This window comes from Streptomyces sp. NPDC054866 (assembly GCF_053610745.1).
This window is the reverse complement of sequence record NZ_JBSGZA010000002.1, coordinates 1406001-1463671: the sequence shown is the minus strand read 5'-3', so window position 1 is coordinate 1463671 and position 57671 is coordinate 1406001. Positions and strand designations below refer to the sequence as shown.

General features: G+C 71.0%; 38 protein-coding genes and 1 other RNA gene (2 of these 39 cut by a window edge). 24 read left to right on the top strand and 15 right to left on the bottom strand.

Translation table 11 applies throughout. From position 1 onward, the window contains the following. The 3 genes from ACWGI2_RS15225 to ACWGI2_RS15215 all read left to right on the top strand — a co-directional run. Nucleotides 1–2010 carry the 3' portion of an NAD-glutamate dehydrogenase gene (locus ACWGI2_RS15225; RefSeq protein ID WP_453695674.1) on the top strand. The gene continues 2937 nt to the left of window position 1, outside the view, so only the last 2010 of its 4947 coding nucleotides appear in the window; the start codon falls outside the window, past its left edge; it ends in the stop codon at nucleotides 2008–2010. A gap of 173 nt (nucleotides 2011–2183) precedes the next feature. Further along, entirely contained in the window at nucleotides 2184–5072 is a 2889-nt protein-coding gene (locus ACWGI2_RS15220; RefSeq protein WP_453695673.1) for a bifunctional glycosyltransferase/CDP-glycerol:glycerophosphate glycerophosphotransferase, read from the top strand. Further along, nucleotides 5069–6244, top strand: a complete 1176-nt coding sequence (locus ACWGI2_RS15215; RefSeq protein ID WP_453695672.1) for a glycosyltransferase — start codon at nucleotides 5069–5071, stop codon at nucleotides 6242–6244. Before ACWGI2_RS15220 ends, ACWGI2_RS15215 begins: the two co-directional genes overlap by 4 nt. Before the next feature lie 5 nt (nucleotides 6245–6249). Here the strand turns inward: ACWGI2_RS15215 and ACWGI2_RS15210 are convergent, their stop codons facing one another. Next, nucleotides 6250–7050 (bottom strand): ABC transporter ATP-binding protein, encoded by an 801-nt coding sequence (locus ACWGI2_RS15210; protein WP_453695671.1) that lies wholly within the window; start codon nucleotides 7048–7050, stop codon nucleotides 6250–6252. Further along, on the bottom strand, nucleotides 7043–7954 hold the full coding sequence (locus ACWGI2_RS15205) for an ABC transporter permease (protein WP_453695670.1): 912 nt from the start codon (nucleotides 7952–7954) through the stop codon (nucleotides 7043–7045). Before ACWGI2_RS15205 ends, ACWGI2_RS15210 begins: the two co-directional genes overlap by 8 nt. A 115-nt stretch (nucleotides 7955–8069) precedes the next feature. Between ACWGI2_RS15205 and ACWGI2_RS15200 the strand changes: the two genes are divergently transcribed. After that, complete coding sequence (locus ACWGI2_RS15200; protein WP_453395846.1) at nucleotides 8070–8702, top strand: TetR/AcrR family transcriptional regulator; 633 nt, start codon at nucleotides 8070–8072, stop codon at nucleotides 8700–8702. Nucleotides 8703–8750: 48 nt separating this feature from the next. Here the strand turns inward: ACWGI2_RS15200 and galE are convergent, their stop codons facing one another. The 4 genes from galE to ACWGI2_RS15180 all read right to left on the bottom strand — a co-directional run bounded on the left by galE (nucleotide 8751) and on the right by ACWGI2_RS15180 (nucleotide 16595). Beyond that, a complete protein-coding gene (gene galE, locus ACWGI2_RS15195; protein WP_453695668.1) occupies nucleotides 8751–9734 on the bottom strand; it encodes a UDP-glucose 4-epimerase GalE in 984 nt (327 codons plus the stop codon). A 98-nt stretch (nucleotides 9735–9832) separates the two neighbouring features. Then, entirely contained in the window at nucleotides 9833–11470 is a 1638-nt protein-coding gene (locus ACWGI2_RS15190; RefSeq protein WP_453695666.1) for a glycosyltransferase family 2 protein, read from the bottom strand. A 35-nt stretch (nucleotides 11471–11505) separates the two neighbouring features. Continuing rightward, on the bottom strand, nucleotides 11506–13116 hold the full coding sequence (locus ACWGI2_RS15185) for a hypothetical protein (protein ID WP_453695664.1): 1611 nt from the start codon (nucleotides 13114–13116) through the stop codon (nucleotides 11506–11508). Further along, entirely contained in the window at nucleotides 13113–16595 is a 3483-nt protein-coding gene (locus tag ACWGI2_RS15180) for a CDP-glycerol glycerophosphotransferase family protein (RefSeq protein WP_453695663.1), read from the bottom strand. Before ACWGI2_RS15180 ends, ACWGI2_RS15185 begins: the two co-directional genes overlap by 4 nt. A 159-nt stretch (nucleotides 16596–16754) precedes the next feature. Here ACWGI2_RS15180 and ACWGI2_RS15175 point away from each other — a divergent pair, with 159 nt between their 5' ends. After that, nucleotides 16755–18851: a bifunctional glycosyltransferase/CDP-glycerol:glycerophosphate glycerophosphotransferase gene (locus ACWGI2_RS15175; protein ID WP_453695661.1), complete on the top strand. Its 2097-nt coding sequence runs from the start codon at nucleotides 16755–16757 to the stop codon at nucleotides 18849–18851. Here the strand turns inward: ACWGI2_RS15175 and ACWGI2_RS15170 are convergent. Both ACWGI2_RS15170 and ACWGI2_RS15165 read right to left on the bottom strand, forming a co-directional pair. Continuing rightward, nucleotides 18836–21661 (bottom strand): stealth conserved region 3 domain-containing protein, encoded by a 2826-nt coding sequence (locus tag ACWGI2_RS15170; protein ID WP_453695659.1) that lies wholly within the window; start codon nucleotides 21659–21661, stop codon nucleotides 18836–18838. The genes ACWGI2_RS15175 and ACWGI2_RS15170 overlap by 16 nt on opposite strands. After that, on the bottom strand, nucleotides 21658–22593 hold the full coding sequence (locus ACWGI2_RS15165) for a hypothetical protein (protein WP_453695657.1): 936 nt from the start codon (nucleotides 22591–22593) through the stop codon (nucleotides 21658–21660). The genes ACWGI2_RS15170 and ACWGI2_RS15165 overlap by 4 nt, the downstream gene beginning before the upstream one ends. Nucleotides 22594–22726: 133 nt before the next feature. On the opposite strand from ACWGI2_RS15165, the gene ACWGI2_RS15160 reads away from it, so the two are divergent. The 7 genes from ACWGI2_RS15160 (at nucleotide 22727) to ACWGI2_RS15130 (ending at nucleotide 35012) form a co-directional block, all read left to right on the top strand. After that, nucleotides 22727–24475 carry a hypothetical protein gene (locus tag ACWGI2_RS15160; RefSeq protein WP_453695656.1) on the top strand — a complete coding sequence of 583 codons (1749 nt, stop codon included), beginning with the start codon at nucleotides 22727–22729 and terminating at the stop codon, nucleotides 24473–24475. After that, nucleotides 24472–25635: an acyltransferase family protein gene (locus ACWGI2_RS15155; protein WP_453695654.1), complete on the top strand. Its 1164-nt coding sequence runs from the start codon at nucleotides 24472–24474 to the stop codon at nucleotides 25633–25635. The genes ACWGI2_RS15160 and ACWGI2_RS15155 overlap by 4 nt, the downstream gene beginning before the upstream one ends. A gap of 73 nt (nucleotides 25636–25708) precedes the next feature. Then, on the top strand, nucleotides 25709–26449 hold the full coding sequence (locus tag ACWGI2_RS15150) for a class I SAM-dependent methyltransferase (RefSeq protein WP_453695652.1): 741 nt from the start codon (nucleotides 25709–25711) through the stop codon (nucleotides 26447–26449). A gap of 55 nt (nucleotides 26450–26504) precedes the next feature. After that, the gene (locus ACWGI2_RS15145; RefSeq protein WP_453395835.1) at nucleotides 26505–27329 is read left to right on the top strand and encodes a TylF/MycF/NovP-related O-methyltransferase; all 825 of its coding nucleotides are present in this window, start codon (nucleotides 26505–26507) and stop codon (nucleotides 27327–27329) included. Nucleotides 27330–27517: 188 nt separating this feature from the next. After that, on the top strand, nucleotides 27518–31012 hold the full coding sequence (locus ACWGI2_RS15140; protein WP_453695650.1) for a bifunctional glycosyltransferase/CDP-glycerol:glycerophosphate glycerophosphotransferase: 3495 nt from the start codon (nucleotides 27518–27520) through the stop codon (nucleotides 31010–31012). Next, nucleotides 31009–33834: a CDP-glycerol glycerophosphotransferase family protein gene (locus tag ACWGI2_RS15135; RefSeq protein WP_453695649.1), complete on the top strand. Its 2826-nt coding sequence runs from the start codon at nucleotides 31009–31011 to the stop codon at nucleotides 33832–33834. Before ACWGI2_RS15140 ends, ACWGI2_RS15135 begins: the two co-directional genes overlap by 4 nt. Then, nucleotides 33831–35012, top strand: coding sequence for a glycosyltransferase (locus ACWGI2_RS15130; RefSeq protein ID WP_453395832.1), 1182 nt, complete (start codon nucleotides 33831–33833; stop codon nucleotides 35010–35012). Before ACWGI2_RS15135 ends, ACWGI2_RS15130 begins: the two co-directional genes overlap by 4 nt. Before the next feature lie 36 nt (nucleotides 35013–35048). On the opposite strand, the gene ACWGI2_RS15125 is transcribed toward ACWGI2_RS15130, so the two are convergent. The 6 genes from ACWGI2_RS15125 to ACWGI2_RS15100 form a co-directional block, all read right to left on the bottom strand. Further along, complete coding sequence (locus tag ACWGI2_RS15125; RefSeq protein WP_453695647.1) at nucleotides 35049–35963, bottom strand: class I SAM-dependent methyltransferase; 915 nt, start codon at nucleotides 35961–35963, stop codon at nucleotides 35049–35051. A gap of 39 nt (nucleotides 35964–36002) precedes the next feature. Continuing rightward, on the bottom strand, nucleotides 36003–38258 hold the full coding sequence (locus ACWGI2_RS15120; RefSeq protein WP_453695646.1) for a bifunctional glycosyltransferase/CDP-glycerol:glycerophosphate glycerophosphotransferase: 2256 nt from the start codon (nucleotides 38256–38258) through the stop codon (nucleotides 36003–36005). A gap of 161 nt (nucleotides 38259–38419) precedes the next feature. After that, a complete protein-coding gene (locus tag ACWGI2_RS15115; RefSeq protein ID WP_453395829.1) occupies nucleotides 38420–39301 on the bottom strand; it encodes a carbohydrate ABC transporter permease in 882 nt (293 codons plus the stop codon). Next, entirely contained in the window at nucleotides 39298–40578 is a 1281-nt protein-coding gene (locus tag ACWGI2_RS15110; RefSeq protein WP_453695773.1) for a carbohydrate ABC transporter permease, read from the bottom strand. The genes ACWGI2_RS15115 and ACWGI2_RS15110 overlap by 4 nt, the downstream gene beginning before the upstream one ends. Nucleotides 40579–40651: 73 nt before the next feature. Beyond that, the gene (locus ACWGI2_RS15105) at nucleotides 40652–42046 is read right to left on the bottom strand and encodes an ABC transporter substrate-binding protein (RefSeq protein ID WP_453695645.1); all 1395 of its coding nucleotides are present in this window, start codon (nucleotides 42044–42046) and stop codon (nucleotides 40652–40654) included. 166 nt (nucleotides 42047–42212) lie between these two features. Beyond that, nucleotides 42213–45338, bottom strand: coding sequence for an FHA domain-containing protein (locus ACWGI2_RS15100; RefSeq protein WP_453695643.1), 3126 nt, complete (start codon nucleotides 45336–45338; stop codon nucleotides 42213–42215). A 419-nt stretch (nucleotides 45339–45757) separates the two neighbouring features. Between ACWGI2_RS15100 and ACWGI2_RS15095 the strand changes: the two genes are divergently transcribed. From ACWGI2_RS15095 to ACWGI2_RS15080, 4 genes are all read left to right on the top strand, one after another. Then, nucleotides 45758–47395 (top strand): serine/threonine-protein kinase, encoded by a 1638-nt coding sequence (locus tag ACWGI2_RS15095; protein ID WP_453695642.1) that lies wholly within the window; start codon nucleotides 45758–45760, stop codon nucleotides 47393–47395. 142 nt (nucleotides 47396–47537) lie between these two features. Next, nucleotides 47538–48773, top strand: coding sequence for a serine/threonine-protein kinase (locus ACWGI2_RS15090; RefSeq protein WP_453695640.1), 1236 nt, complete (start codon nucleotides 47538–47540; stop codon nucleotides 48771–48773). A gap of 425 nt (nucleotides 48774–49198) precedes the next feature. Continuing rightward, nucleotides 49199–50305, top strand: coding sequence for a peptide chain release factor 2 (gene prfB / locus ACWGI2_RS15085; protein WP_453395824.1), 1107 nt, complete (start codon nucleotides 49199–49201; stop codon nucleotides 50303–50305). Nucleotides 50306–50587: 282 nt separating this feature from the next. Then, complete coding sequence (locus ACWGI2_RS15080) at nucleotides 50588–51253, top strand: LPXTG cell wall anchor domain-containing protein (protein ID WP_453395823.1); 666 nt, start codon at nucleotides 50588–50590, stop codon at nucleotides 51251–51253. Nucleotides 51254–51378: 125 nt separating this feature from the next. On the opposite strand, the gene ACWGI2_RS15075 is transcribed toward ACWGI2_RS15080, so the two are convergent. Continuing rightward, entirely contained in the window at nucleotides 51379–51570 is a 192-nt protein-coding gene (locus ACWGI2_RS15075; RefSeq protein ID WP_160505338.1) for a hypothetical protein, read from the bottom strand. A gap of 240 nt (nucleotides 51571–51810) precedes the next feature. Between ACWGI2_RS15075 and ftsE the strand changes: the two genes are divergently transcribed. From ftsE to ACWGI2_RS15035, 8 genes are all read left to right on the top strand, one after another. Further along, nucleotides 51811–52500: a cell division ATP-binding protein FtsE gene (ftsE, locus tag ACWGI2_RS15070; protein ID WP_030788113.1), complete on the top strand. Its 690-nt coding sequence runs from the start codon at nucleotides 51811–51813 to the stop codon at nucleotides 52498–52500. Between the two features lie 43 nt (nucleotides 52501–52543). After that, entirely contained in the window at nucleotides 52544–53455 is a 912-nt protein-coding gene (gene ftsX, locus ACWGI2_RS15065) for a permease-like cell division protein FtsX (RefSeq protein ID WP_453395822.1), read from the top strand. Between the two features lie 109 nt (nucleotides 53456–53564). Then, complete coding sequence (locus ACWGI2_RS15060; RefSeq protein WP_453695639.1) at nucleotides 53565–54224, top strand: hypothetical protein; 660 nt, start codon at nucleotides 53565–53567, stop codon at nucleotides 54222–54224. 128 nt (nucleotides 54225–54352) lie between these two features. Continuing rightward, nucleotides 54353–55534, top strand: coding sequence for a S41 family peptidase (locus ACWGI2_RS15055; RefSeq protein ID WP_453695637.1), 1182 nt, complete (start codon nucleotides 54353–54355; stop codon nucleotides 55532–55534). Between the two features lie 18 nt (nucleotides 55535–55552). Next, entirely contained in the window at nucleotides 55553–56074 is a 522-nt protein-coding gene (gene smpB / locus ACWGI2_RS15050) for an SsrA-binding protein SmpB (RefSeq protein ID WP_453395819.1), read from the top strand. Nucleotides 56075–56204: 130 nt separating this feature from the next. Beyond that, nucleotides 56205–56593, top strand: a transfer-messenger RNA (tmRNA) gene (gene ssrA / locus ACWGI2_RS15045). Nucleotides 56594–56774: 181 nt separating this feature from the next. After that, nucleotides 56775–57047, top strand: coding sequence for a hypothetical protein (locus ACWGI2_RS15040; protein WP_453395818.1), 273 nt, complete (start codon nucleotides 56775–56777; stop codon nucleotides 57045–57047). Next, nucleotides 57044–57671 carry the 5' portion of a collagen-like protein gene (locus ACWGI2_RS15035; RefSeq protein ID WP_453695635.1) on the top strand. Its footprint extends 164 nt past the window's final position, so only the first 628 of its 792 coding nucleotides appear in the window; it begins with the start codon at nucleotides 57044–57046; its stop codon lies off the right edge, out of view. The genes ACWGI2_RS15040 and ACWGI2_RS15035 overlap by 4 nt, the downstream gene beginning before the upstream one ends.

The following is a 57671-nucleotide window of genomic DNA, read 5'->3' as shown; positions in this document are numbered from 1 at the left end:
GGTTACGACCACAAGGGCATGGGCATCACCGCCCGCGGCGCCTGGGAGTCCGTCAAGCGGCACTTCCGGGAGCTGGGCACCGACACCCAGACCGAGGACTTCACGGTCGTCGGCGTCGGTGACATGTCCGGTGACGTGTTCGGCAACGGCATGCTGCTCTCCGAGCACATCCGCCTGGTGGCCGCCTTCGACCACCGGCACATCTTCATCGACCCGAGGCCGGACGCCGAGACCTCGTACGCGGAGCGCCGCCGTCTGTTCGAGCTGCCGCGCAGCTCCTGGGCGGACTACAACAAGGAGCTGCTCTCCGCGGGCGGCGGGATCTTCCCGCGCAGCGCCAAGGCGATCCAGCTGAACGCCCACATCCGCGAGGCCCTCGGCATCGAGAAGGGCGTCGGCAAGATGACGCCGGCCGACCTGATGCAGACCATCCTCCAGGCGCCGGTCGACCTGCTGTGGAACGGCGGCATCGGTACGTACGTGAAGTCGTCGGCCGAGTCGAACAGCGACGTCGGCGACAAGGCGAACGACGCGATCCGCGTCAACGGCGCCGACCTGCGCGTCAAGGTCGTCGGCGAGGGCGGCAACCTCGGTCTGACCCAGCTCGGCCGCATCGAGTTCGCGCGCGCCGGCGGGCACATCAACACCGACGCCATCGACAACAGCGCGGGCGTGGACACCTCCGACCACGAGGTGAACATCAAGATCCTGCTCAACGCGGTCGTCGGAGCCGGCGACATGACCGTCAAGCAGCGCAACAAGTTCCTCGCGGCGATGACGGACGAGGTCGGCACCCTGGTCCTGCGCAACAACTACGCGCAGAACACCGCCCTGTCGAACGCGGTCGCCCAGTCCCCGTCCCTCCTCCACGCCCACCAGCGCTTCATGCGCCGCCTGGGCCGCGACGGTCACCTGGACCGGGCACTGGAGTTCCTGCCCACCGACCGGCAGATCCGCGAGCTCCTGAACTCCCGCCACGGGCTCAGCCAGCCCGAGCTCGCCGTGCTCCTCGCGTACACGAAGATCACAGCGGCCGACGAGCTGATCCAGACGACGCTCCCGGACGACGAGTACCTGCGCGGACTGCTGCACGCGTACTTCCCGGAGGCCCTGCGGGAGAAGTTCCCCGAGCAGGTCGACGGGCACGCGCTGCGCCGCGAGATCGTCACCACGGTCCTCGTCAACGACACGGTGAACACAGGCGGTTCGACGTTCCTGCACCGGCTGCGTGAGGAGACCGGGGCCTCCCTGGAGGAGATCGTCAGGGCGCAGCTCGCGGCCCGCGAGATCTTCGGTCTGAGCAAGGTCTGGGACGCGGTCGAGGCGCTCGACAACGTGGTGGCGGCCGACGTCCAGACCCGCATCCGGCTGCACTCGCGCCGCCTCGTCGAGCGCGGCACGCGCTGGCTGCTCAACAACCGGCCGCAGCCGCTCCAGCTCGCCGAGACCATCGGCTTCTTCAGCGAGGGCGTCGCCGAGGTCTGGACCGAGCTGCCGAAGCTGCTGCGCGGCTCCGACCAGGAGTGGTACCAGAGCATCCGCGACGAGCTGACGGGCGTGGGCGTCCCCGACGAACTCGCCCAGCGCGTCGCCGGGTTCTCCTCGGCCTTCCCGGCGCTCGACATCGTTGCGGTCGCCGACCGCATGGACAAGGAGCCGATGGCCGTCGCCGAGGTCTACTACGACCTCGCCGACCGGCTGCGGATCACCCAGCTCATGGACCGCATCATCGAGCTGCCGCGGGCCGACCGCTGGCAGTCGATGGCGCGCGCGTCGATCCGCGAGGACCTGTACGCGGCGCACGCCGCCCTGACGGCCGACGTGCTGGCCGCCGGGAACGGTGAGGACACTCCCGAGCAGCGCTTCAAGGCCTGGGAGGAGAAGAACGCGGCGATCCTGAGCCGGTCGCGGGCGACCCTTGACGAGATCCAGAGCTCGGACGCGTTCGACCTGGCGAACCTGTCGGTCGCCATGCGGACGATGAGGACGCTGCTGCGTACGCACTCGTAGTCCTGCGTAGTCCGCGTACATCCGTCGTACGTCGATGGGGGCGCCCCGGGCCTGACGGCTCGGGGCGCCCCCTTTCGCGTATCAGGACTAGGCCGTTCACACCCCCCTGAAGAGCGCCAATCGGGCATTAGCGATAATTAGTAGGATGAGCTGGCATCTGACTGGAGGGACGCATGGGAGCGATATCTGAGCGGGGGACGCCGGAGGCGCGACCCGATGTGTCCGTAGTGGTGATCGTCTACAACGACGCCGAGCGGCTGCCGACCGCCGTGCGGTCGGTGCTCGACCAGACGCTGCACGGCGTCGAGGTCGTCATCGTCGACGACTGCAGCACGGACGGTTCGTACGAGACGGCGCAGAGCATCGCCGCCGAGCACCCCGAGCGGGTGCGGGCCTACCAACTGCCGGAGAACAGCGGCGCGGGCGGTGAGCCCCGCAACGTCGGCATCGGATACACCGTCGGACGCCACGTGATGTTCCTCGACAGCGACGACGTCCTGGAGCGCAACGCCTGCCGCAACCTCCTCGAAGCCGCCGAGCGCGAGGGCTCCGACATCGTCTCCGGGCTCTGCGTACGGCTCTCCATGGACACCCGCAACAAGAAGCGCGACCGGTGGTACCCCTGGCTCTACGCGACGACCCGCACCCTGGAGTCCGTCACCGAGCTGCCCGACCTGTTCGTCTGGGACACGCTCTCCACGAACAAGCTCTACCGCCGCGACTTCCTCGTCGAGAACGCACTCCGCTTCCCCAAGGGGATGTTCTACGAGGACCTGATGTTCATCGCCGAGGCCTACCTCGCCGCCGAGCGCATCACCCTCATCCCCAACCAGGTCTACTTCTGGCACGTCCACGAGCGCGCCGCCGCGAAGTCCGTGACCAACCGCCGTCACGAGATGACCAACTTCGAGCACCGCCTGGAGATCCACCGCCGGATCGACGCGCTGCTCGCGGAGCGCGGCCTCGACGAGCTGCGGCTCGCCAAGGACATCAAGTTCCTCAAGCACGACCTGGTGCTCCACCTGCGCGACCTGCCGTTCCGCGACGCCTCCTTCCGCCAGGAGTTCGCCGGGCTCGCCCGCGGCTACCTCGCCGGGCTCGACCGCGCCGCCTACGACGAGGTGCAGCCCATTCAGGCCATCTGCGCCTACCTCCTGGAGCAGGGCGACTGGGACAACCTGCTGCCCGCCGTCGACACCCTCACCAACCGCGACAAGATCTCCTCGCCCCTCGCCGAACTGGACGGGCGCGTGTACTGGTGCGCCGAACACCTCGACGACCCGTTCGGCCGCCAGGTCCTCGACGTGACCGAGCTCGGCTACCACGGCAAGCGCTTCGACCAGATGTTCCTGCGCAACGTCCTGACGCGGTACGAGGAGTCGGCGGGGACCGTCCGCATGGCGGGCCGCATCACCAACCCGCTCGGCGTCGTCGGCCCGGACGCCGTGCTCACCGCCGAGCTGGAGTTCAGCGCCCGCCGCCGCAGTCTCCAGACCTTCCGCTTCCCGGTCTCCGCCGTGCGGTACGAGGGCGACGCCATCACCTGGGAGGCCTCCGTCGACCTCGCGCGGCGGCTGCGCCCGCTCGGAGTCGTCGACGCGGTCTGGGACGTGCGCCTGCACCTCACCGCCGACGGCGTGCGCACCAGGACGCGGCTCACCGCGTGCGACCCGGGGCTCGCCGAGGGGAGGCTTCCGGTGCGGCCGAGGCTGACCCGCCTCGTCGCCGACCACATGGAGCCCGAGGTCTCGCAGCGCGGGCACCTCGCGTTCCGGCTCGTCACGCGGGACACGGCGGCCGACCGGATCCAGGACCTGGTGGCCCGCGGGACGCAGGGCGTGCCGGGGCGCCTGGCCAAGACCGGCTTCCGCAAGGCCAAGAAGCTGCGCAAGGACCTCACGTCCGGGCAGAGCAAACTGCGCGTGTACGACGAGGTGTTCAGCCGCCTGCCAGTGAAGAAGGGCACGGTCGTCTTCGAGAGCCACCTCGGCAAGCAGTACAGCGACAGCCCCCGGGCGATCTACGAGGAGATGCGGCGCCAGGGCCTCGACTTCGACGCCGTGTGGTCCTACTCGGGGAGCCCCGAGGGCTTTCCGCCGGACGCGACGCTGGTGCGGCGCTGGTCGCTGCCGTACCTGAAGGCCCTCGCGCAGGCCGAGTTCTGGGTCGACAACCAGAGCTACCCGCTCAAGCTCACCAAGCGGCCCGAGACGACGTACATCCAGACCTGGCACGGCTCGGCGCTCAAGCGCATGGGCTTCGACGAGCCCGCCTGGAAGCTGCGCAGCAAGCCGCGGCAGGACGAGCAGCAGCGCGTCCTCGACCGCTTCGACCGCTTCCTGATCCGCTCCGAGCACGACGTGCGGACCCTGGCGAAGGCCCTGCGCCTGAAGGAGAAGGTGCTGCTCAGGGTCGGCTATCCGCGCAACGACGCGCTGGTGCGGGCCAAGCAGGCCGAGGACACGACCGGCCTGCGTGAACGCGGGCCGCTGGCAGCGGAGTTGGGCATCCCCGAGGACAAGCGGGTGCTGCTGTACGCGCCGACCTTCCGCCGTCACGGCGGCCGGCACGGACGCTTTGAACTGCCCTTCGACGTGGAGCGGTTCGCGGAGGAGTTCGGCGACCGCTACGTGCTCCTTGTGCGCTCGCACTACCTGAACCACGTGGTGCTCCCGCCGTCCGTGCGCGGCCGCGTCATCGACGTCTCCGCACACCACGACGTCACGCCGCTCTACGAGCTCGCCGACGCGATGATCACCGACTACTCCTCCGTGATGTTCGACTACGCGCACCTCGACCGGCCGATGCTGTTCTTCACGTACGACTACGAGGAATACGTGCACGAAGGGCGAGGGACGTACTTCGACCTGCGGGAACGGGCTCCCGGCCCGGTGGTCGACACCGAGGACGAGCTGTTCGCGGCGCTGAAGGCCCTGGACGAGCAGGCCCTCGAATACGCGGGCGCCCGGCAGCGGTTCGTGGCCGATTTCGGTGAGTACGACCGGGGCGACGCCGCCAAGAGCATCGTCGATCAGTTCTTCTCGCACTGGAGCGGCAAGTGAGTCAGACAACAGCGATCCGGACGGCTCAGCGGACGCGGGACATATTCTTCGTCTCCAACAGCGTCAACGAGCTGGGTGGGATCACCAGTTGGTCCCACCAGATGGCCCGCCTCTTCGCCGAGCGCGGCCACCGCGTGCACGTCGTCGGCATCACGGACCCCGGCGTCCCGCAGGACATCGGCACCGACCTGCCCTACCCCACCACGACGCTGTACGACGAGCACCCGCCGCGCGTCGGCCCGGCGCGCGGCATCAAGGGGCGGCTCAACGTGGCCGAGCACCGGCTGCGCAAGCGGCGAGCGGAGGGCATGCACGAGCAGGCCGCCAAGCTGACCGCGCTCTTCGCGCAGGCAGGGCCCGGAGCCGTCGTCATCGTCACGCAGGTGTGGGCGATGGAGTGGGTCGAACTCGCCGACACCACCGGCATGTTGGTCATCGGCATGAGCCACGAGTCGTTCGCGTACTCGCGGGCGTGCTCGCGCTTCGGGCGCGTGCGCAAGCACTACAAGGACATCGACCGGATGCTCGCGCTGACCCGCGAGGACGCCGACCTGTGGATCAGGCAGGGCATGGACAACGCGTCCTTCATGCCGAACCCGTTGCCGTTCATGCCCGAAGTGCCCTCGCGGCGCACCGAGAAGATCGTCACCAGCATCGGCCGCCTGCACGACCAGAAGGGCATCGACATGCTCCTCGACACCTGGGCGGAGGTCGCGCCGCTGCACCCGGACTGGAAGCTGCGGATCTACGGCTCCGGCGAGGACGAGGAGATGCTCAAGAAGCAGTGCACGGCCCTCGGCCTCGACGGCTCCGTGGAGTGGATGGGCCGCACGAGCGATGTGCCGGGAGCGCTGCGCGGCGGGTCGGTGTTCGTGCAGTCGTCACGGGGCGAGGGTTTCCCGCTCGCGCTGATGGAGGCGATGGCCACCGCAGTGCCGTGCGCGGCCTTCGACTGCGCGCCCGGCGTGCACGAGATCGTCCAGGACGGCGTGGACGGACTGCTCGCGCGGCTCGGGAACACGGCTGAACTGGCGCGCAGGCTGGACACGTTGATGTCCGACAAGGAGCTGCGGGACCGGATGGGGGAGCTGGCCAGGGTGAACATCCAGCGCTACACGACGGATGAAGTCGTGCGGCGCTGGGAGGAGTTGTTCGCGTTCCTGGAGCGCTGAGAGCCCTACTTCTTGCCGCCGGTGAACCGCTCGTACTCCTTCAGGACGTCCTCCGTCGGGCCGTCCATGCGCAGCTCGCCGTGCTCCAGCCAGAGCACGCGCTCACAGGTGTCGCGGATCGACTTGTTGTTGTGGCTGACCAGGAAGACCGTGCCCGCGCGCTTGCGCAGCTCGCGGATGCGGGCCTCCGAGCGCTTCTGGAAGGAGCGGTCGCCGGTCGCCAGGGCCTCGTCGATGAGCAGGACGTCGTGGTCCTTGGCTGAGCCGATGGAGAAGCGGAGCCGGGCCGCCATGCCGGAGGAGTACGTACGCATCGGGAGCGTGATGAAGTCGCCCTTCTCGTTGATGCCGGAGAAGTCGACGATGTCCTGGTAGCGCTCCTGGATCTGCTCGCGGCTCATGCCCATCGCCAGGCCGCCGAGCCGGACGTTGCGCTCTCCGGTGAGGTCGTTCATCAGGGCCGCGTTCACGCCGAGCAGGGAGGGCTGGCCGTCGGTGAAGATGCGGCCGTTCTCGACCGGCAGGAGCCCCGCGATCGCCTTCAGGAGGGTCGACTTGCCCGAGCCGTTCGTGCCGATCAGGCCGATGGCCTCGCCCTTGTGGGCGGTGAAGGAGACCTCCCTGACGGCGTGCACCTTGCGTACGCCGGACTCCTCGCCGCCGCTCCTGCCCCGCTTGAGGATGCGGCCCATGGCGGCGGTCGCGCTGCCGCGGCCCGCGGTGGCGCCGGTGCCGTGGACGCGGTAGACGATGTCGACCTGGTCGACGATGACGGTGGGGGCGTTGTCTTTCCTGGTGTCAGCCACGGCCGTACGTCTCCTCTGCCTTCCAGAAGTAGATGAATCCGCCGACTCCGGCGAGCAGCGCCCAGCCCACCGCCCACGCCCAGACGTGGTGCGGGAGCTGGTCCGCCTGGAAGCTGTCGATGAGGGCGAAGCGCATCAGGTCGATGTAGATGGCGGCCGGATTGCACTCCAGGAGGACCTGGAGGGCGTGCGGCAGATGCTGGTCCTTGAGGACCGCGTCGATGCTCCACATCACCCCGGACACGTACATCCACGTACGCAGCACGAACGGCATCAGCTGCGCGATGTCGGGCGTCTTGCTGCCCAGGCGGGCCATCACCAGGGCCAGGCCCGTGTTGAACGTGAACTGCAGGAGCAGGACCGGGATCACCAGGAGCCAGGACATGCTCGGCGGGACGCCGAAGCAGAGCAGGATCACGACCAGCGCGCCCATGGAGAACAGGAGCTGCTGGAGCTGTTGCAGGCTGAAGGAGACCGGCAGCGCGGCCCGCGGGAAGTGCAGGGCACGCACCAGGCCGAGGTTGCCGGCGATGGCGCGGGTGCCCGCCATGACCGAGCTCTGCGTGAACGTGAAGATGAAGACGCCGGTGACCAGGAACGGGACGTAGTCCGGGACGTCGTGCTTGGTGTTCATCAGGACGCCGAAGATGAAGTAGTAGACCGCCGCGTTCAGGAGCGGAGTCATCACCTGCCAGACCTGGCCGAGCTTCGCCTGGCTGTACTGGGCGGTGAGCTTGGCGGTCGCGAAGGCGGTGATGAAGTGGCGGCGCTGCCACAGCTGCCGGACGTACGCGGGGAGCGTGGGGCGGGCGCCGCTGACGGTCAGGCCGTGCCGGGCCGCGAGCTCGGCCGGGTCGAGGGCCGGGGCCGCCGTGCGGGGTGGTGCGTCGAGGACCTGACTCACTGCCGCTGCTCCTTACTCGTTACGTCGGGACGGACCCGTATCGTCGCAACGTCGAGAGTAGGGCGATGTGACGTCGGAACGCAACCGTATCGTCGTCACGTTCTATGCTGTCCGCATGACGACGAGCAGGCCAGGAGATGAACAGCCGCGTGAGCAGCCCCGCCGCAGGGCGCCCGCGGGGGCAGCGGTGCTCCGCGAGGATGTGACCGAGGCCATCAGGTCCGCCGTCTTCGAGGAGCTGGCGGCGGTCGGGTACGCGCGCATGTCGATCGAGGGCATCGCGCGCCGCGCGGGCGTCGGCAAGACCGCCGTCTACCGGCGCTGGCGATCCAAGCTGCATCTCGTGCTCGACCTGGTGTCGGCGATAGCGGTCCAGGGCCTGCCGATGCCGGACAGCGGCTCCCTGGAGGGCGATCTGCGGATGCTGTACGAGGTGACGTCGCGCGCCCTGCGGCATCCCGTGGCCTCGCAGGTCATCCCCGACCTCCAGGCGGAGGCGGCACGCAACCCGGAGATCGCGGAGGCCATGCAGAAGGCGCTGCGGGAGGGGCAGCACGGGGTGGCGAACGGCATCGTGCGGGCGGCCGTGGCGCGGGGGGAGGTGCGGGACGGGGTCGACGAGGACCTCGCGCTCGACCTGGTGTCGGGGCCGCTCTACTGGCGGTCCGTGGTGGTGCGGGCCGACCTCCCCAAGGGGTACCTGGCCAGCCTCGCCTCGGCTACGGCGGCGGCGCTGCGGGCGTTGTGAGGGCGGGCGGCGCGCCCGAGGCCTGGGCCCAGCCCTGGGCCGCCCTGTCTAGCGCCGCTCGGCCTCCGGGTGCAGGCGGACCCACCCCGCCCACGCCGACGTCACCATCTCGCGTACGTCCCGCTTGGCCGACCAGCCGAGTTCCGTGGCGATGCGGGACGCCGATGCCACCACCCTCGCCGGGTCGCCGGGGCGGCGGGGGGCCACGGTGGGCGGCAGGTCGTGGCCCGTGACCTCGTTGATCAGGGTGGCCATCTCCAGGACCGAAACCCCCTCGCCCCGGCCGATGTTGAGCGTCAGGTCGGTGCCGGCCGGTGCGGTGGCCAGCTTGCGGGCCGTCGCCACGTGGGCCTCCGCCAGGTCCGCCACGTGGATGTAGTCGCGTACGCACGTGCCGTCCGGCGTGGCGTAGTCCGCGCCGAAGACGCGCGGTGCCTCGCCGTCCGTGAGCTTCTCGAAGACCATCGGGACCAGGTTGTAGACGCCCGTGTCGGCCAGCTCGGGGCTCGCCGCGCCCGCCACGTTGAAGTAGCGCAGCGACGCCGTTGACAGGCCGTGCGCCCGGCCCGTAGCGCGGACCAGCCACTCGCCCGCCAGCTTCGTCTCGCCGTACGGACTCATCGGGAGGCAGGGGGTCTCCTCCGTCACCAGGTCCACGTCAGGCATGCCGTACACGGCCGCGGAGGAGGAGAGGACGAAGGACGCGACCCCTGCTTCGGTCACCGCCGACAGCAGGACCCGCAGTCCCTCCACGTTCTCGTGGTAGTACCGCAGCGGCTGCTCCACCGACTCGCCCACCTGCTTCTTCGCCGCCAGGTGCACGACACCCGTGACGGCGTGCTCCCGCAGCGTGCGGGACAGCAGATCCGCGTCGAGAGTCGAACCCGTCACCAGCGGTACGCCCTCCGGCACGCGATCGGCGATGCCCGTGGACAGGTCGTCGTAGACCACGGCCCGCTCGCCCGCCTCCGTCATGGCGCGGACCACGTGTGCCCCGATGTAGCCGGCACCGCCGGTGATCAGCCAGGTCATCGTCGTCAGTCAGCCTTCTGTGAGTTCGAGCCGGTGGGTGTGCAGTGAGTGCGAGTCGGTGGGTGTGCAGTGTCGCAGAGGTCTGTGTACGGGCAGCGTCAGCGACCGGCCCCGCTCACCCACCGCGCGAGCCGCCTCCGCGCCACCCCCAGCATCCCCCGCAACCCCGGCGCGAGCCGCACCGCCAGGTTCCCCGCCTGCGTCCTGTACGGCTGGACCAGCAGGATTCCCCGGCGTGACGGCAGCGCCGTGCGCCGCAGCAGCCCCGGGCCCGCCACCGCCCGCGCCGTCGTCTCGCGCGCCGTCCCGTCGCCGAAGTGGAGGCGCAGCCGCAGGTCCCGTACGCCGCCGCCGAGCGAGCCCAGGTCGAGGACCACCTCGGTCAGCCAGGTCTCGGGGTCCGAAGGGCTGAACGCCGCGGTGCGGCGCAGCACCGGGCCGTCGCCGCTCCTCGGCACGAGCTCCACGTCCACCGTCGTCGGGCCCGCGTCCGCCACCCGCCCGTACAGCTCGTGCAGCCGCAGCGTGAGGCGGCTGCCGCCCGCGCGCGGCCGCAGCTCCGCGTCCACCGCCAGCGGGAGGAGGCGGATGGGGCGTACGAGGAGGTGTTCCAGGGTCACCTGGGGGAGGTCCTGGGACCAGGTGGGAGTGGTGCCGCCGGGCGAGCGCGCGTAGGGCGGCGACAGGCGCGCGGGGCGGGCCGCCACCTCCTGGAGGCGGGTCAGGTCGCGCGGCTCGGGGGAGGCGAGGATCACGCGGGCGATGATCCGGCCAGGCGCGGGCGCCGCGTCCAGGTCGGCCGTGTCGAAGGTCGCGAGGTACGCGCGCGTGGCCGTCCACCACTCCCGGCGGTACTCCGGGCTCCGCGTGGTCAGCTCGCGCGCGTACATCCGCAGGCTGTGGTCGACGAACTTGGCGCGGGCGGCCCGCGCGAGCCGTTTGCCCGCGTCCCCCGAAGCGCTCCGCGCCTCCTGGAGGATCTCGACCGACTGGCGGTGGGCCTCCAGACGGGCCCGCCAGTTGGCGATGCCCGAGCGGTCAAGGGAGATCGAGAGCTTGGCCGCCGTGCGGCGCACGTTCCACACGTAGACGGGGTCCGTGATCAGCGCGATGCGCGGTCCTGCCGCGAGGACGCGGGCCGTGAAGACGAAGTCCTCGTACGTGAAGCGGCCCTCGGGGAAGCGGAGGGTGTGCTTGCGGAGGAAGTCGGTGCGGTAGAGCTTGTTGACGCACAGGGTGTCGTGGACCAGGCGGGTGCGCAGCTCGGGACGGGCGATGAGACGGGGCTTCGTGTAGAGCATGGGCTGCCAGGTGCTCTCGCGTCCGGAAGGCAGTTCGCGGCGTACGCAGAGTCCGGTGACCACCTCGGCGTCGTGCCGCGCGGCGGCCTTGAGGAGGGCGTCCACCGCGCCAGGCGGCAGGACGTCGTCGCTGTCGAGGAACATCACGTACGCGGACGTCGTGGCCTCGATGCCGTCGTTGCGGGGAGTGCCGCAGCCGCCGCTGTTGACGGAGCGGCGGATGGGTTTGACGCGCGGGTCCTCCTGGGCGAGCGCCGCGAGCAGCTCGCCGCTGCCGTCCGTCGAGCAGTCGTCGACGGCGATCACCTCGCGGACGGCGGGGCCCTGGGCGAGGGCCGAGCGCACCGCGTCCGTGACGTGCGCGGAGTCGTTGTAGCCGATCACGACGACGCAGACCTGGGGCGACGGGGGCGAGAGAGACAGAGAGGGATCCACGGGGGAAATTTTAGAGGTTGCTAGTAATTATCCGATTAGGGGGTGTTCGGCTGGTTCGTGTTGCCCTCGTTCTGTTTCGCTCCTCCGTCGTCCGCCTCGGTCTTCCCGTCGCTCCCGTTCGTGTGCCCGCCACTCACCCGCGCAAGCACCTCGCCCGTACGCGGCCCCCACGCCACCACCACGGCCTCGTCCGGAACCTTCTGGTCGGGCGAGAGCAGCAGCCAGCGCACGTCGTAGCGGCGGACGATCCGTGTGCGTTCCGCGCGGGTCGAATCCTCCGAGAGGTAGTCGCGCACCTTCTGGAGGCGGTGGTTGCGCGTGTCCTCGGCGAGCGAGGCGTCCGGCCAGGCCGGGGCGACGAGGTTGGCGCCGTACGCGGGGATGGAGCGGGTGGGGTAGTAGCCGTTGGTCAGGACGACGTCGCCCCGGTCGAAGTGGCGCACCGCCCAGCCGTAGCCCGGCCAGCGCGGCGGCTGGTCGAAGCCCACCGGGTCCAGGGCGCGCGGCACGACCGCGCCCGCCTGGAGGGTGAAGAAGCCGATGGCCGCTCCGGTGGCCGCGACTCCTCCCAGGGCCATGCGCCACCGCCGCCAGGGCCGTGGCGCGGCCAGCTCGATCGCGAGGGCGAACTGAAGGGGGACCAGGGTCAGGCCCAGGATGCGGCCGTAGGTGTAGTGGCCGCTGAGCCAGCCGTACGCCACGACCGCGCAGTCCAGGGCGAACATCAGGACCAGCGGGTCGCGCCGGTTCCTGCGGAAGCGCAGCGCCAGCGCGGGCAGGCCGATCAGCGCGAGCCAGAAGCGCTGCGGCATCTCGGTGTAGAGCTGCCGGTGGATCCAGTCGACGCTCTCGTCACCGACGAGGGAGAAGACGGAGAAGTAGGGCCAGCTCGCCGCGATCACCGCCGCCGTCACGGCGGTCGCCGCCCACTTCCACAGCGCCCCGAAGGGCCGCCGGGCCGATGCCGCGAACGCCACGACGCCGATCACCGCCGCCACGGACGAGATCGGGTGGACGAGCAGGATCACCCCGCAGAGCGCGCCGAGCCCCACGTACGCGAGGACGCCCCGCGGTGACTTCGCGAGCGAGCCCGCCCAGCTCCACGCCCAGAATGCCAGGCCGATCGCGAACGTCGACGGGTAGGCGAGGTTGCCCGTCATCGACATCAGGCCGAGGTAGCCGCTCCACCACGCCATCCGGGTGCCCCAGAGCACCACCATCGCCAACAGGGCCAGAACAGGCGCCCATTGACGTGGCGTCAGGACCTTCACGAACCGGCCGAGGCCCGTCAGCAGCACAAGCAGATTCAGCGGCCCCGCCAGCTTCACGACCTCCCAGCCCGCGAGCCCGGTCACGCGCGCGAAGAGGCCCTGCGCCACCGCGTACGGCGAGTAGTACGGGCTGCCCGCGCCCGGCAGGTCCGCCATCGGGTGGCGCGGGTGCAGCAGATCGGACTTGAGTCGTTCGACGACCGCGGCGTGCTGCCCGAAGTCGCAGCACATCGGCACCCGCCAGAAGGCGAGCGACATGACGATCCAGAAGAGACCGCCGAACACGACGTACGGGCTCGGCCGCCATCTCTTGCGCCGGTTCAGTGCGGTCGCGCCGTGGGTCTCCCGGTGGGTCCCGAGCGTGGCCGTGGTCATCGCATGAGCCTCTCCGCGACACGGGCCGACGCCCGCCCGTCGTCCAGATCGCAGTAGGCCTCGCGGAACGCCGCGTACGCCTCGGCGTGCCGGGCCGTGAGCGAGTCCAGGTCGCGCAGCGCCTCGACGACCTCGCCGGTGGAGGCGAGCAGCGGTCCCGGCGCGCTGGTCTCGAAGTCGAGGTAGAAGCCGCGGACCGTGTCGCGGTAGTGCTCCAGGTCGTAGGCGTGGAAGAGCATCGGACGCCCGGTGTGCGCGAAGTCGAACATCAGGGAGGAGTAGTCCGTCACCAACACGTCCGAGATCAGGAGGAGTTCGGCGGTGCGGGGGTGGGACGACACATCGCGTACGAAGGGTGCGCGGGCGCCCGGCAGGCGGCCCGCCGTCAGCGGGTGCTTGCGGACGAGCAGGACGTGGTCGTCGCCGAGCACATCCTGTGCCGCGGCGAAGTCGAGCGCGGGTTCGTAGCGGAAGCGGCCGGGGGAGTAGGCGAGGTGGTCCCGGAAGGTCGGCGCGTACAGGACGACTCGCTTGTCCGGGGCGATGCCCAGCTCGTGGCGGACGCGTTCGGCGACCTTGTCGCGGTCGTCGGAGAAGAAGACGTCGTTGCGGGGCGAGCCCGCTTCCATGACCTCGCCCTCGTAGGCGAGCGCGCGCCCCAGATGGGGGGTCGAGAAACGGTTCGGCGACACGAGCACGTCCCACTGGCGCGACAGCTTCGGCAGGACGTCGAGGTGGCCGTGGTCGGCGTAGAGCGTGTCGGTGAGATCGGTGCCGATGCGCTTGAGGGGCGCCCCGTTCCATGTCTGTACGACGGTCTGGCCGTCCCGCTTCTCGAAGAAGTCGGGCAGGTGGCCCGCGGTGACGATGCGCCGGCAGCGGGCGAGCGCCTCGTACCAGGCCGCGCTGTGCTCCTCCACGCCCCGCGCCCCGGCGGGCACCCGCGTCTGCTGGTCCTGCGTCACCCACAGGTGCTCGACGTCCACGCCGCGTCGCACCAGCTCCTCGTGGACCGCGCGCGGGGAGTCACCGTCGAAGTAGAGCACCGCGTCCCGCAGTTGCTGCGTGCGCTGCCGCGGATAGTGCGCCGTACGCAGCCGGTGCTGCCGGTAGGCCCCCCGCTCACCGCGCGCGAGCACGGACCCGGCTTCGAGCAGCAGCCGGTCCCCGAACCGCCGGTCGACGGTGAACTCACGCCCGTCCACGGTCTGGTGGAGCGGAAAGCCGGCGGAGACGGAGGCGAGCAGCCGCACGGGCATGCCGTCCTGCGAAGCGCCGTGTGCGGCGGTTTCGCCCCCCGCCCCCCGCAGGAACGCGTACCAGCGCCCCTCCCGCAGCGCCCCGCCCCCGGGGGCCACCACCGCCCGGAAGCGCCCGGCGGAACGTTCCACCGGAACGGTCACTTCCTCGTCCCTGCCGCTGTGCCGGAGCACCAGCTCCGCCGTGTCCCAGCCGGTGTCGGAGACCGTGCCCTCGACCGTCAGCGTGCCGTCCACGCTCCACGCCACCCGGTCGGCGATCGGCTGCCGGGTCAGCTCGACGACCAGCTGGCCCTGGTCGTTCGCCGAGGCGCACAGCTCGCGGCCGCCCGCGCGTGAGGCGTAGCGCCCGGGCGGCAGGTCCAGTGCCGCCGCCAGGGACTTGAGCTTGCCGTCGGGCAGGACCAGGTTGGCCTGCCAGCGGTCGCCGTGCGGGGGCTCGACCTCCTTGGGCGCCAGATGCGGGGTCGGCGCGATGTCCTCCAGGTCCGCGAGGCGCACACGCACGTCGAAGCGGTCGTCGCCCGGCAGCGCCACGGGGTAGTCGAACTCCGCCGAGGAGTGCTTGTGCGTCAGGCGCAGGGCCGTCGGGCGCAGGTGGCTCGGCAGATGGCCGCTGAGCACCATGTCGTCGCCGTCCCGGTGATGGGCGTCGACCCGCGCCACGTACTCCTGGATCTTCAGCACCAGGCGGCCCTTGCTGAAGCCGAGCACCAGGCGGAGCCCGTCGCCCAGTTCGCGTACGACGGACTGGGCCGCCGACCCGTCCAGGGGGCGGACCGCGGCCCGGCGCACCGAACCGTGGCCCGCGACGACCACGCCGAGCAGCCAGTTGCCCGGCCGCCACCGCTTGCCGGTCTTCAGCTGCTCGGGGTCGACGGTCAGCTCGAACCCGGAGAGGTCGTAACAGTGCAGCTGCTGCCGGGAGTTCTCGGTGGCCTGCGGGGCGGCGACCGTCCGGGTGGGTACTCGCCGCAACTGGGCCCTGCTGTGGGCGGACTTGAGGATCGCGGCCTTGACGGAGTGCCCGGGGCGCGTCGCCTCCAGATTGCGCACGTACGCGTACCCGCTGATCCGCAGCAGCCCGTCCGCGCTCCAACTGGCCTCCCGCACACGGGCGATGACCGGGAGCTCGCCGCGGCCGAGCCGGGCGAGCTCCTGCGGCACCCGGATGTGACCGCCCGAGCTCCGCGGGTACGCGGCGCTGCGCCGCACCACGCCGCGCACCTGGAAGGCGTTCTTGTTGTTCTGCTGCTCGAAGGTGAGCAGGTCGATCAGGTCGGCGGTGCGCCCTTCGCGTACGAGATGCCATTTCACGCGCAGGGACACCGGAAGCCCGGCGACGACCCCGGGATCCGCGCGGCGCAGGAACGCGGCGGCGCCCTTCATGAACGCGGCGCGGTACTCGGGCCCGCCCATCGGCAGGCCCTCCAGGAAGTACACGAAGTCGTCGCGCAGGCAGGAGGTGTCGTACGTCCCCCGCATCTCGGGCGCGTGCTCGGCGAGGAACGCGCTGACGTGCGCGCACGCCGCGATCCGGTCGCGCACGCCCTTGACGTCCGTGCGCCGCCGGGTGATCGAACCCTCGCGCACCCGCCAGTAGTAGACGTGGTCGCTGAGCACGTCCACGGAGCCCGCGAGGAAGTGCGCGGGGATCATGACGGGCGTGTCCTCGTACAGCTTCCCCTCGGGGAAGGTGAAGCCGTGCCGGTCCCAGAAAGCCCGCCGGAAGACCTTGTTCCAGGCGACGCGGTCGGAGAGAAGGTCCAGGTCACGGCTGATGTGCGTGCGCGAGCGCGGTTCGGTGAGCCACTTGTACTGCCAGGCCTGCTGGCGGCCGCGCTCGTTCAGGCGCCAGACGTTGCCGCTCGCGAAATCGGACCCGGTCGAGTCCAGACTCTCGGTCATCCGGGCGTACGCGTCGTGCGGCACGACGTCGTCGCTGTCGACGAAGGTCAGGTATTCGGCTGTCGGGGTCGCGTGCCGCACCCCGGTGTTGCGGGCGGCGCTGAGGCCCGCGTTCGGCTGGCGCACATAGACGAACCGCGGGTCCTTCGCCGCGAACTCACGTGCGATCCGCGGGCTGCCGTCCGTCGAGCCGTCGTCGACGAGCACGGCCTCCAGGTCGGCCATGGTCTGCCCGGCGATCGACTCCAGGCACTCCTCCAGAAACTCTTCGACGTTGTAGATGGGCACGACGACGCTGAGACGGGGCTGCACGCGACCGGCCTTTCACGGGGGAGCAGGGGGAGCAATCATGGGAGTACGGGCGTATTCATCCCTTTTGCCCGTTCCGGTCAATTTCTTTGCCCCCCTTCATCCCAATGAGTGATGCGGGGTCTTCGACAGGCCGTGTCCGGCTGACTACGGTCGGTGTCCATGTCGCGCTTCTCGGTTGTCGTCCCCGCCCATCGCGTCCAGGGCTACCTGAGGGAATGCCTGGACTCCGTGCTCGACCAGAACCCCGGCGATCTGGAGCTGATCGTCGTGGACGACGCGTCGCCCGACGCCTCCGCCGCGATCGCCGCGGAGTGTGCGGAGCGCGACCCGCGCGTGCAACTCGTACGCATCCCCGCGCACGCGGGTCCGGGCCCTGCCCGCAACATCGGCGCGGACCACGCCACCGGCACCTACCTCCTCTTCCTCGACGGCGACGACCTGCTCCTGCCGGGCGCCCTGGAGGCGATCGCGGAAGCACTCGACGCCGCGGAGGACCCGGACGTCCTGCTCTTCGCCCATGACCGCGTCGACTGGTGGGAGAACGTGCGCGCGGGCGGCGACGACCTGGCGGGAGACCCGCTCGCCATCACCGTCGCCGCCTGGAACCGCGTCTTCCGGCGCGACTTCTGGCAGGAGCGCCGCCTCGCGTTCAGCGACGGGCCGTACGAGGACGTGGTGCCGGTGCGCCGCGCGACCATGGCCGAGGGCACACGCACCGTCGTCCTCGACAAGGCCTGCGTCCGCTGGCGCGAGCGGCGCGGCGGCAGCTTCGCCAAGACGCCGGGCCGGGCGCACTTCGCGGTCATCGGCCGGTACGAGGAGCTGCTGGCCGCGGCCGACCCCGCCGACCGCGCCCGGCTCGTCCCGCACGCGGCCGCGCATCTGCTCGCCGTACTCGACGACGCGGGGCGCATCGCGCCGGGCGACCGCAGGGACTTCTTCCGCGGGGCGGCCCGCCTCTACCGGACGTACGGCCCGGCGGGCCCGGCGCCGACGCCGGGGGAGCGGGCCCTCGCCACCGCCTCGTACGCCGCCTACGAAGCGCACCGCAAGAGCCGGACCCGCAGGAGCAGCGTCACCCGCAAGCTCAAGGACCGGAAGAAGAAACTGCGCGCCCGCGTCATGCGCCTCACCTACCGCGCGGACCTGCGCCGCCCCCTCGACCCCCACCTCGCGGTGTACGGCGCGTACTGGAACCGCGGGATCTCCTGCAACCCGGCCGCCATCCACGCCAAGGCCCGCGAACTGGCCCCGCACATCAGGGGCGTGTGGGTGGTCTCAAGCCGCAACAAGCACAAGGTTCCCGCAGGCGTCGAGTACGTCATCGAGGGCTCGCGCAGCTACTGGCAGACGATGGCGAGAGCGACGTACCTGATCAACAACTCCAGCTTCCCCGGCGGGTTCACCAAGCGCCCCGGCCAGGTCTACCTCCAGACCCACCACGGGACGCCGCTCAAGAAGATGGGCCTTGACCAGCGCCGCTACCCGGCCGGCACGCACGGCATCAGCTTCCAGAAGATCCTCGACCACACCGACCAGTGGGACTTCAGCCTCTCCGCGAACCCGCACTCCACGGAGGTCTGGGAGCGGGTCTACCCCTCGACGGCCTACCAGGCCCTGGAGGCGGGCTACCCGCGCAACGACGTCTACTTCACGGCGGGGGATGGCGAAACCGTCCGCATCCGCGAGGAGTTGGGGGTGGCGGACGGCCGGACGGTCCTCCTCTACGCCCCCACCCACCGCGACTACCAGAAGGGCTTCCTGCCGGGCATCGACCTGGAGCGCTTCGTGCGCTCACTGGGCGAGGAGTACGTGGTCCTGGTGCGGGCCCACTACTTCTACGGCGCCGACGCGGGCCTGCGGGCCCACCCCCAGCTCATCGACGTCACGGGACACCCGCGCGTGGAGGACCTCTGCCTGGCCGCCGACGCCTTGGTCACGGACTACTCGTCACTGATGTTCGACTACGCCTGCCTGGACCGCCCGATCGTGACGTACGCCCCCGACTGGCAGGCGTACAGCCTGGCGCGGGGAACGTACTTCGACCTGCTGTCGGGGCGTGCGGGGGAGACACCGGGGGCCGTGGCCACCACCGAGGAGGAGCTCGCCGGGCTCTTCCTGAGCGGGGAGTGGGACACGGCTGAGGCGGCGGCGCTGCGGAAGGCGTTCCGGGCGCGGTTTTGTCCCTACGACGACGGGGCCGCCGCCGAGCGGGTGGTGCGGCGGTTGTTCCTGGAAGGTCAGCCCCGCTCGTAAGGCGACCGCACAGGGAAGTACGCCGTCAGGAATGAGCGGATGGCCAGCGCCATTTCCTCCTCGGTCAGTTCGCTGTCCGGGGACTCGCCGATGCAGAAGGCCGTCTTGTTGCGGCCCTGGAGCAGCTGGCCCAGACGCGCGTGGTCGGCGCGGCTTCCGATGTCCACGAAGTCGTACGCGAGGGAACCCGGCACGGCGCGCCCCGTGAGGTACGCGTAGTGGTGGTGCAGGGACGACACCAGGGCGAGGTCGCTGTTCGAGCGGAAGCGGCTGCGTGCGGTCGCTTCGAGTTCCTCCGGGAAGCGTTCGGTGAGCTCCGCCAGGACGCTGCGGTGCAGGGCGTAGGGCGCGTGGAAGAAGCTGTGGGTGGTTGTGCGGCCGAACTCCCTTTGCAGCAACGCCCTGTTGTTCTTGGCCGCCGCCAGATACCCCTCGTCCTCCGGTGACACGGGCAGCGCAGGCACGGACGCCGTCGACCAGAAGAAGCGGGCTGTGCCCGAGCTGAGGAAGAACGTCTCCGGGGTGGTGGGGCGGCCCAGGAACATGTCGTCGTTCAGGTAGAGGAAGTGCTCCGACAGGCCCTCGATGCGGTGCAGTTGGCTCTCGATGGAGTGGGAGTTGAAGGTGGGCAGCGCGGTGTCCGGGTCGGCGAAGAGGTCGCGGTGGTCGATCACCGTGATGCCCGGGTGGTCCTCGTTCAGCCAGGACGGCGTCTGGCCCGCCGTGACGAGGTAGATGTGCCGGATCCAGGGCGCGTACATCGCAAGCGAGCGCAGCGAGTAGCGCAGCTCGTCACGGTTGCGGAAGCGGACGGCGCCGTGGTCCGGCGACGCATCGTCCTCGGGGTGGCCGAGCGTCGCCGCTCGGCGTGCGCGCCACTCGGGGTCGGAGTCGTCGACCCAGGTGTAGACCGCGTCGATGGGGAAGTCGACGTCGCCGATGAGGACTTGGGAGAACACGTCGAGCGTGGGGTACGTGCGGTCGCCGACGCGGAGGGTAGCCGTGGGCGTCAGCGAGGGAAGTTCCGCCCCGGCCAGCGTGGTGCCGAAGGGCGCGCGCCGGGCGTCGCTCCCGTCCTCCGCGAGCCGCGGCCAGAACGCCACCGTGCAGGCCTGCTGGACGCCGTGCCGCAGGGAGAGGGTCGTGGTGGTCACCGGCTTGAAGAGCTTGACGCCCGCGACCTCCCCGATGCCGTCGAGCCGCTCCGCGAGGACGACTCCGGGGGCGGCGTCGCGGGGGTGGACCAGCTCGGCGTAGACGGGCTGGCCGTGCAGGGACTCGGCGAGTGCCTTGAGCGCGCCGTCGCGTTCGTCGTCGGCCACGGCGAGGGTGTGCGCGGTGCCGGACGTGCGGACGAGTACGTAGGGGATGTCCTCCGACTCCAGGGCTGTGGCCGCGAGTTGGAGGTTCCAGTCGGCCATGTCGGGGGCGAGTACGTCGTCCCGGCGCTCGGCCAGCCGGCCCACCGAGCGGATGAGCAGGCCGCTGGTGTCGGCGGCGGCGATCTCGTCCTCGCGGGCGCGCTCCTCGCCGCTGGGCGCGGCGTCCAGGGTGTACGGCGTGGTCGGCCGGAAGCCGCTCCCGCCGGACGCGACGCCGAGCGCCACCCGGTCCGCGCGGTCGTCGAGCCGCTCGGGGGCGTCGCGCCGCGCCACGAGCCGGGAGTACAGCTCCTGCCAGCGCGCCGTGACGTCGGTGGAGGAGAAGCGGGCGTAGACGCCTTCGCGGGCGGCGCGGGCGTAGGACCGCCGGGTTTCCGGGTCGCCCATCAACTCGCTCATCGCGGCGGCCAGTTCGTGCACCTCGCCGGGCGGCACGAGCAGCCCGTCGACGCGGTGCCTGACGATCTCGGCGGGCCCGGTCAGGACGTCGTACGCGACGACGGGCACGCCCGCGGCGAGCGCTTCGAGCAGCACGAGCGGGAACGCCTCGTTGTGCCCGGCCGTCATCAGGGTGAGCCCCGCCTTGGCCCACTCGGCGGCCATGTCCTGGCAGGGGCCGAGGAGTTCGACGCGGTCCTGGAGCCCGAAGCCGTCGATCAGGCGGCGCAGGTGCTGCTCGCGGTGTCCGCCGCCGAAGACGCGCAGGGTCCAGTCCGGGTAGGCGTCGGCGACTTCGGCGAAGGCCCGCACGGCGTGGTCGACGCGCTTCTCGCCGGTGAGCCGCGCGGCCATGACGATGACCTTGCTCTCGCCGTCGGCGCGCGGCCGGAATCCGTCCGGCACGGCGTTCGGGATGACCGCGAGCTCGGGGGCGGTGGCGCCCAGGGACTCCGCGATCCAGTCGCGGGTGCGGTCGGTGAGCGTGACCAGGGCGTCGAGGCGCGGCGCGTGCAGGAGCAGGGGTTCACCGGAGGGGCCGCGGCGCTGGGTGGGGCGGTGCTCCTGGTGCACGGTGACGACCCTGGCCGGGACCAGCCCGACGGCGGCGGCCATCAGGGCGGGCGTCGTGGTGACCAGGACGTCGGTGTCCAGGGTGGTCAGGGCTGCGGCCATCTCGATGTCGGAGAGGCGGTCGAAGGCGGACTCCCAGGAGGGCTTGATCAGTTCGCTGGGGAGAGCGGCGAGGGTGCGGCAGGCGGCCTCGTCCAGGCGCGAGCCGCGCACCGGGCGTTCGGGGGACGCCGTGCGGTCGACGAGATAGCGGACGGGGAGGCTGCGGGCCTCGGGGAAGAACGGCTCGGGGCGGGTCCGGAAGACGGAGATGACCTCGACGTCGTGCCGGTCGGCGAGGTGCTGCGCCTGGGTGTACGTGGCCAGCTCGGTGCCGCCCATCTCGTCGCCCCAGCCGAGGAGGTACGTGATCTTCATGAGGTCTCCTTCGAGATGTCCCAGCACGTCAGGGCGAAGGCGCCGGACTTGGTGAAGTGGGCGTGCGCGCGGACCAGGGCGCCGCCCGGCAGTGCGAAGACGCGGAAGGGCGTCGGACAGGCGGCCGAGGGGTCGCGTACGTCGGAGAGCCACCGCCCGAGGGGGAGCGAGGCACCGGAGGTCTCCCCCTCCACGTGGAAGTCCCACACCCACTGGCCGGGACTCGCCCCGGCCATCTCCCCGAGGGGCAGCCGGAAGCTGAACTCGGCGCCCTCCCACACCGCCCCGACGGGCACGGTGACCCCGTCCCGCCGCCGCACGGCCTTCGCCCGCCACCGCCGCGACGCGCCCGCCATGACGAGCCGTCCGTGTACGACGATGCCGTCACCGCCGGGCACGAACCGCACGAGCTCGGCGCGCGGCCGGGAGCGTGTCACCTGAAGCACCGCGCGCCCGCTGCGGCACCGGACGACGCGGATGAGCGTGCCGGTGCGGGGGTCGGGGGCGTGCAGGAGGGTGGGCGTGGGTGGCAGTTCGGCGTCCCCGTCGACGCCGATGCCGCGCCGCCGGACGCGTCCGCGGACGTCGGCGGTGACGACCGTGAGCCGCCAGACGCCCTCGGCCAGGCCGCGCAGGGTGGCGGTCCCGGCGAGCAGCAGGCCGCCGTGGGCGTGCTGTTCGAAGGCGAGCGGGACGCGGAACCTGCGGTGGCCGCGCGAGACGACCAGCTGGGCGCCCTCGGCCCGCTCGTCGGGGAGGGCGGCGACGGCGACGTTGAGCGTCCTGCTGTCCCGGATCGACAGGTGCACGGGTGCCAGGAGGCCCCGCGCACCGCCGCCGACCCGGCCCGCCGCCGCGCGTTCCGCGCGGAAGCGGGTGGTCCGTGCGGTGGCGACGAGCCGCCGTACCGCGGGCGGCGGGGCCGGGGTCATGGCGTGAACCCAATGTGGTGCATTGGACCACTTTGACCGCAATCGACCCCGGCAAGGGGTGTGGCCGCGTACGGGTCACCCGCCTGGCGGACGAGAGGGCGACTTGAGGCGATATGTGTAAGTTATCCCCTTAATGATCAGTCCCCTCGCGCAGTTCCAGCGCCGCAAGGAACCATCCGCACCACAGTCCTCACGCCCGGCCGAAGCCCCCTCTCCGGCCCGTCCCCGTACCGCCGTCGCCCTCTGCCGCCGCTGGGCCGACCCCGCCGCCGTGGCCCTCGCGACCCTCCTGATCGCCTGGCGGGCGAGCGCCCTCGGCCAGTGGATCGTCGACGACGCGGCCATCACCTTCGCCTACGCCCGCAGCGTCGACGAGGGCCTCGGCCCCGTGCAGCAGCCGGGCGCCGACCCCGTGGAGGGCTACTCCAACCCCGCCTGGCTCGCCCTGCTCCTCATCGGCCGCAGGCTCGGCCTCTTCGACCACGGCGCACTCCTCGGCGTCAGCGACCTGGTGCTCTACCCCAAGGCCCTCGCGCTGCTCTGCACGGCGGGCACCCTGGCCTGCGTGGCCGTGGCCGCGCGGACCGTTCTGCCGGGCCGGGCCTGGGCGTTGACGCTGCTCACCGGCGGAGTCCTCGCCGCGAACCTGTCGTACGTGGCGTGGTCCTTCTCGGGTCTTGAGAACCCGCTGTACGCGCTGACCGCCACCGCGACCGGAGCGCTGCTCGTCCGGGCGGCCGTGCGCGGCACCCTGCTGCGGCCCGCCGTCGCCGCGACCGCCGGGGCCCTCGCGCTGCTCGCCGCCCTGACACGGCCGGACGGCGCGGTGCTCGCCGCGGCCTATCCCGTGACCGTGCTGCTGCTCCTGCGCAGGGACCGCCTCGCGCGGGCCGTGCGGGCGGTGGCGCTGAGCTGCGGCACGTTCGCGCTGCCGTACGCGGTGTTCCTGCTCTGGCGCCGCGCGACCTTCGGGCTCTGGGTCCCGAACACGGCCGTGGCCAAGGCCCAGAAGCCCCCGCGGCTCGGCCAACTGGCCGCCACAGGGGAGCTGTTGACGTACGGCGGCTGGGCGCTCGCCCTGATCGGCGCGGCCTGCGTCGGCATCGCGCTCGCCCGTCCAGGACCGTCCCGCAGAGCCCTGGCCGCGCTGCTCGTCCCGCTGGCCCTGACCCTCATCGCGTACGGCGTGCTCGGCCGGGACTGGATGGCGCTGTACCGCTTCGCGACCCCGGTGTGGGTGCTCGCCGCGACGGCGTTCGCCCTGGCCGCAGGGACCGTCTGGCATACGGAAGGCCCCCGCGCGCGTGCCCTGACCGGCTGCGCGCTCGCGGGCGCCCTGCTGCTCTCGGTCACCGGACAGGCCGCGCAGGACGGCAAGTTCACCGGCCGCCCGACCCTGTCCATGTGCTACGTGGCCGAGCGCTACGGCCACACCTTCAACGCGTACGCCGGGTATCTGGGCCTGCGCGACGCCACCGTCGCCCTGCCCGACCTCGGCGGCACCCTGCTGACCTCGCGGCTGCACGTCCTGGACCTCGCGGGCCTGACCGACCGCCGCCTGGCCGACGCGTACGCGGCAGGCGACACCGCCGCCCTGCGCCACCACGTCCTGAACGAGGTGCGCCCCGAACTCCTCCACGTCCACGCGGCCTGGACGGGCAAGACGGGCCTGACCGAGCCCCGGCTCACGGCCGCGGGCTACGTCCCGCTCTACCGCGAGGGCAACGGCGGCGACTACGTCCGAAGAGCCGCCGTACGCGACCCGTCCCGGATCACCGCACTCCGCGAGCGCGTGCGCCCGGCCCTTGACGCCATGGTCGCCGAGATGCGCCCGGCGGGCTGCGGCCCGGCCCTGCGCGCAGGCGAGGGGGCCACCGCATGACGACGGCACTTCCGAGGCAGACCCGCCCCCTGCCCGGGCCCGGTACCTCCGACGACCCCACGTGCCGGGTCGACTCCCTCACCGGGATGCGCTTCCTCGCCGCCTTCGCGGTGTTCGTGCACCACTTCACCGGGCTCAGCGCGTACGGCGGCGTCGCCCACGCGCCGCTGCTCTTCCCGTACTCGAAGCTGGGCGCGACCGGCGTCGACTTCTTCTTCGTGCTCTCCGGCTTCCTGCTCACCTGGGGGCACCGCCCCGGCACCCGCGCCCGCCTCTTCTACTGGCGCAGGTTCGGCCGCATCTGGCCCGCCCACCTGGTCGCGACCGTGCCCTGCGTCTGGGTCTTCTACCTCTGGGGCGGCGTCCCGACGGACGCCCTCAGCTTCGTCGCCTCACTGTTCCTCGTGCAGACGTGGTTCCCCGGCGTCACCCCGACGTTCCCCGGCAACGGCGTCGCCTGGACCCTCAGCGTCGAGGCGTTCTTCTACCTCCTCTTCCCCTTCGCGATCCGCTACGTCCTGCGCCTGCGCACCCGCACCCTGGCCCTGCTCGCCGTCGGCGGGCTCATCGCGATGTGGGTGCTCAACTGGTGGACCGCCACCCACCTTTCGCCCTTCGCCAGCGAATGGATCATGCGGCACCCGGTGACCCGCCTTCCGGAGTTCGGTGTCGGCATGGCCTGCGCCCTGGCCCTGCGCCGCGGACACCGGCTCCGCCTCGACCCGTCGGTGCTGTTCGCCTGCTTCGTCGCGTACGCCGTCATCCACAGCAACCGTGCCTCACTGTTCGGCCCGTACGCGGCCGGCCAGCTCACCTGGGCCCTGCGGTCGGTCGCGGCCCTCTTCGCCGTCCTGTTCATCGCCGCCTACGTCCAGCGCGAACTGGCCGGACACCGCGGCTGGCTCTGCTCGCGCCCCATGGTGCTGCTCGGACTCTGGTCGTACGCCTTCTATCTGCTGCACCAGACCCTCAACCGGCTGATCCTCGACACCTGGGGCCGCCCGCAGCCGGAGAACTTCGCGGTGTTCACGCTCCTCGGCGTCGGCGTCACCGTGGTCGCGCTGTCCTGGGCGATGTTCACCTACGTCGAGGAACCGGCGAGGAAGTGGTGCGCCCGGCGCACCCCGCGCGGATGGCGCGGCTGTGTCGATACACGGTAAACGCGGGAGATGCGGAGAAGATCACCGTTCAGGCTCTGTGTACCTGTGTCTGTGTACCTGTGTAGGAGGAGACGTGCACCAGTCCGCGTACGAGCAGATGGAACTCTGCGTCGAGCAGTACATGCCCACGGGGAAGCGTCACCGGGTGGTCGACCTCGGGGCCCGGGTCTCCGACGGGCAGACCCGCACCCACAAGGCCCTGCTCGAAGGGCGCGACACGGAGTACGTGGGCGTCGACGTGCTCGACGGCCGCAACGTCGACGCGGTGATGACGAAGCCCTACCGCATCCCCGTGAAGTCCCGCAGCGCCGACTTCGTCATCTCCGGGCAGGCCTTCGAGCACATCCCCTTCTTCTGGGCGACGATGCTGGAGATCGCCCGCGTCCTGAAGCCGGAGGGCATCGCCTTCGTGACGGCTCCCTCGCGCGGCCACGTGCACGACGCGCAGGACTGCTGGCGCTACTACCCGGACGGATTTCGCGCCCTGGCCGCGTACACCCGGCTCGAACTCCGCGAGGCCTACACGGACTTCCCGCCCATGAAGGGAATCCGCCACGCCTACGGAAGCATCGACGCCAAGCATGCCTACTGGGGCGACTCGGTCGGCGTGTTCCAGCGGCCCAAGAACTACCCGGGCCTCACCATGGCCTTCGTGCGCGGAACGACCAACTGGTGGGCGAACAGGATCGGCGGGGTCGAGGGCGTCCCGCTGCCCAAGCCCGTCGAGGGCCGCGCCGAGTGCGGCAGGCCGAAGGTGGTGGCGCCGCGCGAAGGCGACGAGCAATCCGTTTCGGCGGCAAGTGACACCAGATGAACGCATGTTGACGAAATGTGGCATCAAGGGTGACTTGCGCGTACTGTCCGCTCCCATGGCATGGCGACGCGCTGTGAATGGCGCATTGAAGCAACTGACCGGATACCAGCTGACGCGCAAACCGATGCCGGCCCAGCGCGCGGCGGCGGCCCCCGCGCCGAAGCCCGCCCCGGCATCGAAGCCGAAGCCCAAGCCCAAGGCACTGAACCTCCCCGCCGACTACGACGACGAGGCGAAGGAGATCATCCGTGCGGTGAAGCCGTACACGATGACCTCTCCCGAACGTCTTAACGCCTTCATCCTGGCGACCCGGCACGTCGTCCGGCACGGCATCCCCGGTGACATCGTCGAGTGCGGTGTGTGGCGCGGCGGTTCGATGCAGGCCTGCGCCAAGGCGCTGCTCGCCGCCGGTGAGACCGAGCGCGACCTGTACCTCTTCGACACCTACGAGGGCATGACCCCGCCCACCGAGGAAGACCTGCGCCGCGACGGCAAGTCCGCCGCGGAGCTGCTCGAGACGCAGGGGAAGGACCGCCCGATCTGGGCCGTCGCCTCCCTCGACGACGTCAAGTCCGGCTTCGAGAAGGTGCCGTACCCCAAGGAGCGCGTCCACTACGTCCAGGGAATGGTCGAGGAGACCGTCCCGCGCGATGCGCCCGAGCGGATCTCCGTCCTGCGCCTCGACACCGACTGGTACGCCTCGACCAAGCACGAACTGGAGCACCTGTACCCCCGGTTGGTCAGCGGCGGCGTCCTGCTCATCGACGACTACGGCTACTGGCAGGGGTCACGCCAGGCGGTCGACGAGTTCATGGACAAGACCGGCGAACGGCTGCTGCTTCTGCGCATGGACGAGGGCCGCATCGCCGTGAAGCCCTGACCGGCGGCGGCACTTGAGCGGGCCCGGTGCCCGGCGGCCTTCGAGCCGCCGGGCACCGGGCCCGCTCGCGCGCTCACTCGAATGGCTCTGTGCGGGTGACCCGGAAGGGCGGTCGTTGTTAACCGAGTGGCCCTCAGCAGGACGCGCAGCCGTGCCCGTCAGTTCTCCGGAAGGAATGTGCGCAGCGCATGACACCCCGACTCGCCGTCGTCGTCCCCGTCTACAACGTCGAGGAGTTTCTCGCCCCTTGCCTCCGGTCACTGGCCGAGCAGACCATGCCGGACCTCGAAGTCGTCATGGTCAACGACGGGTCCACCGACGGGAGCCCACGCATCGCCCGCGAGTTCGCCGACGAGGACGCCAGATTCCGGCTTGTCGAGCAGGAGAACGCGGGACTCGGGGCGGCCCGCAACGCGGGGGTGCGCGAGGCGAAGGGCACGTACCTGACGTTCGTCGACAGCGACGACGTCGTACCGCGGGACGCGTACGAGCGGATGCTGGCCTCGCTCGACGATTCGGGCTCCGACTTCGTCACCGGCAACGTCCACCGGCTGCGCTCCGGCGACAGGAGCGAGCAGTCGCCGATGTTCCGCAAGATGATGGACACGGACCGCAGGGGCACGCACGTCACCCGCGACTGGGAACTGCTCGGCGACCGCATCGCCTGCAACAAGGTCTTCCGCAGGGACTTCTGGGACCGGCACGTCTTCACCTTCCCGGAGGGCGTGCTCTTCGAGGACACCCCCGTCATGATCCCCGCGCACTTCCTCGCCGATTCCGTCGACGTACTGAAGGAGCCCGTCTACCTCTGGCGCGACCGCGCCGGTTCCATCACGAGCCGCCGCGCCAAACCCCGCGCCGTCCGCGACCGCACCGCCGCCGTCCTCGCCGCCAGCGGCTTCCTCGCGTCGAAGGCCGCTCAGACAGCGGGCACACCGCTGGCGGAGGTCTTCACGGAGGCCAAGCGGCGCTATGACACGACCGTGTTCTCCGGGGACCTGTGGCTGTTCATGGAGGCCCTGCCGCACGGCGACTCCACGTACCACGACGCCTTCATGGAGCAGGCCAACGCCTTCGTCGACACCGTCGACCCCACGGTCGTGGCCGCACTGCCGCTCGCCCTGCGCGTGCGCTGGCAGCTCATCCGCCAGCGCCGCGTCACCGACCTGCTCGCCTTCATGGCGTACGAGAAGTCCCACCCCGAAGCCTTCCGGGTGCGCGGCCTGCGCAGGCGCAGGGCCGACTACCCCGGGATCGGCGGGCTGCCGCGCGAGACCGTCGCCCTGAAACGCTCCGACCTGCCGCTCACCGCTCAGCTCACGCACATCGCCTGGGACGAGCGGGGCAGGCTGCGGCTCAAGGGCTACGCCTACATCCCCAACCTGCCCGCGGGACGCGTCGGCGCGCGCGCCAGGGTCGCCTGGCTGCGGGCCGGACGGCGGCGCGTCCTGCCGCTGAGGCTGCGCACGGTGCGGGCGCGCGAGGCGACGTACCGCTCCAAGCAGGGACTGCACAGCTACGACCGGTCGGGCTTCGAGACGGTCATCGACCCCCGCAGGACCGTCACCAAGCGGCGCAGCACCACCTGGAAAGTGGAGATGGGCGTGGTCAGCGGGCTCCTGCCGCGCACAGGGCCGGTCAGGACGAGCAGCCCGCCGCGGCTGCCCGTGCGGTATCTGGAGGAGTTCCTGCGGGTCGCCGTCACCCTCAGCAAGGGGCGGCTGAGGCTGCGCACGGAGCGGGTGGCGGGGCGGCTCGTCGCGCACGAGGGCTGCGGCGGCGCCGTCCGGCTGCACGGGCGGCTCGCGCCGGGGGAGTCGCAGGCCGTCGACGCCCTGCGCGTGGAGAACTGGGCCACCAAGGAGGCGCACTACGTCCCCGCCCTGGTCAACGGCCGCGACTTCAGCGCCGATGTGCCGCTCGGCCTCTTCCACGCCGGAGAGGACGAGCGCACCGGAGAGCCGCGCAAGGCCGACCCGTGGGGCGTCGCCCTGGTCCGCGAGGGCGGCGACCGCACACCGCTCGCCGCCTGCCCCGACGTGCCTTCGGGACGGTACGGACTGCTGCCGGGGCGTGAACTCCTCGTCCTCGCCAACGCGTCGGGGAACCTGGAGCTGCGCGACCAGACCGTGCGGCCGCTCGTCGACGCCGTGACCTGGGAGGACGAGCTGATCGTCGAGGGCAGCCACCCCGACGCCGAGGCCCGCGCAGGGGAGCTGGTCCTGGTGCACGGCGGCCACGGCGACGAGGCCGTGGTGCCGGTGCTGATCGAGGGCGGGCGGTTCGCCGCGGCGCTGCGTCCCGAGGCCGTGCCAGGGCCCGGAGGCACCCTGCCGCTCGCCGAAGGCCGCTGGAACCTCTACCTGCGCGGGGCGGGCACGAGCGACCCCGAGCAGTACACCCCCGTGTGCGTGGCGCCGGGCAAGGGCCGCGAACTGCCGCTCGTACGCACCAGGTCGGGCCGTGACATCAGCCTGAAGCGCCACGCCCACGACGGCCTCCACCTGCGCTCGGGCTCCGCGCTTCCCGTGGCCGACCGGGGCGGCCCGCGCCAGCGCAGGCTTCGCGAGGAGTACGCGGCGCGGCGCGGCGGACCGCTGCGGGACGCCGTCCTGTACTGCAGCTTCGACGGACGGCAGTACTCGGACTCGCCCCGCGCCGTGCACGAGGAACTGGTCGGCAGAGGCGTGGAGTTGGAGCACCTGTGGGTGGTCCGCGACCAGCAGGTCGCGCTGCCCGAGAGCGCCACGCCCCTCGCCCTGTGGAGCGCCGAGTGGCACGAGGCCCTCGCCCGCTGCCGCTACATCGTGACCAACACCCAGCTGCCCGACTGGTTCGAGCGCGCGGATGGCCAGTACGTCGTACAGACCTGGCACGGCACCCCGCTCAAGCGCATCGGCCGCGACCTCGCGGGCCACGCCTCCGGAGACCGCGCCTACATGGCGACCCTGCCCGGCCGCGCCGACCAGTGGAGCGTCCTCGTCTCCCCGAACCGCTTCTCGACGCCCGTCCTGCGCGGCGCCTTCGGCTACACCGGGGAGGTCCTGGAACGCGGCTATCCCCGCAACGACCTGCTGCACGCCGCCGACCGCGCCAAGGTCGCGGCATCCGTACGCGAACGGCTCGGCATCCCCGAAGGCAGACGCGTCGTCCTGTACGCGCCCACCTGGCGCGAGAACCAGCCCAAGCAGGCCGGCCGCTACGCCCTCGACCTGCGGCTGGACCTGGACGCCGCCGAACGCGCCATCGGCGACGACCACGTGCTCCTCGTCCGCAGGCACTACCTCGTCGGCGGCACCGTCCCCGGATCGGACTTCGTGCGCGACGTCTCGCGCCATCCCGACGTCAGCGAACTGCTCCTGATCAGCGACGTCCTGGTGACGGACTACTCGTCCCTGATGTTCGACTTCGCGCAGACCGGCCGCCCGATGCTCTTCCACACCTACGACCTCGACCACTACCGCGACACCCTGCGCGGCTTCTACTTCGACTTCGAGGCGCGGGCGCCGGGACCGCTGCTCGGTACGAGCGACGAGGTCGTCGAGGCGCTGCGCGACCCGGCGGCCGCCACCGCCGGGTACGCCGACGCGTACGACAGGTTCCGCGAGGTCTTCTGCGACCTGGACGACGGGAACGCGGCCGCCGGTGTCGCGGACGCGATGCTGGAAGGAGGCCGCGCATGAGCACGCCGGATCTGCACGACGTCAGCTGTGTCGTGGTCGCCGGCACGGACGTCGAGGCGCTGCGGCAGTCGGTGCGGTCCGTGCTCGACCAGACCATGGGCAACGTCGAGGCGGTCGTCGTCGAGCCCGGTGCGGACGGCCCCGCCCGCGACGCGGCGCAGGAGCTCGCCGCCGACCAGCCGCACCGGGTGCGCCCGGTCCGCGCCGACCGCGAGATGCCGGTCGCCGCGGCGCGGAACCTCGGGCTCGACGCGGCACGCGGGCGGTACGTCATCGTGCTCGGCGAGGGCGAACTCCTGGAGCGGAACGCCTGCCGCAACCTCTTCGACGCCGCGCGCTCCACCGGCGCCGACCTGGTGGCGGGGCGCTGGACGCGGCTCACGGGCAGCGGCAAGAAGGAGCGCGGACCGGGCTGGCAGGACGGACTGCACGCGAGGACGAGGAAGGTCGAGAACCTCTCCGACGCCCCCGAACTCGTCGCCAGGGACTCCCTGACCGCCGGGTTCTGCGTCCGCCGTGACGTCCTCGACCGCAGGCGTCTGCGGTACGCGGAGGACCTCGACCACAGCGAGGTCCTCTTCGGCGTCGAGGCCGCCCTCGGGGTGCGCGGCATCACTCTCGTACCGAACCTGATCACCACCCACCGTGCGGCGCCCGCCCCCGCCCGCGAGACTCCAGCGCTCGCCGCTGTCAACGACCGCGTCGCCGGGCTCCTGGTGAGCCTCGGCCGCCTCGACCTGGGCGACCGGCGCGAGCGGGCCTTCCTCGTCGACCACGTGCTGCCCTGCGCCCGTACGTTCCCGCAGCTCACCGCGGAGGAACGGCGCCGGACCACGGCGGGCATCGCCCCGCACCTCCAGGGCCGCGCCGACCTGCGCGCCCTGGACGCCCTCGATCCCGTGGAGCGGGTGTGCGTGCGGCTGCTCGCGGAGGGCGACACGGACGGCGTGCTCGCGGCCGCGTACGCGCTCGCGCGGCCGGGCACCGTCGTCTCGGAGCTGACCGAACGGGAGGGGAAGGTGTACTGGCGCGCGGACGGGCTCGACGACCCGCGCGTACGAGAAGTGCTCGACGTCAGTGAACTCGGCCACCAGTACCGGCAGTTGGACCAGGTACGCCTCCTGAACCGTCTCACCAGGTGCGACGCCGAGGGTGGCCAGGCGGTACTCGAAGGGTGTGTCGTGCTGCCCGGCGGTCTGCTGCCCGAGAGGCCGCCGCTCACCGCGTCGCTCGACGTGCGGGCGCACGGCGCGGGCCGGCGCGGCTTTCGCGTACCCGTGGAGGAGGTGCACTACGACGGCGGCGCGGTCCTGTGGCGAGCCACCGTGGGCCTCACCGCCCGGCTGCGGGACCTCGGCATCCGCGACCGCCCCTGGGAGCCCCGGCTCCAACTCGCCGCGGGCGGCCAGGAGATGACCACCGAACTCGTCGCCGAGCCGGAGACCCTGGGGGAAGGCCAAGGCATCACGGTCACCGGCGGGAACAAGCTGGAGCTGCGCCTCGCGCCCCGCCACCGCGCCGCCCGCACCCTGCGCGCGGCACTGCACTACGCCACGCACTTCCGCCCCGCGCGGGTGTTGCGGCTCCGGCTGCGCGCCCTGCGCAAGCGATGGGACGGGCTCAGTGGCAAGGCGGTCAAGACCCGCGTCTACCGGCGTGTGCTGCGGCGGCTCCCCGTCAGCAAGGGCTCGGTCGTCTTCGAGAGCCACATGGGCAGGTGCTACGGCGACAGCCCGCGCGCCGTCCACCAGGAGATCACCGACCGGGGGCTGCGGCTGCGCTGCACCTGGTCGTACGCCGCTTCGGCCGACGGATTCCCCGACTCCGCCCGCCTGGTGGCCCGTTGGTCCTGGCGCTACCTGTGGGCACTCGCCCGCGCCGAGTTCTGGATCGACAACCAAGGCTTCCCGCACGCCCTGGACAAGCCGCGCCACACCACGTACCTCCAGACCTGGCACGGTTCCGCGTACAAGCGCATGGGCTTCGACGAGGCGCGCCTGAAGACGCAGAACGCTCCGCAGCGCGAGCGCCTCAAGCAGGCCGTCGACCGCTTCGACCACTTCCTCGTGCGCTCCGAGCACGACGTGAAAACCCTGGCGCGCGCCTACAAGATCCCCGAGGAGCGGCTGCTGCGCTGCGGCTACCCGCGCAACGACCGGCTGGTCGCCGCGCGCGCCCGCGACGAGGCGTCGGGCCGCTTCCCGCGGCCGCCGGTGGCCGCCGACCTCGGCATCCCGGATCACAAGACGGTGGTCCTGTACGCGCCGACGTTCCGCGGTGTGCCCAAGAACAGCAAGGCGGTGCGACTGCCGCTCGACGTAGGCAAGTTCGCCGACCGCTTCGGCGACACCCACGTCCTCCTGGTGCGCGCCCACTACATGGAGACGGCAGGCCTCCCGGTCTGCCCGCCCGGCACGGTCATCGATGTGTCCGCCCACCACGACGTGAGCGAGCTGCTGTGCCTCGCCGACGTCCTGATCACCGACTACTCGTCGATCATGTTCGACTTCGCGCTCCTGGACCGGCCGTTGGTGCACTTCGCGCCGGACCTCGACGCGTACGCGGCCGAGCGTGGCAGCTACTTCGCGCTGCGGGACGAGGCGGGCGGGCCCGTCGTCGAGACGGAGGAGGAACTGCTGCGGGTGCTCGCCACGCTCAAGCAGACCGACCACGCGTGGGCGGAGCCCCGGCGGGCGTTCGCCGCGCGGTTCGGCGCGTACGACCAGGGGCGGGCCGCGGCCGACGTGGTGGACGCGCTCTTCGGCGAGCGGTTCGGGAACGGTGAGCGGTTCGGGAACACGGAGAAGAGGGGCGGGGCATGACCACGACGATCGCGACCACGAGGATCGCGGCCGCGACGAAGAGCCGCGATCTCTTCCTCGTGGCGAACACCGTCGACGAACTCGGCGGCGTCACCGCCTGGGCCCACCAGATGGCCCGCCTCTTCCAGCGCAACGGCCACCGCGTGCACGTCATCGGCGTCCACGAGGCCGAGCTGAAACTGGAGCTCCCCGAAGACCGCGGCTACCCCGTGACCAGCCTCTATCGCGAGCATCCGCAGACTCCCCGCCCGGTGCGCGGCCTCGGCCGCCTCAACGTGGTGGCGCGCCGCCGCGAATCGGCGCGGATCGCCGCCAAGCGCCGCACCGTCGACCGGCTCTCGGAGATCTTCCGTGCCGCGCGGCCCGGCGCGGTCGCCATCGTCACGCAGGTCTGGCCGATGGAGTGGATCAGGGAGGCGGACACCGCGGGCCTGCGCATCATCGGCATGAGCCACGAGTCGTACGCCTACACCCGTGCCTGTCACCGCTACCGCGCGGTCAAGCGCAGCTACCCCTCCGTGGACCGCTGGCTCGCGCTCACCCAGGAGGACGCCGACGACTGGATCACCGACGGCATGCACAACGTCGGCGCGATGCCGAACGCCCTCGCCCACCTCCCCGAAGTGCCCTCGCGGCGCGACCGGAAGGTGGTGTGCAGCATCGGCAGGCTCGCCGACCAGAAGGGCGTCGACATGCTCGTCGACACCTGGGCGCTCGTGGCCCCGCAGCGCCCCGGCTGGACGCTGCGGATCTACGGCGCGGGAGCGGACGAGGCCGACCTCAAGCGGCAGTGCACCCGCCTTGGCCTCGACGGTTCGGTGGAGTGGCGGGGCCGCACCAGCGATGTACCGGGCGTGCTCGCCGAGAGCTCCCTCTTCGTGCAGTCGTCCCGCGGCGAGGGCTTCCCGCTGGCCCTGATGGAGGCGATGGCCAGCGCGGTGCCGTGCGCGGCCTTCGACTGCGCGCCCGGCGTACGCGAGATCGTGCGCCACGGCGAGGACGGCCTGCTCGCCCCCGCCGGCGACATCGAGGCCCTCGCCGACCGCCTCCTGCGCCTCACCGGCAACCCGCGGCTGCGGGACGCGATGGGGGAGCGGGCCCGCAGGAACGTACAGCGGTTCTCCGAGGCGCGGGTTCTTGAGCGCTGGGAAGCGCTGTTCGACCTGCTTGAACGGTGAGCTCCCCGCGCCTACGGGGCGCGGGGAACTCGTACGTCAGGAGCGTACCGTCCGTGCGAGCAGCGACGACAGCAGCCCCCGGGCCCTGCCCCCGGTCCCCGCGGGCTCGGGCGCCCCTCCCCGCAGCTGCGGGACGGGCTCGTCAGCGTGCCGTGACACCGGGTGCTCCGGCTGCTTCGCCTTCTTGCCGCTGATCCGGATCATCGGGTAGCCCGCGACCTCCTCGGCGCCGTGCCACATGTCGTCCCGCTCCTTGAGGAACGCGGCGAGATCGGCGTGGATCGCGTCGTAACTCCCCCATGTCCCATAGAACTTGGTGGCCGTGATGGTCAGCGGTTTGAGCCCCGTGCTCGCCACGGCGCCCCAGGTCGCCGCGGCCACGCCCGGACAGTGCTCGGCCCGGAAGTCGTCGAGCACGACGATCCCGTCCTGCCCGAGCACCTCCTTGGCGGCGGCGATGTCGGCGTGGACGTGCTCGTACAGATGCGAGGCGTCGATGTGCACGAAGCGGCAGCTGTCGGCGTCCACGTGCGCGGTGATGCCGGAGGACGGCTCCTGGACGATCCGCGGCAGACCGTCGTGGAACGAGCGGTAGTTGGCCTCGAAGGCGCGGCGCGTCAGCGTGGCGTACGAGCGGCCCATCTCGGCGGAGTTGGCCTCGTCGGGGGCGGGCGAGTCGAAGAGGTCACAGACGGTGAAGGTCTCGTCCGCGCGCAGATACGCGCCCATGAAGATGGCGCTCTTGCCCAGATACGCGCCGAGCTCCAGCAGATCGCCCCGCTGCTCCAGGTCGCGCTGCCGGCTCAGGATCCAGTCGAAGAGCACCTGGTCGACCGGGTGGAACCACCCCTTCACATCGGAGAGTCTGCGCGGCCGCGGCAGCTGACCGGTGTCCTGGCCGTCGTCCTGGCCGGTGGCGGTCGCGGGCGTGGTGGCGGAAGCGTGTCGCATATCTGGTCCCGGGGATGGGGGAAGGAGGACAGTGCGCGGTCAGAAGCGCGGAGCGGGCGGGGAGACGTCGGCCCGCGGCAGCGGCTCATCGGCCACCCCCGCGGCCGGCGCCGGGTGCCGGTCCGCGAGTGGCGCCACAGACGGTAGACCCCCTGCCTCACCGAGCACCACATGCCTCACAACTCGTTCAGCGGCCCGCCCGTCGTCGTACACGCAGAAGCGGTCTCGGAAGGCGGCGCGCAGCTGCGCCGAGCGCGAGCCGCGCCAGTGGCCGGTGGCGAAGATGTCGGTGAGCTCGTCCTCACTGCGCGCGACCGCGCCCGGCGCGAACTCGCGCACGTCGAAGTAGGTGCCGCGGGCCGCTTCGTACGCCTCCCAGTCGGTGGCGTGCAGGACGACGGGGCGGTCGAGGTTGGCGTAGTCGAACATCAGCGAGGAGTAGTCGGTGACCAGGGCGTCGGACGCGAGGCAGAGGGACTCGACGTTCGGATGGTCGGACACGTCGATCAGGCGGCCCGAGGTGGGCGCCAGGGGTGCCCCGTACGAGTGATGGGCGCGGGTCAGGACGACGAAGCGCGGGCCGAGGCTCTGCAGCATCCGCTCCAGGTCGAGGGAGCGCAGCTGGGTGTGGCGGTAGTCGCGGTGGGTGGGCGCGTAGAGGATGGCGACGGCGCCTGGGGGGATGCCGAGGGACTCGCGGATGCGGGCCACGTCGGCGGAGCTCGCGCGCTGGTAGATGTCGTTGCGCGGGTAGCCGTACTCGAGCGTGGTGTACGAGGCGGGGTAGACGCGCTCCCAGACCAGCGTGGAGTGCCGGTTCGCCGAGAGGACGTAGTCCCATTTGTCGGCGTTGCGCAGGAGGGCGTCGAAGTCCGTGCCCCGCGCGGCGGCGGGCCGGTCCTGGAGGTCGAGGCCCATCAGCTTCAGGGGTGTGCCGTGCATGGTCTGGATCATGATCTGGCCGCGGCGTTTGACGAGCCTGCGGTCGAAGTCGACGTTGTTCACGAGGTACTTGGAGCGGGCGAGGGCGCTCCAGTACGCGGCCGTGCCGGGGCTCAGCCTGCGGGTGGCCGTCGGCAGGGTGTGGTGGTGGTCTGGGTCCGCGATCCACGCGGTGCGGATGTGCGGGGCGTGCTCGCGCACCGCGGCCTCCAGGGCGCCGGGGTTGCAGCCGTAGCCGCGCCCCCAGTACGAGGAGAAGACCGCGCGGTCGGCGCGCAGCGGCAGGCGCAGCTGGACGCGGTAGTGCAGTTGCAGCACGGCACCCTTGGCGCGGCGCCGCGCTCTCGCCGCGTACCGCTTGGCCCGTGACCTGACCCGCAGCGCCGTCCACAGGGTGCGGTAGGTGCGGTGCGTGCCGAGGCGTACCAGGCCGTGCCGGACCCGGGCGCGGACGCGGGCGCGTGGGCGGGCGCCGGGGACGCGGTAGCGGCGGTAGTGGGTGCGGGCCTTGCGCAGGAATTCGGCGCGGCTGCCGCGTGGGAGGCGGTCCCGCTTGCTGAAGACCGCCGAGAGGTGGTCGACCATCTTCCTGAAGAGGACGGGCCGCCAGGTCGCCGAGAGTTCCGGGTGCTCGTCGAGGAACGCGAAGACCCGCTCGTACTGGTCGAAGATGTCGAAGTGCCTGCGGGTCGTGGTGCGCAGGATGCTGCCGCGGCGGCGCTGGAGGTAGTGCACGCAGACCCGGTCGAGGGTGGCGATCGAGTCCGCCTTCATCAGGACCGGAGCGGTCCAGGGCGTGTCCTCGTAGAGGCCGGGCGGGAAGGTGAAGCCCTCGCGCTCGATGAAGTCGCGGCGGTAGGCCTTGTTCCAGGCGACCATCAGGAGGCGCAGCAGGCCGGGCCGGTCGCTGAGCCTGAAGGGGGCGGGGCCCTCCTCCTTGAGGAGGCTCGCGAACTGGTTGCGCACGGCCTCGCCCGACCAGAAGGTGCGCGCGTAGTCGTAGATCAGGACGTCCGGCTCGTCGGTCTCCTTGATGCGGTCGGAGATCGCGTGCAGGGAGTGGGGGGTGAGGGTGTCGTCGCTGTCGAGGAAGATCAGGTAGTCGCCGGTGGCGCGCTCCATGCCCGCGTTGCGGGCCGGGCCAAGGCCGACGTTCTCCTTGAGGTGGACGGCCTTCATGCGGGTGTCACGGGCCGCGCGCTCGTCGATGAGGGCGCCGCATGCGTCGGGTGAGGCGTCGTCGACCACGATCAGCTCGAAGTCCGTGAACGACTGCCCGAGGACGGATTCGAGGCACGCGTGCAGATATGCCTGCACCTTGTACGCGGGCACGATGACACTGAACCGGGGCAAGGCACATCCATGGGTCGGCGCGGGCATACTGCCCGGAAACGTCCCGGCGGCCGGTCGAGTTACGCCGTATGCGGCATATGGGGGATAGACGCGAGTGAGGCGGCCCCGGTGCTTGGCCGCCTCACTCGTCGAACTCAGGTTCCCTTGTTGCTCGTGATCGGTTACTTCACCGCGCCCGCCATCACGCCGGACACGAACTGCCGCTGGAACGCGAAGAACACGGCCAGCGGGATCACCATCGAGATGAACGCGCCGGGCGCCAGGATCTGCACGTTGTCGCCGAAGGACCGCACCTGCTGCTGGAGCGCGACCGTGATCGGCGGGCTCTCGGAGTCGGCGAAGATCAGCGCGATCAGCATGTCGTTCCAGACCCAGAGGAACTGGAAGATGCCGAGCGAGGCGATCGCGGGAGCGCCGAGCGGCATCACCACCCGGAAGAACAGCCGCAGTTCACCGGCTCCGTCCAGGCGCGCGGCCTCCAGGAGCTCGCGGGGGATCTCCGCGAAGAAGTTCCGCAGGAGGAAGATCGCGAACGGCAGCCCGAAGGCCACGTGGAAGACGACCACACCGATCGTCGTCTCGAAGATGCCGATCGCGCCGAAGATCTTCGACACCGGGAGCAGCGCCACCTGTACGGGCACCACGAGCAGCCCGACGACACCGATGAACCACCAGTCGCGGCCCGGGAACTCCATCCACGCGAAGGCGTATCCGGCGAGGGACCCGATGATCACGACGAGCAGTGTCGCCGGGACGGTGATCATGATGCTGGACAGGATCGAGTCGGTGATCGTCTCGTCCTTGAGCAGGTTCGTGTAGTTGTCCAGCGTCATCTGCGACGGAGTGGAGAAGACCTTCCACCAGCCGCTCTCCGCCATGTCGGCCGAGCTGCGCAACGAGCCGAGCAGCAGACCGATCGTCGGCACCAGCCAGAAGAGGCCGACGACGACGAGGAAGACGCGGACGGCGCTGCCGCTCAGGACGGAGGCGATCCGCCCGCCGAGCGACTGCTTCGCCTTGACCGCTTCGACTTGGGTGGTCATCGCCGTGCCTCCCGCCGAAGTCGCCGCACGTTGAACATCATCACCGGGATCACGAGGAGGAAGAGCAGCACGGCGATCGCGCTCGCCACGCCCGAATCCTTGTCGAGGAACGCGGAGTTGTAGAGCTGGAGCGCCAGGACGTTCGCGTCGTCCTTCGAGGAGTTCGGCGCGATGATGAAGATCAGGTCGAAGATCTTCAGTACGTTGATCATGAGCGTGACCGTCACCACCGCGAGCACCGGCGCGAGGATCGGCACCGTGATCCTGCGGAACACCTGCCACTCGTTGGCGCCGTCCACGCGGGCGGCCTCCAGGAGTTCACGCGGCACGCTGGCCAGACCGGCCGCGATCAGGACCATCGCGAAGCCCACCCAGATCCACAGGTACGAGCCGATCACCGCGGGCGTGATGAGGGAGGGGCCGAGCCAGTCCACTCCGTTGTACGGCTCGCGGAAGTTGCTTGCGGGGAAGCGGAGTTGGGCGCCGTCCGCCTCCTTGGGGAGCGCGAAGGTGCCGTCGTCCGCTGCCTCGGCCGATGCCACCACCTTGCCGTCCTTGACGGCCTCGATCTTGATCCCGGGATAGCCGAACTCGGCCTTGTCCGGGGCGTTCATCTCGCCCCGGCCCTTGCCGCGGGTGAAGTCCTGCCAGGCCGTTCCGGTGACCTTGTCGGGGTCCGGCTTCGCGGCCGCGGCGGACTTGGCGCCGTCCGGCATGTTGTCCGGCGCGACACCGGTCAGCGGGAGGACGACGGGGGTGCCCGCGCTCACCGTCCTACGGGTGATGAAGGCGCCCCCGTCCGCCGCCTTCAGCGGTGACTCCGTACTGGGATGCGCCTGCGGGAAGGCGGACGACTCGGCGAAGGTGTCGTGCGCGGTCACGAAGAGGGCGTTGGCGACACCCCGGTCGGGATCCGACTCGTAGACGAGCCGGAAGATGATGCCGGCCGCGAGCATGGATATCGCCATCGGCATGAAGATGACCAGCTTGAACGCCGTTCCCCAGCGGATGCGTTCGGTGAGCACGGCGAAGATCAGGCCGAGCCCGGTCGCGACCGTCGGCGCGACCACCACCCAGATCGCGTTGTTCTTGATCGCGGTGAGGATGGTGTCGTCCGTGAACAGGGTCTTGTAGTTGCCGAACGCCGTGAAGTCGCCCGACTTGTCGAAGAAGCTGCGGAAGAGCGAGTACCCGATGGGGTAGAGGACGAGCGCGCCGAGCAGCACCAGAGCGGGCGCCAGGAACAGCACCGCCATGCCCTTGCGTGTGCCGGTCACGCTCTTGCGCGGTTTCGGGGCCGGGGGCAGCGCCGCACTCGGCGTGCCCCCGGCGTTCGCGGACGCCACCGCGTCAGTCCTTGTAGGCCTTGGCGGCGGCCGTCTCCAGCGCCTTCTGCGTGCCCGCGACGTCCTTCGGGTTCTTCAGGAAGTCCTGCAGCGCCTTCCACTCACCCTTGCCCGGCGTGCCGCCGAAGGCCTGCGGGGCCTGGTCGGACATGTCGAAGCGGATGTCGTCACCCGCCGCGATCAGCGCCTTGGCGATGTCCCGCTGCACGTCGTTCGGGTACGCCGCCAGGTCGAGGCTCTTGTTCGGCGAGACGAAACCACCCGACTCCGCCCAGATCTTGGCCGAGTCCGGCGACGCGAGGAAGGTGAGCAGTGCCTGGGCGCCCTTGCTGTCCTTCAGGGCCACGGCGGCGTCACCGCCGACGACCGCCGGGGACTCGTCACCGACCGCCGGGAACGGGAACACCTTGGCATCCGTGCCGATCTTCGCCTTCGTCTCCGAGATCGGCAGCGAGACCATGTCGCCCTCGAAGACCATGCCCGCCTTGGGCTGGTCGCCGCCGGTGAACGTCTGCTTCACGGAGGCGGGGAACTCGGTCTGCAGCGCGCCGTCCGCGCCGCCCGCGACGAAGCCCTTCTTGCCGAAGAGCTCACCGAGCGTGGTCAGCGCCTCCTTCACGGAGGGGTCCGTCCACTTGATCTCGTGCTCGGCGAGGTCGTCGTACTTCTCCGGGCCCGCCTGCGAGAGGTAGATGTTCTCGAACCAGTCGGTGAGGGTCCAGCCGTCGGCGCCCGCGACGGAGATCGGCGGTACGCCGGAGTCGTACACGGTCTGGGCCGTCTTCAGGAAGTCGTCCCAGGTCTTGGGCGCCTTGGCGCCCGCGTTGTCGAAGACCTGGGTGTTGTACCAGACCAGGGACTTGTTGGCGGCCTTGAAGTACACGCCGTACTGCTTGTCGTCGACGGCCCCGAGGTCCTGCCAGCCCTGCGCGTAGTTCTTGTCGAGCTGCTTCTGCGCCTCGGGCCCGACCGGCTTGGCCCACTTGTTCTCCACGGCCTGCTCGATCGCGCCGACCTGCGGAAGCATCGCGACGTCCGGCGGCTGGCCGCCCGCGACCTTCGACTCCAGGAAGCTGATGATGGGGTCCTGGGCCGGTACGAAGGTGACCTTGGCGCCGGTCCGCTTCTCGAACTCGTCGAGAACCTTGAGGAAGACCTTCCGCTCCGAGCCGCCCCAGACGGCGGCGACGGACACGGTCTGCCCGTCCAGCTTGGGCAGTTGGACCGCGGCGCCGCTCTCCTTGCCGCCGCCCTTGTCGCCGCCGTCCTTGTCGTCGCTGTCGTCCCCGCCGCAGGCGGTGACGGTGAGCGCGAGCGCGCCCGCCACGACCGCCGCGGCGATTTTGGCTGTGGTACGCCTGTGTTGCGGTGCCCTGCGTGATCGAAGACTGCTGCGCATCACTGCCCCGTTTCTCTGCCATGGCGAGTCCCGTGCGGTCTGTCTACGCCCGGGCGGGGAGGGGCGGCAAGAGCGCAAACAGTGTCAACCAGGTGATCGTGATGGCGTTGTGACGTGCCGTCATGAGCTGCGAGTGCCTGCTCAGGTGGCAGAGCAGCAAGTAGAGCTACAAGAGGGACGGCACCTGATCCGCGGAGACGGACCGAGCGGCCCGCTCCAGCGCACTGGCGAGCAGCGCCAAGTCCGTTGGGCCATTGCCGAGTTCACGCACAGGACGACGCGCGGGTGGATCCCCCATCCGCTCCCACTCCAGAGGAACAACCGTGGGCCGCAACGTAGACGTACGAGGAATCCGCCCGGTGACCCGCCCCGCCTGGAAAGGGCTCACGCGCCCGTCGGCAGTACGCAGCACTCCCCGCCCGGGGGCGGGCTCCTCCGGCCCGGGAGTGACGGCGTCCAGGGAGACCCGCAGGGCCGCCCGCCGCCCCAGCTCCGTCTCGGTCGTCCGCTCACTGCCCGCCGTGGTGGCAACCAGATGCACCCCGAGCCGCTCCCCGTCCCGGGCCACCGCTTCAAGCGCCCGCACCACGGACCCCGCGGCAGGCCGCCCCGGCGACCCAAGGGCGGGCGAGAGCAGCGCGTCGAAGTCGTCGACGAGCACGACGAGCCGAGGCAGCGGAGGCCCCGGCTCGGTCCCCTTGCGCGCGGCGGCGACAGGCCGCAGCCGCATCGTGGAACTCGGCGGCGGGTCGAGGTCACCCGCCCCGCCCCCGCCGAGCTGAGGCGCCTGCGCATGCCACTCGGCGAACCCGAGCCGCCCGAGCAGCTCGGCCCGCCGCTTCAGCTCGGCGGTCAGCGACTGGGCGAACTCCCGCATCCGGACGGGGTCGTTGGCGGCGAGATGCGTCGTGACATGCGGCAGGTCCGTACAGACCGCGAGGCCCTCGACCAGTCGTACGTTCCCTCCGTTCGTCCCGCTGCCCACGCTCCCCGTGGTGTCCCGCCCGTCGATCAGCACCATGCCGAGGCGGTCGGGGCGCTCCGCCGCGGCCAGTGAGGCGGCGATGGAACGCAGCAGCTCCGTACGCCCGCTGCCCGAAGGGCCCTCGGCCAGGACATGCGGGCCCTCGGCGGCGAGGTCCACGACCACGGGCCCGCGCGGGCCCGCACCGAGCACCGCCCAGGCGCGCCCGCCCAGCGCCTCGGAATCATCGGCGGCCGCCGCCCAGCGGGCCATGAGGGACGCCGGGGTGGCGCGGGCGAGCCCCAACTCGTCCAGGAGCCTGGCCATTTGGGGCAGCGGAGCGGACACGCGCGCGTGCCCGTCCCCGGGCGCCCCGTCCGTGCGGAAAGGCGCGAGGGCGCGGGCGAACCGCTCGGCCCAGGCCTGCGACACCGCGTCCACCGTGGCGACCGTGCCGTGCCCCGCGGGCCGGCCGTCCACGGTCCGCAGCAGCCGCAGCGCGGTGGCCACGTCACCGCTGAGCAGCGCGACGGCACCGCAGGCGCGGAAGGCGGGCGAAACGGAGCAGGCTGCTTCGTACGTGGCCGACACCGGGGAGGCGGGCGACGCGGCGGGGGTCTCCGCGAGGCAGACGACATGGATCCCGGCGGTGGCACCTTCCCGCGTCAGCCGCACCACGGCTTCGCGCAGCCCCGCGGACCCGGGGTCGCCGTCCACGACGACGACGGTGCGGGGCCCGATGTCCGGAGTGCTGTCGGCCGTGGCGGACGCCCTGTCCGCCACGTGGTCGTCGAGGCGCCGCAGCAACTCTCCCGTGCGCGCCGCCGCCTGCTCGCGGTCGTAGGCCAGGAGGAGGCGGCAGTCCTGGCCGTGCGTGGGCCGCAGATGCGGGAGCCAGCCGAGCCAGGACCACTCGGCGGTGCGCTCCGGCGTGGGCCGTGCGCGGTCCGTGCTGAGCAGCACGATCTCCAGGGCGTCGGGGGAGTGCAGCGCGGCGAGCTGGGCGATGACGGCACGGGCGAGCCCCGTCAGGCGCTCACGCGGGCCCGCGAGGCCGAGCGCGCCCGCCTCCCGCAGGCTGACCGTCACGGGGACGGCGGGCAGCAGGCCACGCTCGTCCGGGGTCGCGCGGTCGACCGTGCCGAGCCGGACCGCGAGTGCCTCGGGGTGGCCGGGGCCGCGCTCCCAGAGCCGGGGGCCGGGACCGAGCGCCGTGAGCAGCAGGGCCGCGGGGTCGGGCCAGGACTCCGGGGTCCGCGCGGCGGCGGCCACCGCGAGGTCTTCGGGGGTGGGGGCGGCCGGTTCGGGGGGCGCGGCGTGGCTTCCCGTCCCGTACGCATCGTCTTCGTGGTCCGCCGGTCCGTACTCGTCGTCACGGGCGCCGGTCAGCCGCCGGGCCCAGGCCGAGAGGCCGCCACGCTTGCGGAGCGTGCGCGGCACGGTCGTCCCGCGCGCGGGGGTGCCGAGGCGGGTGCTCTCGGCGTCCGGGGCGCCGCCCTGCTGCGGGACGAGCGGCACGTCGGTGAGGGACGTCTGCCCGGCCGCCCCGCTCCGGCTTCCCTCGCCCGCGGCGCCCCACCCCGCGGAGCCGTACGCGTGGTGGGTGCCGCCGGAGGGCGTGTGGCCCGCTTCCGGGGGCGCACTGTGGGGGGCTTCGGCGCTCGCGGCGACCCGCACGCGCACGTGCCCCTCGCCGTCGGGGGCCGTGGGCAGCGCCCCGCCCGTACCGTCCCCGGCGGTGAACCGCAGCGCGGATTCGCCGAGCCGCAGCAGGGAGCCGGGGGTGAGGCGCACCGGGCGGTCGGTGATCTCGCGGCCGTCCACCATCGTGCCGTTCGTGGAGCCCAGGTCCGTGACGGTGACCTGGCCGTCCGGGGTGAGCGTCACCGCGCAGTGCAGCCGCGAAACGTCCGGGTCGTCCAGCGGGACGTCCGCGTCCGCCGAGCGGCCGACACGGATCTGGCCGCCGTGCAGGAGGTGCACCCCGCCCGCGTCCGGGCCCGCGACCACGTGCAACTGGGCGGCGGCTCCCGCCAGTTCGGGCCCGGGCTCGGCGGGGGAGCCGAGCGAGAGCACCGCTCCGTCTATCAGCGGGGGCTCCCCGAGGGTGCAGCGCTGGGCGTCGAGGCGCTCCGACTCCGCGTACAGGACGAGGGGGCCTTCGCCGCCCGCGACGGCGGTGGCGAGGCCGGAGGCGACGGTGGCCAGAGCGGTCCCCGCGGGGGCGGTGACCAGCACGTCACAGGTGCCGCGCGGCACGACGGGGCGGCCATGGGGCTCGGCGGTCTGGCCGCTGCGCGGCCCGAGGACGGTCAGCCGGATCTGCATCGCCGTCAGCGGTCCCTTCTGCCCTTGCCGCCGGGCACGGGGACTCGCGCTGTGATTCCCCCCACCGCACACGGCCACGTCGGCCAGTAACAGATAAGCATCCTCGCACCTGCCACTGACAACACGCCCGGCGGCCACCCGTAAGTGATCTTGAATGGTCGGCTCTGCTCGGAAAAGTGCCTGCTTGGACTGTTGCGATCGCCGGTCGTCCCATCGTGACGAAGGTCAATTCGACGCCATTCGGCAACCAACGGCCGCCATGGGGCGTCTTTCCACCGAACAGCTATCCGGTCACCCGGTGGCCGGAGCGGAATGTGACCGGCCAGTGCCCCGTTCGGCGGCACTACAGTGGGTCGGAACACCTTCCGGCGGGTAGCCGGGTCCGGACAGACCAGCCAGATCAGCAGGGAGCGCATGACGTGCGGCCGGTAGGCAGCAAGTACCTGCTCGAGGAGCCGCTCGGGCGCGGCGCCACGGGCACCGTCTGGCGAGCCCGCCAGCGCGAGACCGCGGGTGCCGAGGCGGCCGTTCCCGGCCAGCCCGGCGAGACCGTCGCGATCAAGGTCCTCAAGGAAGAGCTCGCCAACGATGCGGACATCGTGATGCGATTCCTCCGCGAGCGATCCGTCCTGCTCAGGCTCACGCACCCGAACATCGTGCGGACCCGTGACCTGGTCGTCGAGGGGGAGCTCCTCGCCCTCGTGATGGACTTGGTGGAGGGCCCTGACCTGCACCGCTACCTCCGCGAGAACGGCCCGCTCACGCCGGTCGCGGCGGCCCTCATGACCGCCCAGATCGCCGACGCCCTCGCCGCGAGCCACGCGGACGGAGTCGTGCACCGGGACCTGAAGCCCGCGAACGTCCTGCTCAAGCAGGATGCCGACGGCTCGATGCACCCGATGCTCACCGACTTCGGCATCGCCCGCCTCGCCGACTCCCCGGGCCTGACCCGCACCCACGAGTTCGTCGGCACGCCCGCGTACGTGGCGCCCGAGTCCGCCGAGGGCCGCCCGCAGACCAGCGCCGTCGACATCTACGGCGCGGGCATCCTCCTGTACGAGCTCGTCACCGGACGCCCGCCGTTCGGCGGCGGCTCGGCCCTGGAGGTCCTGCACCAGCACCTGAGCGCCGAACCGCGCCGCCCCTCCACGGTCCCGGACCCGCTGTGGACGGTCATAGAGCGCTGCCTCAGCAAGAACCCCGACCACCGCCCCAGCGCCGAGAACCTCGCGCGCGGCCTGCGAGCCGTCGCGGACGGCGTGGGCGTGCACGCGTCCAGCGCGCAGATCGCCGCCGCGGAGGGCGTCGGCGCCCTCCTGATGCCCGACCCGGACCCCGCGTTGGTGCCGGGGACGGCCGGAGCCGCCGACCCCACCCAGGTGCTTCCGAGCAACGCGGGCTCGTACGACCCGAACGCGGCGACGAGCGTCATGCAGAGCACCGGCTCCGGCCCCGGCGCGGGGGGCGCGGGCAACCCCGGCGCGGCCGACCCGACGGCCGTCATGCCGCCGGTCCCGCCGAACGAGCCGGGCGCCGACCCGAACGACCCGCACCCCTGGCAGAACCAGATGCGGGCGGCCCGGGACCGCAACGAACAGACGCAGGTCCAGTCGTACCTGGACCCCAATGAAGACCCGCTGCGCCGTCGCCGCCCCCAGCGCCAGGTGCAGCAGCCGCAGCAGCAACAGCGCCCCCAGCAGTACGCGCCGCAGCAGCAGCGCCCGCAGCAGTACCAGCAGCCGCAGCAGCCCCAGCAGCGTCAGCAGTACGCACCGCCGCAGCAGACACCGCCCCAGCAGCCGCCCGCGGGACGGCCGCCGCGTGAGCCCAGGGAACCCACGCAGCGCGGCTCGAACCCGAACCGGATGAAGATCCCGGGTCTTGGCTGCCTCAAGGGGTGCCTCTTCACGCTGATCATCCTCTTCGTGGCGAGCTGGCTCGTCTGGGAGCTGAGCCCGCTCCAGGAGTGGATCGGCACGACGAAGGGTTACTGGGAACAGCTGACGGACTGGTACGACACGGTGTCCGGCTGGATGGGCAAACTGAACGGCAATTAGCCGCCCGGTGGTCAGTGATGGGCGAATCCCCTGCCGACTCTGGGGATTTGTCGACACCTGCGGGGTGATTTCTGCTCCTGGAGTGAAGGTTGGCGTCGAGGCCGCGTAGTTTTGTCGCCAACACGCATCCGTAGGAGCAGTCTTGGCACGCAAGATCGGCAGCCGGTACACCGCCCACCAGATCCTTGGTCGGGGCAGCGCCGGCACGGTGTGGCTCGGCGAGGGGCCCGAGGGTCCCGTCGCCATCAAACTGCTGCGCGAGGACCTGGCGTCCGACCAGGAGCTGGTCGGACGCTTCGTCCAGGAGCGCACGGCTCTGCTCAGCCTCGACCACGCGCGCGTGGTGGGCGTCCACGACCTGGTGGTCGACGGGAACGACCTCGCCCTGGTCATGGACCTCGTCCGCGGCACGGACCTGCGCACCCGCCTCGACCGTGAGCGCCGCCTCGCCCCTGAGGCGGCGGTGGCGATCGTGGCCGACGTGGCGGACGGCCTCGCGGCGGCGCACGCGGCGGGGATCGTGCACCGTGACGTGAAGCCGGAGAACGTCCTCCTGGACATGCAGGGCCCCCTGGGTCCCGGCGGCTCGCACCCCGCCCTCCTCACGGACTTCGGCGTCGCCAAGCTGATCGACTCCCCGCGCAGGACCCGCGCGACGAAGATCATCGGTACGCCGGACTACCTCGCCCCGGAGATCATCGAGGGCCTGCCTCCGCGCGCGGCGGTCGACATCTACGCCCTCGCGACGGTCCTGTACGAGCTCCTGGCGGGCTTCACCCCCTTCGGCGGTGGCCACCCCGGAGCGGTCCTGCGCCGCCACGTGACGGAGACGGTGGTCCCCCTTCCCGGCATCCCGGACGAACTCTGGCAGCTGATGGTCCAGTGCCTGGCGAAGGCCCCGGCGTCCCGCCTGCGCGCCTCGGAGCTCGCGGCGCGGCTTCGGGAGTTGCAGTCGCTCGTGGCGGGGATGCCGCCGCTGGACGTGGACGAGCCGGAGACGGAGCCGCTGGCGGAGGAGGCGGAGGAGGAGCCGGCTCCGGAACCATCCCCGGGCGCCCCCCGGCGCGGGGCGGTCCCCCTCGTCCCCGCCTCGTCCCCCGACTCGAACCGCGACACCCACACCTCCATGCGGGTCCCGGGCCCGGACGAGCTCGCCGGCGGCGCCCGCGGCACGGCCCGCGCCCCCCGCGCGTCCGGCACGGCCCGCCCCGGCTCGGCCCGCCACCGCGCCTCCGCCCGCCGCCGCAGGATCACGCTGGGCGTGGCGGGTGCGGTCCTGGTAGCTGCCGCCGGGCTCGGCACATGGGCGGCCACGAGTGGTGACGACGCCGACGCCAAGCCGCAGGACACGGAGACCTCGGCCCCTCCGGCGCCGTAACTCGCCCCTGGCGGTCCTACGACGCCCCTGTCCCGCCGCTTCGCGCCGGATCTTCCCCACCCACCCACCCGATCACCCCGCATCAGTCCGGTCCCTGGGGGCCGCACCTTGCAGTTCGGCTGCCCTGCTCCGCCGCGAAGCGGCGGGAAAGGACAGCCCGAACGCTGCGACAGCGGTGCATGGCCCTCGGCCGTGTTGTCAGGCGGGCGGCGTAGGCGCGTAGGGCTCGGCACCGCGTGGCAGGAGGTGGTGCCGGGTGATCGGGTGGGCGGGTGGGAGACCCGCCGCGAAGTGGCGACGAAGAGCCCCCGGCCCGCAGGGCAAGGCCCGGGAGGGGGCCCGGCCCCGGCCCGCACAGCAAGGCCCAGGGGCCCGTGAAGAGCCGGGAGGCCGGACACCTTGCCCCCAGCCGTTAGGCTGGACCCGTGGCAGTCGTCGATGTATCCGAAGAGCTCAAGTCCCTCTCCTCGACCATGGAGTCGATCGAGGCCGTCCTGGACCTCGACAAGCTGAGGGCAGACATCGCCGTGCTCGAGGAGCAGGCGGCCGCGCCGTCCCTGTGGGACGACCCGGATGCGGCACAGAAGATCACCAGCAAGCTGAGCCACCTCCAGGCGGAGGTGCGGAAGGCCGAGGCCCTGCGCGGGCGTATCGACGACCTCAGCGTGCTCTTCGAGATGGCCGAGGAGGAGGACGACCCGGACACCCGCGCCGAGGCCGAGACCGAGCTCACCGCCGTCAAGAAGGCGCTGGACGAAATGGAAGTCCGCACCCTCCTCTCCGGCGAGTACGACGCCCGCGAGGCACTCGTCACCATCCGCGCGGAGGCCGGCGGCGTCGACGCCTCCGACTTCGCCGAGAAGCTCCAGCGCATGTACCTCCGCTGGGCCGAGCGGCACGGCTACAAGACGGAGCTCTACGAAACCTCGTACGCGGAAGAGGCCGGCATCAAGTCGACCACCTTCGCCGTCCAGGTCCCGTACGCGTACGGCACGCTCTCGGTCGAGCAGGGCACCCACCGTCTCGTCCGCATCTCGCCCTTCGACAACCAGGGCCGCCGCCAGACCTCCTTCGCCGGAGTCGAGATCCTCCCGGTCGTCGAGCAGACCGACCACATCGAGATCGACGAGTCCGAGCTGCGTATCGACGTCTACCGTTCGTCCGGTCCCGGTGGCCAGGGCGTCAACACGACCGACTCCGCGGTCCGCCTGACGCACATCCCCACCGGCATCGTCGTCTCCTGTCAGAACGAGCGCTCGCAGATCCAGAACAAGGCGAGCGCGATGAACGTCCTCCAGGCCAAGCTCCTCGAGCGCCGCCGCCAGGAGGAGCAGGCGAAGATGAACGCCCTCAAGGGAGACGGCGGCAACTCCTGGGGCAACCAGATGCGTTCGTACGTCCTGCACCCGTACCAAATGGTCAAGGACCTGCGCACGGAGTTCGAAGTGGGTAACCCCGAGTCCGTGTTCAACGGCGAGATCGACGGTTTCCTCGAAGCCGGAATTCGCTGGCGCAAGCAGCAGGAGAAGTAAGCGCCGCTTTATCGACAAGGCAACTGCCGTCCTTTGGGCGGCAGTTGTTTTTGTTGTGCCTCTTACGTCACAGTCACATCTCCGTACGCCGGGCAACTGATGCCATTTCAGACATCGCGCCCGCAACGACCTTGACGTGTCTGGGGAAACTGGAAAGGCTAGCGAGCGGCATGCGTATCTCTGGGGCGCGTGTGATCTGTGGGGGCGGATAACGGCGCTCCCGACGAACGCAGTCCCGGACGCTGCCTCACTGACGATTCAGCTACTGGGGGTAGCAGCCAGATGACCAAGAAGACGCGGATCCGCGTAGCGCGAATAGCGGCTGGTGCGGTGATCGCCGCCGGCGCTTCGCTGACCGCCGCCGGTGCCGCCTCGGCCCTCGACGTCGGCGTCGACCTCGGTGGTGCGAGCGCCAGCGCCAGCGCCGACGAGAACGGCATCGGCGTCGACGTCGGTATCGGCGAGGATGACGCCGAGCCGACCGAGGAGCCCACGGAGATTCCGGAGCCCACCGAGGAGCCCACGGAGCCGACCGAGGAGCCGACCGAGCCCACGGAGGAGCCGACCGAGCCCACCGAGGAGCCCACGGAGCCCACCGAGGACCCGACGGACCCGGGTACGCCCACCGAGGACCCGACGGACCCCTCGGACCCGAGCGAGCCCACCGAGAACCCGAGCGACCCCGGTAACGGCAACGGCACCGGTGGCAACGACAACGACCCCGACGGCGGCTCCAACCCCGTCGAGCAGGGCAAGGGCAAGGACAGCCTGACCGACACGGGCTCCACCCCGGTCGAGCAGGGTGACAAGGCCGACAAGGGCGAGCTCGCCGAGACGGGCGCCGCCGAGACCACGTTCCTGCTGATCGGCGCCGCGACGATGATCGCCGGCGGCATCGGCTTCCGCATCCTGCCGCGCTTCGTCGGCAACCGCGGCGCGGCCGCCTGATCCAGGGCGACGGCATCCGCGTACGGAAACGTATGCGGCGCATGACATGACAGAAGGGCCCGGAGCATCCAGCTCCGGGCCCTTCTGGTGTCCTGGCACGCGCCTCAGGCGTACTGAGCGGCGCGCTAAGCGGTCTGGTGCGCCAGCAGGGCCACCGCCGCGATCAGCACGACGAGCACCCCTATCAGCGCCGCAGGGCTGAGGCCGCCGAACGGTCCTTCCTGCTGCAGGCGCTCGCGGCTGGCCCGGCAGACGGGGCAGCGGCCTTCACTCACGGGCCCCGCGCAGTTCGCGCATACCAACCTGTCATGGGTCATGCGCTTCTCCTCCCGCACAGTTACAGCCTGCCCAACGCTAGAGGGAACCCAACCGTTCCCCCTACCACTGTGCCAGCTTCCACGAATTTCGGCGCGGCCCGCCCGTCCTCGTCGGTTTCCGACTGTTACGTTCCGTGGTATATCCGCGACAATTCGCGCAACTCAGGACGCTGACTGCGCTCGCGTACCGGCTTCGCGTATGGTCACGCTCACCTACCCCCGGCGACCCGTGGTGCATCCGTGATCCGATTCGACAACGTCTCCAAGGCCTACCCCAAGCAGACCCGGCCCGCCCTCCGGGATGTCTCTCTGGAGATCGAGAAGGGCGAGTTCGTCTTCCTGGTGGGCTCCTCCGGCTCCGGAAAGTCCACCTTCCTGCGGCTTGTCCTGCGCGAGGAGCGCACCAGCCACGGCCAGGTGCACGTCCTCGGCAAGGACCTCGCGCGCCTCTCCAACTTCAAGGTGCCGCACATGCGGCGCCAGTTGGGCACCGTCTTCCAGGACTTCCGCCTCCTTCCGAACAAGACCGTGGGCGAGAACGTCGCCTTCGCGCAGGAAGTCATCGGCAAGTCCCGCGGCGAGATCCGCAAGTCCGTGCCCCAGGTCCTCGACCTCGTCGGCCTCGGCGGCAAGGAGGACCGGATGCCCGGCGAGCTCTCCGGTGGTGAGCAGCAGCGGGTGGCGATCGCGCGAGCGTTCGTCAACCGCCCGAAGCTCCTCATCGCCGACGAGCCGACCGGCAACCTCGACCCGCAGACCTCGGTCGGCATCATGAAGCTGCTCGACCGGATCAACCGGACCGGCACGACCGTCGTCATGGCGACCCACGACCAGCAGATCGTGGACCAGATGCGCAAGCGGGTCATCGAGCTGGAGAAGGGCCGTCTCGTCCGCGACCAGTCGCGCGGCGTCTACGGCTACCAGCACTGACGACCCGTACTGATCCACTGCACTGAGCCACTGAAAGGGAGCCATGCGCGCCCAGTTCGTCCTGTCGGAGATCGGCGTCGGTCTCCGCCGCAATCTCACGATGACTTTCGCCGTCATCGTCTCCGTAGCGCTTTCGCTCGCCCTCTTCGGAGCCTCGCTCCTGATGAGCGACCAGGTGAGCACGATGAAGGGCTTCTGGTACGACAAGGTCAACGTCTCGATCTTCCTGTGCAACAAGGGGGACGCCGAGCAGGACCCCGGGTGCGCCAAGGGCGCCGTCACGAACGAGCAGAAGGAACAGATCCGCACGGATCTGAAGAAGATGCCCGTCGTCGACACGGTCCAGTACGAGACGGCCGACCAGGCGTACAAGCACTACAAGGAGCAGTTCGGCGACTCCCCGCTGTCCAGCTCCCTCACGCCGGACCAGATGCAGGAGTCGTTCCGGGTCAAGCTCAAGAACCCGGAGAAGTACCAGGTCGTCAACACCGCCTTCAGTGGGCGGCCGGGCGTGCAGAGCGTGACGGACCAACGCAGCGTCCTGGACAACCTCTTCAACCTCCTCAACGGCATGCGGTACGCGGCGCTCGGCGTCATGGGGCTCATGCTGGTCGTCGCGTTGATGCTGATCGTCAACACGGTGCGCGTCTCCGCCTTCAGCCGACGGCGTGAGACCGGCATCATGCGCCTGGTCGGTGCGTCCAGCTTCTACATCCAGGTGCCCTTCGTCATGGAGGCCGCCATCGCCGGTCTGATCGGCGGCGGGTTCGCCTGCGTGCTGCTGGTCGCCGGCAAGTACTTCCTCATCAACAACTGGCTCGTTGACAAGATCGACATGGTCAACTTCATCGGCTGGGACGCGGTACTCGGCAAGTTGCCACTGGTTCTCACGGTCAGCTTCCTCATGCCGGCGTTCGCGGGCTTCTTCGCCCTGCGCAAGTACCTGAAGGTCTGACCTCCCCGCCTCTCCCGCACGGCCGGATTTGACGTGCCAAGCCCTCCCGGACCAAGATCAATCTGCCCCTGACCAGGGCTTATTGATAACGAAAACGGGAGGGTTCGTCGTGCGTGTACGACGTTTCGAAAGTGGCCGTACGGCCAAGGGGACGCGGGGAGTGCGGACGGCGGTGGCCGGCGTGCTGCTGTCCGCCGCCGTGCTGGCCTCGGGGATGCCCGCACAGGCCGCGGTCGCGGAGTCCGGGCGGCCCGTGCGCGCCGCCGAGGTGGCGGCGGAGCAGCCCGCACAGCCGGTGTCGGAGCGGGGAACGCAACCGCGGGCGGCGCGCGGCGGCCAGTACGGCTACCACTACGAGTACTTCGTCTCGCGGCGCACCGCGACCGCGCAGGTCTCGTTCCGCAAGATGAACCACATCATGAACTCGGTCTTCCCGATTCCGGGGATGCCGAAGACCGTCAAGAAGGGGCAGAAGATCTGCCTCAAGGGCGGCGGCCGGTGCAACCCCGTGCGTGTGACGAAGGTGGGGAAGACGTACTTCCGTCTGAAGTCCCTTCCTGGTCACCTGGAAGGCGCGAACAAGCTCATCACCTTCACCCTGAAGAAGAAGAGCGGCGGCAGGCTCTATTTGGACGTGCGGGCCAAGGGGCCGAAGACCGCGTGGCAGCGGCACCCGCTGGGCGGAGGGGCCAACAAGCTGTTCGCCAAGGGCATGTGGGGGATGTACGCGACCAACCTCAGCAGTGCCGCTCAGTACAACCTGATCTGAGCAGCGGGTGAGTGCCTCGTGAAGTGCCTCGTGAAGCGGGGCGCGTGCCGCGAGGTGTGAGGTATGTCCGGGGCGCTGTACGGTTCAACCGACCGTGCGGCGCCCTTCGTTGTCCTAGACTCACCGGCATGTCAGGCCCCGACCCGTTCTGTGATCGGCTCTCGCAGCCCCGCCGTATCCGCCGCGGGGCCGCCCTGACATTGGTGTTCGCGAGTGTGCTCGCCACCGGTGCGGCGACCGGGTCCTGGAGCGAGGCGTCCGGTGAAGGCCGGAAGTCGCCTGCGCCGTCCACCCGTTCCGTCGCCTCGTCCGGTGACACCGCCGACGAAGCCGCCGATGCCGCCGCCGAGGCGATGGCCGACGGCAAGTCCGGCAAGAAGGCCGCGGAGGACGCCGTCAGCCGCAGTGGTGACCGCTGGGGATCGGTGTACTCCCCTGGGGAGTACCGGGAGTTCGAGCAGGCCCTCGACGGCGCGTACACCGGTGTCGGCCTCTGGGCCAGGCGCGCGGACGACGGGCGCATCGAGGTCTCGCGGGTCCAGCGCGGCGGCCCCGCCGACCAGGCCGGCATCCGCGAGGGCGATCAGCTCAGGCGCATCGACGGCAAGCGCGTGGCGGGACTTCCCGTCACGGAGGTCGTGTCCCTGCTGCGCGGTGCCCGCGCCGGCTCCCCGGTCGAGCTCGGCCTGGAGCGCGGCACGCGCGCGTGGAGCGAGACGCTGCACAGGGCCCGCCTCTCCACGGACTCCGTCACGGTCACGCAGCTCGCGGGCGGCGCCGTCATGATCAAGGTCGAGGCCTTCACCAAGGGCGCGGGCGAGCGCGTGCGGTCCGCGGTGCGGGACGCTCCCAAGGGCGCCGGGATTCTCCTCGACCTGCGCGGTAACTCCGGGGGCCTGGTGTCGGAGGCGGTCACCGCGGCTTCGGGGCTCGTCGACGGGGGCCTGGTGGCTACGTACGACGTACGTGGCCGGCAGAAGGCCCTGCACGCTGAACGGGGCGGTGACACCACCAGACCCGTGGTCGCGCTGGTCGACGGCGGCACGATGAGCGCGGCCGAGCTGCTCACCGGCGCCCTTCAGGACCGTGGCCGCGCGGTCGTGGTGGGCTCGAAGACCTTCGGCAAGGGCTCGGTCCAGATGCCGAGCCGGCTGCCCGACGGCTCGGTCGCCGAGCTGACGGTCGGGCACTACCGCACTCCTTCGGGGCAGGCGGTCGACGGCCGGGGCATCACCCCGGACCTGGAGGTCGAGGACGGGGCCGAGACGCGGGCCGAGACAGTATTGACTGGCCTCGGACCCCCCTCGTAGTGCGAAAATGGCCGCACTATGGCGAAGGAAAAGGTAAAGCGCAAGGCAGCTAAGGCCGCCGAGAAGGCCCCCAGCAAGAAGATCGTCGCGCAGAACAAGAAGGCGCGGCACGACTACCACATCCTGGACACGTACGAGTGCGGCCTCGTCCTGATGGGCACCGAGGTCAAGTCGCTGCGGATGGGCAGGGCCTCCCTGGTGGACGGCTTCGTGCACATCGACAACGGCGAGGCGTGGCTGCACAACATCCACGTACCGGAGTACGTGCAGGGGACCTGGACCAACCACTCCGCCACGCGGAAGCGCAAGCTCCTGCTGCACCGGGCGGAGATCGACAAGCTGGAGTCCAAGTCGCAGGAGACGGGTCACACGATCGTGCCCCTGGCCCTGTACTTCAAGGACAGCCGGGTCAAGGTCGAGATCGCCCTTGCCAAGGGCAAGAAGGAGTACGACAAGCGCCAGACGCTCAAGGAGAAGCAGGACCTGCGCGAGACGAACCGCGCGATCGAGGCGGCCAAGCGGCGCCAGCGCAGCGCCTAGCCCGCGGGTCCCCGCGGCCCCCGTCGAGTCCCTGGCGGGCCTCGCGGGAATTGGCTGGCCCCGTCGGGCGTTGGTCACGTACGATGGGCACTGCCCCGCACAGCCGGGGCGGCTATTGAAAAAACAACATGGGGATGATCGGTTTCGACAGCGGATGTCGAAGCAGGGGAAGCGAGCCGAGGAAGCGGCAATGATCTCGTAAACCATATGTCGCAACCAATAATCGCCAATAACAAGAGCGATTCCCAGTCCTTCGCCCTCGCTGCCTAATAAGCAGTGAGTGAAGGACCCTAAATGGGTGTCAGCCCGGGAGTGTTCCCGACCCGGATCCTGGCATAATCTAGGGAACTAAACCATCGAGCCCGGTCACGGGGTTCGATGGGAAATCAAACAGTGACTGGGCCCGTCGGAGACTTGTTCGCGAGATCTCCGGGGCCGAGAAAATCGAAGCGAACTGCGCTCGGAGAAGCCCTCCTTTTGCACCGTTGGACGCGGGTTCGATTCCCGCCATCTCCACAATTCCCATGTGAGGTTAAAGCCCTCTGGCCGGTGGCCAGGGGGCTTTTCCCGTGTGCGGGGCACGGAACGTCCGGGCACATCCTCTGGGCATGTGACTCGTTACTGCAACCGAGTGCAGGTTCCCGAACGGCCGGGCGGCACGGAAGTCCGGCCGAGTACGCAAGGTGCAGGAGGCAGTCGCTTGGATGCCACCATCACTCTCTTAGGCTCCCTTTTCGCCAGCCTCGGGGTTCTGGGCGCGGCAGTGGTGGCCTATCTCGGCAAGCGCGGCGAGAACGCGCTCATGGGCTACTCCAGCCTCACGGAGAAGCTGCAGACCGAGCGTGACCGGCTGGAGCGACAGGTCGCCGAACGCGACACGAAACTCGCTGAGTTGAACGCCCTCCACGCGCACGATCAGAGCGAGATCGCCCGGCTGCTCATCGACAACCACAGGCTCGGAGGCACTCCGTGATCCAGCTCGAGCGACTCCTGGCCCGCCGTTGGCGCACCGTGTTCCTCGTCTGTGTGCTGGTCGCGCTCTGCGGTGTCGCGGCGCTGCTCTGGGCCCGCATCGACGCAGGTGACCGCCGTGCCGACCGGCTCGCCGCCGAGGCGGACCGGCGCGGCGAGGCCGTGTCCACTCTGGCCCGCGACGTACGGACCCTGCGCGCGCAGGTCCGCTCCCACGGCGACACCCCGGCGGCGCCGGACCCCGCCGACGCCGTAGAGGATCTCCTGTCCCGGGTACGCGTACGGGTGCCCGGTTCGCCCGGCGCCACCGGCTCACAGGGCGAGAAGGGGACGCCGGGGCAGGGCGGTCGGCAGGGGGACCAGGGTGAGTCGGGAGAGGCCGGTGAACCGGGCCAGGCCGGGGCGGAGGGCGCGGACGGCGCGGACGGCGCGAACGGCGAGCGGGGCCTGGAAGGACCGGCAGGGGCGGCGGGCCCCCCGGGCTCAAACGGCGCTGACGGAGCCGACGGAGCTGACGGCACCAACGGCTCCGACGGCGCGGGCGGAGCTTCCGGCCCCGAAGGCCCCGCGGGCCCCGCAGGTCCGCGCGGCGAGCGTGGCCCCCAGGGAGAGGCGGGCGACGCCG

Coding starts and splice junctions, on each gene's coding strand:
- ACWGI2_RS15220 (WP_453695673.1), top strand. CDS start 2,184: ATGGGAGCGATATCTGAGCGGGGGACGCCGGAGGCGCGACCCGATGTG.
- ACWGI2_RS15200 (WP_453395846.1), top strand. CDS start 8,070: ATGACGACGAGCAGGCCAGGAGATGAACAGCCGCGTGAGCAGCCCCGC.
- galE (WP_453695668.1), bottom strand. CDS start 9,734: ATGACCTGGCTGATCACCGGCGGTGCCGGCTACATCGGGGCACACGTG.
- ACWGI2_RS15185 (WP_453695664.1), bottom strand. CDS start 13,116: ATGACCACGGCCACGCTCGGGACCCACCGGGAGACCCACGGCGCGACC.
- ACWGI2_RS15175 (WP_453695661.1), top strand. CDS start 16,755: ATGTCGCGCTTCTCGGTTGTCGTCCCCGCCCATCGCGTCCAGGGCTAC.
- ACWGI2_RS15170 (WP_453695659.1), bottom strand. CDS start 21,661: ATGAAGATCACGTACCTCCTCGGCTGGGGCGACGAGATGGGCGGCACC.
- ACWGI2_RS15165 (WP_453695657.1), bottom strand. CDS start 22,593: ATGACCCCGGCCCCGCCGCCCGCGGTACGGCGGCTCGTCGCCACCGCA.
- ACWGI2_RS15160 (WP_453695656.1), top strand. CDS start 22,727: ATGATCAGTCCCCTCGCGCAGTTCCAGCGCCGCAAGGAACCATCCGCA.
- ACWGI2_RS15155 (WP_453695654.1), top strand. CDS start 24,472: ATGACGACGGCACTTCCGAGGCAGACCCGCCCCCTGCCCGGGCCCGGT.
- ACWGI2_RS15145 (WP_453395835.1), top strand. CDS start 26,505: ATGGCATGGCGACGCGCTGTGAATGGCGCATTGAAGCAACTGACCGGA.
- ACWGI2_RS15140 (WP_453695650.1), top strand. CDS start 27,518: ATGACACCCCGACTCGCCGTCGTCGTCCCCGTCTACAACGTCGAGGAG.
- ACWGI2_RS15135 (WP_453695649.1), top strand. CDS start 31,009: ATGAGCACGCCGGATCTGCACGACGTCAGCTGTGTCGTGGTCGCCGGC.
- ACWGI2_RS15130 (WP_453395832.1), top strand. CDS start 33,831: ATGACCACGACGATCGCGACCACGAGGATCGCGGCCGCGACGAAGAGC.
- ACWGI2_RS15125 (WP_453695647.1), bottom strand. CDS start 35,963: ATGCGACACGCTTCCGCCACCACGCCCGCGACCGCCACCGGCCAGGAC.
- ACWGI2_RS15115 (WP_453395829.1), bottom strand. CDS start 39,301: ATGACCACCCAAGTCGAAGCGGTCAAGGCGAAGCAGTCGCTCGGCGGG.
- ACWGI2_RS15105 (WP_453695645.1), bottom strand. CDS start 42,046: ATGCGCAGCAGTCTTCGATCACGCAGGGCACCGCAACACAGGCGTACC.
- ACWGI2_RS15100 (WP_453695643.1), bottom strand. CDS start 45,338: ATGCAGATCCGGCTGACCGTCCTCGGGCCGCGCAGCGGCCAGACCGCC.
- ACWGI2_RS15080 (WP_453395823.1), top strand. CDS start 50,588: ATGACCAAGAAGACGCGGATCCGCGTAGCGCGAATAGCGGCTGGTGCG.
- ACWGI2_RS15075 (WP_160505338.1), bottom strand. CDS start 51,570: ATGACCCATGACAGGTTGGTATGCGCGAACTGCGCGGGGCCCGTGAGT.
- ftsX (WP_453395822.1), top strand. CDS start 52,544: ATGCGCGCCCAGTTCGTCCTGTCGGAGATCGGCGTCGGTCTCCGCCGC.
- ACWGI2_RS15055 (WP_453695637.1), top strand. CDS start 54,353: ATGTCAGGCCCCGACCCGTTCTGTGATCGGCTCTCGCAGCCCCGCCGT.
- smpB (WP_453395819.1), top strand. CDS start 55,553: ATGGCGAAGGAAAAGGTAAAGCGCAAGGCAGCTAAGGCCGCCGAGAAG.